This window comes from Streptomyces sp. NPDC006997 (assembly GCF_040635175.1).
In the GTDB taxonomy this organism is placed as follows: Bacteria; Actinomycetota; Actinomycetes; order Streptomycetales; family Streptomycetaceae; genus Streptomyces.
Window position 1 is genome coordinate 1 of record NZ_JBEYHH010000018.1, and the last position, 55,360, is coordinate 55,360.

Here is a 55,360-nt window from a genome sequence, read left to right on the forward strand (position 1 = left end):
CGCGCCCCCGGGCGGGACCTGCTCGCCGGGCTGACCGTGGCGATCGTGGCCCTGCCGCTCGCGCTCGGCTTCGGGCGCCCGACGCCGGGGGGCCGTGGGCCTGGCTGGCGGCGCGGCTGCGGGAGCGGGCGACCTGGCGGGAGCTGGGGTACGCCGTCCTGTGCGCGGGGCTGCTGTGGCCTGTCGACGCGCTGCTGGTCACCGTGGGGCTGCTCGTCCCGGCCGCCGTGGCCGCGACGCCGCTGCTGATGGCGACGGTCGGGGACGGCCGGGAGGCCAAGGTGCTCAAGCAGTGGACGGTCACCGACTGGCCGACCGCCTTCGCGGTGGCCGCGCTCGGGCTGGTGCTGCTCTGCGCGGGCGCGTATCTGCTGGGGGTGGGCGCGGGGGCGCGGGGCGCGCTGACACGGCTGCTGATCGCTTCACGCGAGGGCGAGCTGGACGAGCGGGTCGTCGAACTGACCCGCTCGCGCGTGCGGTTGGTGGACGCCTTCGAGGCGGAGCGCCGCCGTATCGAGCGCGATCTGCACGACGGGGCCCAGCAGCGCCTCGTCGGGCTGACGATGACGCTCGGTCTGGCCCGGCTGGACGCCCCGCCCGGTGGCCCGCTCGCCGAGCAGCTCACCAAGGCCCACCGGGAGGCGTCGGAGGCGCTGGCGGAGCTGCGGGAGCTGATCCAGGGGATCCATCCCAAGGTGCTCGCGGACTACGGTCTGGCCGCCGCGGTCGCCGACGCCGCCGACCGTTCCGCCGTGCCCGTCGACGTGGCGCTGGAACTGCCGGGACGGTTGCCGGACGCCGTCGAGGCCGCCGCGTACTTCGTGGTCGGCGAGGCGCTCGCCAACGTCGGCAGGCACAGTGGGGCGAGCCGGGCGCGGGTGGCCGGTGAGCATCGGGACGGGCGGCTGGTGCTGAGCGTCAGTGACGACGGGCGCGGTGGGGCGCGGGCCGGGGCGGGCAGTGGGCTGACGGGACTCGCGGACCGGGTGTCGGTGCTGGATGGCAGACTCTCCCTGGCCAGTCCGGTGGGCGGACCGACCGTGTTGCGAGTGGAGATCCCTTGTCAGCCGCGGCGTTCGGAGACGGCAGCGACCTAGTACCTGTCCGGCGGACCAGGTCGGAGGAAAGACGCCTCCGCCTTGTCAGCGCAGGTGAGCGGGGTCGTGGGGGTGCCCCCTGCTCGACGAGCGGAGCCGAGAGCTCGGGGGAGCGTGCGACTGCACGGCGGAGGAGGGAGCCGACGCGATGGGGGTTCCCCCGCGTGAGCGCAGCCGAGCGTGGGGGAGTCGGCGGGTGACGACAACGCGGCCGGGGGTCTCCCCTGCTCGAAGAGCTTGGGGGAGTGCGTGCCGGACCCCGTGGTTCCGACCTGATCCGCCGGACAGGCCCGAGGGTCCGCAGGGAGTGCGGGGGCGGGGGTAGACGGGTGCGTGTCGTGCTGGCCGAGGACAGCGTGCTGCTGCGGGAGGGGCTGGTCGGCCTGCTCGCCCGCTGTGGGCACGACGTGGTCGCCGCTGTCGGGGACGCGGAGGCGCTGGTCGCCGCGGTGGAGGCGGAGGCGCCGGACGTCGTCGTGACCGACGTGCGGATGCCGCCCGGTTTCCAGGACGAGGGGCTGCACGCGGCCGTACGGCTGCGGGAGGGGCGGCCCGGACTGCCGGTGCTGGTGCTCAGCCAGTACGTGCAGCGGGCGTACGCCGCCGAACTGCTCGACTCCGGGGACGGGTCGGGCGTCGGCTACCTGTTGAAGGACCGGGTCGGGCAGGTCGAGGAGTTCGTGGCCGCGCTCTCCGACGTCGCGGCCGGGGGCACGGTCGTGGACCCCGAGGTCGTACGGCAGTTGCTGCGCCGTCGCCGGGATCCGCTGGAGCGGCTCACGCCCCGGGAGCGGGAGGTGCTCGCGCTGATCGCGGAGGGGCGGTCCAACGGGGCGATCGCCCGGGAGCTGGTGGTGTCCGACGCGGCCGTCGGCAAGCACATCAGCGGGATCTTCACCAAGCTGGACCTGCCGCCGGCGGAGGAGACGCACCGGCGGGTGCTGGCCGTGTTGGCGTATCTGCGGGCGTAGGCGCGTCGGCCTGGCCGCTGGGGCGGGCGCTGAAGGCCGTCGGCCGGTCGCTGGGAGCCTCGGAAGGGCCGGGTTTTCCACAGGCGCGGAGTTATCCACAGGGGCTGACGGCATTCGGGCCCGTGGCTGTACGGTCGGCACGAGTTGATGTTCGGGCGTGCGGACGCGTTCGGGCACGTGGGCGCGGGGAAACGTGGGGAGGCGGTCGCTGTGACGGACGCTGGTGGGCGGGTCGTGGGCGCGGGTGGGCCGGGACGGTTGCCCCGGGTGCGGGGGTTCGCCGAGTGGCGGCCCCGTGGAGCGGCCGAGCGGGCGGGCACACCCTCGCCGAAGGAGGCGGGGAAGGCGTTGCGGGAGCGCCTCCCGAGGAGCGCGCACGCCACGTTCGACCTGGACGCGGCGCGGCCCGACGCGGTGACCGCGGTCGAGGAGTCCAACCAGGGCCGGATCCCCGGGCTCACCCCGATACGGGTGGGGCGGATGGCCGCCACGCCGTTCGCCTTCCTGCGCGGTACGGCGGGGCTGATGGCGTACGACCTGGCGCGCACGCCGATGACCCGGATCAGCGCGCAGATCTGCGGTGACGCGCACGCGGCGAACTTCGGTCTGTACGGCGACGCGCGTGGGCGGCTGGTCATCGACCTGAACGACTTCGACGAGACGGTGACCGGCCCCTGGGAGTGGGACCTCAAACGGCTCGCGACCTCGCTGGTGCTCGCGGGCCGGGAGGCCGGGGCGGACGAGGACGTCTGCCGGGCCGCGGCGCACGACGCGGTGGGCGCGTACCGGCGCACCATGCGGCTGCTGGCCAAGCTGCCGGTACTGGACGCGTGGAACGCCATCGCGGACGAGGAACTGGTCTCCCACACGGACGCGCACGACCTGCTCGGCACGCTGGAGCGGGTCTCGGAGAAGGCGCGGGCCAACACCAGCGGGCGGTTCGCGGCGAAGTCGACGGAGCCGACCGAGGACGGCGGGCGCCGGTTCGTGGACGCGCCGCCGGTGCTGCGGCGGATACCGGACGCTGAGGCGGCGGCGGTCGCGGCGTCCCTGGAGGAGTACCTGACGACGCTGTCGGAGGACCGGCTGCCGCTGCTGGCCCGGCACTCGGTGCACGACGTGGCGTTCCGCGTCGTCGGCACCGGCAGCGTCGGCACCCGTTCCTACGTGGTGCTGCTCCTCGACCACCGTGGCGAGCCGCTGGTCCTCCAGGTGAAGGAGGCCCGCCTCTCCGCGCTGGTCCCGCATCTGGTGACGGCCGGGTTCGAGCCGCCGGAGGCGGACCACGAGGGGCGCCGGGTGGTGCTGGGACAGAAGCGGATGCAGGTCGTCAGCGACATCCTGTTGGGCTGGACGACGGTCGAGGGGCGGCCCTTCCAGGTCCGGCAGTTCCGCAACCGCAAGGGCAGCGTCGACCCCACCGCGCTCTCCGCCGACCAGATGGACGACTACGCGCGGATGACCGGCGCGCTGCTGGCCCGCGCCCACTCGCACAGCGTCGACCCCCGGCTGGTCTCGGGGTACTGCGGCAAGAACGAGGAACTGGACGAGGCGGTATCCGCCTTCGCGCTGGCCTACGCCGACCGCACGGAGGCCGACCACGCCGCCCTGCTGGCCGGGGTGCGCGCGGGGCGGGTGCCGGTGGAACTGGGGGTGTGAGGGAGGGTGGACCGCGGGGGTGTGGCCTAGGCTGGTCGGGTGATGACCCCGGAAGCTGAGCAGTCGCGGCCCGAGGAGCGGCTTGAGCGGGCCGTGCGGGCGGCCGAACAGGCACTGATCGAGTACGAGATCGCCGTGGAGACCTTCCGGATCGAGGTCGAGAACTTCTCCCGTCTGCACCACCAGCGGCTCGGCCCGATGTACGCGCGCCTGGAGGAACTGGACGCGCGGATCGCCGAGGTCCGTGCGGAGCGCAGCGGTGACCCGGAGGACCGGCGCAAGGCGGAGGAGCTGCGGGCGCGGGTGATGCCGATGCCGGACGTGGAGGAGCTGTTCCACGGCTGGATGGACGGCGACGGCCTGTTCCCGGAGGCCGCGGCGATGCTCACGGACCAGCCGGTGCGGCCGCCGCAGCGGGTCCGGCCCAGCGACGAGGCCCGCAGGCTCTACCGCGAGCTGGCCCGCAAGGCCCATCCCGACCTGGCGCAGGAGGAGGGCGAGCGCAAGCGGCGTGAGGAGTTCATCACGCGCGTGAACGCCGCCTACGCCCGGGGCGAGGAGGCGCTGCTGCGGGAGCTGGCCGAGGAGTGGGCGGCCGGTCCGGTGCCCAAGGAGAAGGGTCCCAGCGCCAGCGAGGAGCTGTACGCCCGGCTGGAGTGGCTGGCCGAGCGCAAGGAGTTGCTCACGGAGGTGGCGCGGACGTTGGAGGAGGGCGCGATCGGCTCGATGCTGCGGCTCGCCCCCGACGATCCCGACCGCCTCCTGGAGGAGATCGCCGAGCAGCTGCTGGTGGAGGTCCAGGGCCGGGAGGCCGAGCTTTCGGAACTGCTCGGGCAGGGCTGAGTTCCCGGGCGTTCCCGGGCCGGTGTGCCGGACGCGGTGTCGGGTAGCGTCGGCGGCATGAACTTCGGAGCTGGTGTGCCCACGGTCCAGGTGACGGATCTCAAGGACGGCGACTTCCTGCTGGACGTCCGGGAGGACGACGAGTGGCGGGCGGGTCATGCCGCGGGGGCGCTGCACATCCCGATCAGTGAGTTCGTGGGCCGGTACGGGGAGCTGACCGAGGCGGCGCCGCAGGACGGGCGGATCCATGTGATCTGCCGCTCCGGCGGGCGGTCGGCGCAGGTCACGATGTATCTGGCGCAGCAGGGCATCGACGCGGTGAACGTCGACGGCGGGATGCAGGTGTGGCAGGCCGCGGGCCGCCCGGTCGTGGACGACAAGGGCGAGCCCGGGTTCGTCCTCTAGTCGCCCAGGTGTCTGAGTAGGGCTTGCGTGCCCGGCTCAGCCCCGTGGGCGGGCCGCCAGCAGGTCGCCCAGGGCCTCCTCGTGGGCGGGGGCCGGGCGTTCCAGGTGCCTGGCCCAGGCGTGGTAGCGGTGCGGCGGGTACTCGACGTCGGCACGTCGTGCCGCGCGGCCACCCGGCGGTCGGCGTCGTAGGCCCAGGGCACCGCGGTCTGGGTGCCGTCCAGTACCCAGTCGGCGCGGTCCCGCCGGGCGGTCACCGCGCGTTCGGCCGGGTCGTGGCCGGGTGCGGCCGTGGGCGGCGGCCGTCGGCACCGTCTCGCCCCGGGCCACCCCGGGCCACCCCGGCGGGCAGGGACGGCCGCGGCTCGGGGGAGCCGGGGGCCTGGAGGGCGGTCGCGGCCGCGGTCTCCAGCAGCGGCGCCCTGGCCAGCGCCTTCGCCGACTCACGTGGCACCAGGCACAGCGCCACGGCGTCCAGACCGGCCCCGCCGTACTGGGGGTCCAGCGGCAGCCCCAGCAGGTCGGTGTCGGTCAGTCGGGCCCACAGCGCGCGGTCGTACCCGTCGGCGACGGGCCCGCGGTCACCGCCGGGCTGGCACCGCGTCGGGGGCGACGTCGGCGAAGACGCCGCGCGCCGCCTCTGCCGCCGCCTGCTGTTCCTCGGTGAAGGTGAAGTCCACCGCCCCTGTCCTGGCGCCACGACGCGACCTGGCGGGGTGTCGGAACCTCGTCAGAAGAGAACAGGTTCCAGGAGAAGGGCACGGGGTGGCGGGGTCGTAAGGTGCCCACCGCCGTGGCTGGGCTTACCGCCGCGTATGTGGTGCGCGGCTCAGCCGTTGGGGCTGTGCCGGGCCGGTCGGCCTGAGTACCGTTCCCGTGCGCACGCCGAACGGTGGCGGGCGCGGGCGGGGTCACCTGAGGATGGACCTGGGATCGGGAAACGGGGCGGGATGGACGCGTACGGCGCAGGGGACGCGCGCGGCGGCGGCGAGAACGGCCCACCCAACGACGGCCCACCCGCCGACACCCTGCCTGCCTCCGCCAGCCCAGCCGTCGACGACCCTCCGACCCTCGATGGCCTGTCCGCCGTGGGTGGCCGTCACGCCGTGGACGAGCCCTCCAGCCCCCACCCCCCGGACCCGCCGCCCCGCGCGGGTGTGGCCGCGCTGCGGCTCCCCTACCAGGTGGGGGTCGCGCTGGTGCTCGCCGTCGTCGCGGTGGTCGTCAGTGTGCACCTGGGGATGGTGTTCCTGCACGTCGCCCCGTCGAACACGGTCACCAAGCAGCACGGCGAGGCGATCGAGAACTGGGTCTACCCGGAGTTCGAGCAGAACTGGAAGCTGTTCGCGCCGAACCCGTTGCAGCAGAACATCTCCGTGCTCGCGCGGGCGCAGGTGCGGACGCCGGACGGCGGTTCGCGGATCACCGGCTGGTACGACCTGGCCGCACAGGACGGCCGGGCCATCGACGGCAACCTGCTGCCCAGCCACACCGTGCAGAACGAGCTGCGCCGCGCGTGGGACTTCTACACGGGCTCGCACGACGCCGAGAACCGCCCCTCGGGGGAGCGCGGCGCGATGAGTGCGGCGTACCTGCGGCGGATCGTCGTGATGCGCCTCGACCGCGCGGGCGCGCTCGGGACGGGCGGCAGCCTGGAGCGGGTGCAACTGCGGATCAGCACCACCAACGTCGCGCCGCCCGACTGGAGCGCCGAGCGGGTCTCCCTGCGGCCGGTCCACCGGGAACTGCCCTGGTGGCCGGTGCCGCCCGCCGAGGCCGAGGGAGGCGTCGGGTGAACCGCGTCGCCCTGGCGGTCTCCGGGGGCATCGCCCGGGTCACCGAGTCGGCGCTCGGTCCGTACCAGACCGCCGTGATACGCGTCGGCTTCGCCGCGACCTGGCTGTTGTTCCTGCTGTGCGAGTACCCGCACCGGCAGGAGCTGTACGGGCCGGACGGTCCGTGGAGCTGGGACCTCGGGCAGCGGCTGATCGGGCTGAACGGCTCGTTCACGGTACTGGTGTGGTCGGACGCCCAGCTCTGGTTCGAGGCGGGCTACGCGCTCGCGGTGCTGGCCAGTCTGTTGTTGCTGCTCGGCTGGCGCACCCGCGCCACGTCGGTGCTCTTCATGGTCGGCGTGCTCTCCCTGCAGAACCGCAGCGTCTTCATGGGGGACGGCGGCGACAACGTCCTGCACCTGATGTCGATCTACCTGGTGTTCACCCGGTGCGGCCGGGTGTGGTCCCTCGACGCCCGGCGGGAGCGGCTCGGGCGGGCGGCACGCGCGCGTGGCGAGCGGGTCGTGGACCGTACGGGGCCGGTGCTGTGGGGCGTGCTCGGGCTGGCGCTGCTCCTGGCGACCGGGTTCGGACGGCTGTTCGACTCGGACTGGCTGATCCCGGTGCTGCTGTGGGGCGTCTGGCTGGCGCAGGCGCTGTGGTGGGCCGTGGCGCGGTGGGCGCGGAACGCCGAGCCGCGCATCGCGCTGGACGTGCTCGCGAACGTGCTGCACAACGGCGCGCTGTTCGTGATCATGGCGGAGGCGTGTCTGATCTACGCCACCGCGGGCTGGTACAAGATCCAGGGCTCGCGCTGGCAGGACGGCACCGCCGTGCACTACCCGCTGCACCTGGACTACTTCTCGCCCTGGCCCGCGCTGGCCGACCTGCTCTCCAGCAACGGCACGATGGTCATGCTGGTGACGTACGGGACCGTCGTCGTGCAGGTCGCCTTCCCCTTCACGCTGCTGCACCGGCGGGCCAAGAACGTGCTGCTCGCCTTCATGATCACCGAGCACTCGGTGATCGCCGTGGTGCTCGGGCTGCCGTTCTTCTCGCTGGCGATGATCGCGGCGGACGCGGTCTTCCTGCCGACGTCGTTCCTGCGGCGGATCGGCGGCCTGGCGGCACGCGCGCGTGCGGGGCTGCTCTCGCGCGGCGCCTGGAACACGCCTCCGCCCCCTCCGCCCGTCCCCGAGGACACCGAGCGCGGCCACGTAGGCTTTCCGGCATGAACGACCCCCGGAGCCCTGCGGAGACGACGGTGCTCTGGCAGCGGCTCGCCAGCGCCTCCGTGCTCCTCGACGGCTTCCACGCCCTCAAGCACGCCCTCCGCTTCGGCGCCGAGGTCCCGGTGGCGGTCACCGTCGACCGGCGGGCGGCGCTGGCCCTCGCCGACGAGCTGGCGCCCGACGTACGGCGGACGCTGGACGCGCTGCTGACCGAGGTGACGCCGTCGGCGTACGCCGCCCTGGTGCCGCGTCCGCACCCCACCGCGGTGGCCGCCCTCGCCGTACGGCCCGCCCGGGAGGCACAGCTGCGGGTCCTCGGGCGGGCCGCGCGGGAGGCGCCCGTCGTCGTCCTCGACAACCCGCGCAACCTGGGCAACGCGGGGGCGGTGATCCGGCTGGCCGCCGGGTTCGGGGTGACCGGCGTGGTCACCACCGGCACCCTCGACCCCTGGCACCCCACGGTGGTGCGCGGTGGGGCCGGGCTGCACTTCGCGACCGCGGTGGAGAGGCTGGACGTCGCCGAGCTGCCGCCCGGGCCGGTCTACGCACTCGATCCGGAGGGCGCGGACATCCGTGGCCTGAAGCTGCCCGACGACGCGCTGCTCGCGTTCGGCTCGGAGCGCAGCGGGCTCTCCCGCGAGCTACGCGCGCGTGCCGACCAGTTGGTGGCGCTGCCGATGCGCCCCCAGGTCTCCAGCTACAACCTCGCGACCAGCGTGGCGATGGCGCTGTACCACTGGAGTCTCACCGGGGGCGCGTAAGGACGCCTCACGCCTCCCGGCGCACCTCCACCATCCTGAAGCGGTTGGCCACGAACGCTCCGTCGCACAGGGCGGAGTTGGCGGCCGGGTTGCCGCCGGAGCCGTGGAAGTCGGAGAAGGCGGCCGTCTGGTTGACGTACACCCCGCCGGTGAGGTTGAGCGACAGCTGGGCCGCCTCGTCCAGGCAGACCTCCTGCACGGACCGCTCGAACTCCGGGTCGGTGGTGTACGCGCCGACCGTCATCGCGCCCTTCTCGCGGACCGTGCGCCGCAGCAGCTCCAGCGCGTCGGCGGGCGAGTCGACGGCGACGGCGAAGGAGACCGGACCGAAGCACTCGCTCATGTACGCGGCTTCGGCGTCGGGCTTGGCGCCGTCCAGCTTCACGATCACCGGGGTGCGGACGACCGCGTCCGGGAACTCCGGGTTGGTGATCTCGCGGGAGGCGAGGGCGACCTCCCCGAGGCCCGCCGCGGCCTCCAGACGGGCCTTGACGTCCGGGTTGACGATCGCGCCGAGCAGCGCGTTCGCGCGGGCGTCGTCGCCGAGCAGGCCGTCCACCGCGCGGGCGAGGTCGGCCACCACGTCGTCGTACGACTTGTGGCCCTGGTCGGTGGAGATGCCCCCGCGCGGGACGAGCAGGTTCTGCGGGGTGGTGCACATCTGGCCGCTGTAGAGCGACAGGGAGAACGCCAGGTTGGACAGCATCCCCTTGTAGTCGCCGGTGGACTCCACGAGGACCGTGTTGACGCCCGCCTTCTCGGTGTACACCTGCGCCTGGCGGGCGTGGGTCTCCAGCCAGTCGCCGAACGCCGTGGAGCCGGTGTAGTCGATGACCCGGATCTCGGGGCGCACGGCGAGCGTCCTGGCGACGCCCTCACCGGGCCGTTCGGCGGCCAGCGCGACCAGGTTCGGGTCGAAGCCCGCCTCGGTCAGCACCTGCCGCGCGACCTGAACCGTCAGCGCGAGCGGCAGCACCGCGCGCGGGTGCGGCTTGACCAGCACGGCGTTGCCGGTGGCGAGGGAGGCGAACAGGCCCGGGTAGCCGTTCCACGTCGGGAAGGTGTTGCAGCCGATGACCAGCGCGATCCCGCGCGGGACCGCCGTGAACTCCTTGGTGAGGGCGAGCGGCTCGCGCTTGCCCTGCGGCTTGGTCCACTCGGCGGCGGCGGGGGTGCGGACCTGCTCGGCGTAGGCGTACGCCACGGCCTCCAGGCCGCGGTCCTGCGCGTGCGGGCCGCCCGCCTGGAACGCCATCATGAACGCCTGGCCGGAGGTGTGCATGACCGCGTGCGCGAACTCGTGCGTCCGGTCGCTGATCCGCTTGAGGATCTCCACGCAGACCAGTGCGCGCAGTTCGGGCCCCGCGTCCCGCCAGGCGCGCTGTCCGGCCCGCATCGCGGGCAGCAGCACGTCGACGTCCGCGTGCGGGTAGCTCACGCCCAGCTCGACGCCGTACGGCGAGACCTCGCCGCCCACCCAGTCGTCGGTGCCGGGCTGGCCGAGGTCGAGGCGGGTGCCCAGGAGGGCGTCGAAGGCGGCCTTCCCCGCGCCCGCGTCCAGGCTGCCGTGCTCGCCGTACGCCTTCGGGTGCTCGGGGTGCGGGGACCAGTACGCGCGCGTGCGGATCGCTTCCAGCGCCTGGTCGAGGGTCGGCCGGTGCTGGGCGGTCAGCTGGTCAGCGGTGAGATCGGCGGCCATGCGGGTCCAACTCCTCGTCTGGAAGGACTCCTCGTCGAGTCCTGATGAGTCCTTGACCTGGTGGAAACGGCAAGAGGTGCAGCTCAAGCGGGGGCGGGACAGGGCGGTCAGAGTTAGAGTAACCGAACGATCGGTCGGTACAAGGGGGTCCGGCGCATCTGTGGATAACTCCGTGCGGGAGGATCGCGCCATGACAGCACTCGACCTCAGCAGCACCGTGGCCGTCGTCGGAACCGGCACCATGGGCCAGGGCATCGCCCAGGTCGCGCTGGTCGCGGGCCACCCCGTACGGCTCTACGACGCCCTCCCCGGCCGGGCCCGCGAGGCGGCCGACGCCATCGGCGCCCGCCTCGACCGGCTGGTGGCCAAGGACCGGCTCACCGGCGCGGAACGGGACGCCGCGTGCGCCCGGCTGCTGCCCGCCGAGAGCCTCGGCGAACTGGCCGACTCCGCACTCGTCGTCGAGGCGGCCCTGGAGCGTCTCGACGTCAAGCAGGAGCTGTTCCGGGAGCTGGAGGACATCGTCGACGACGACTGTCTGCTGGCGACCAACACCTCCTCCCTGTCGGTGACCGCGATCGGCGGCGCGCTGCGCCACCCCGGCCGCTTCGTGGGCCTGCACTTCTTCAACCCGGCGCCGCTGCTGCCGCTGGTCGAGGTCGTCTCCGGGTTCGCCACCGACGTCACCTACGCCACGCGCGCGTACGAGACCGCCCGCGCCTGGGGCAAGACGCCGGTCGCCTGTGCCGACACCCCCGGCTTCATCGTCAACCGCATCGCCCGGCCGTTCTACGCGGAGGCGTTCGCCGTCCTGGAGGCGCAGGGCGCCGACCCCGCCACCATCGACGCGGTGCTGCGCGAGTGCGGCGGCTTCAGGATGGGCGCCTTCGAACTGACCGACCTGATCGGGCAGGACGTCAACGAGTCCGTCACGCACTCCGTCTGGCAGTCGTTCTTCCAGGACGTGCGCTTCACGCCCTCGCTCGCCCAGCGGCGGCTGGTCGAGTCCGGCCGCCTCGGCCGCAAGAGCGGACACGGCTGGTACGACTACGCGGAGGGCGCCGAGCGTCCCGAACCGCACACCGCCGAACCGGCCGGGCCGCCCGCCTACGTCGTCGTGGAGGGCGACCTGGGCCCCGCCGCCGAACTCCTCGCGCTGATCCGTGAGGCGGGCATCCCGGTCCGCGAGGAGGACGAGGACCACGGCACCCGGCTGGTGCTGCCCGGCGGCGGCCAGCTGGCGCTCGCGGACGGACAGACGTCCGTGGAGTTCCGCGACGTCGTCTACTTCGACCTCGCGCTGGACTACCGGCGCGCCACCCGCGTCGCCCTGTCCGCCTCCCAGGACACCTCCTCGACGACGCTCACCGAGGCCACCGGCCTGTTCCAGGCGCTCGGCAAGAAGGTCAGCGTCATCGGCGACGTGCCCGGCATGATCGTCGCCCGCACGGTCGCGCGGATCGTCGACCTCGCGCACGACGCCGTGGCCAAGGGCGTCGCCACCGAGGAGGACGTCGACACCGCGATGCGCCTCGGCGTCAACTACCCCCTGGGCCCCTTCGAATGGAGCCGCCGCCTCGGCCGCAACTGGGCGTACGCCCTCCTCGACGACCTGCACCTGCGCGACCCCTCGGGCCGGTACGCGCCCTCCCTGGCGCTCTACCGGCACGCCTACGCCTCCGACAAGCGGGAGGGCAGCACCTCATGACCACCGCCAAGCGCGACACGTACACCCCGGAGACGCTGCTGACGGTCGCCGTGCGGGTCTTCAACGAGCGCGGCTACGACGGCACCTCCATGGAGCACCTGTCCAAGGCGGCCGGGATCTCCAAGTCCTCGATCTACCACCATGTCGCGGGCAAGGAGGAGCTGCTGCGCCGGGCGGTGAGCCGGGCGCTGGACGGGCTCTTCGGCATCCTCGACGAGGAGCACGCGCGCGTGGGGAGCGCCGCCGACCGGCTGGAGTACGTCGTACGGCGCATGGTCGAGGTGCTGATAGCCGAGCTGCCCTATGTGACGCTGCTGCTGCGGGTGCGCGGCAACACCGGCACCGAGCGGTGGGCGCTGGAGCGGCGCCGCGAGTTCGACCACCGGGTGGCGGGGCTGCTGAAGGCGGCGGCGGCCGACGGGGAGATACGCGACGACGTGGAGGTGCGGCTCGCCACCCGGCTGGTCTTCGGAATGATCAACTCCATCGCCGAGTGGTACCGGCCCGACGGCCGCGGCACGGGGCAGCGCGAGGTGGCGGACGCGGTGGTGCGGGTGGCGTTCGCGGGGCTGCGGCAGGGCTGAGGGCGGCGGGGCCGCGGCAGGGCTGGGGACGTGGGTCTGAGGGCGGCGGGGCTGGGGACGCGGGTCTGAGGGCGGCGGGGCTTGGGACGGCGGGGCCTGACCTCACCCCTGGGGTTCCAGGTCCTCCTCCTCGAAGACGAGCAGCGTGCGGGTGCTGAGCACCTCGGGGATCGCCTGGAGACGGGTGAGGACCAGCTCGCGCAGGGCGCGGTTGTCCGGGGTGTGGACCAGCAGCAGGACGTCGAAATCCCCGCCCACCAGGGCGATGTGCGACGCACCGGGCAGCTGGCGGAGCTGCTCGCGGACCGTGCGCCAGGAGTTCTGGACGATCTTCAGGGTGATGTACGCCGACGTCCCCTGCCCGGCGCGTTCATGGTCGACGCGCGCCCCGAAGCCGCGGATCACGCCGTCCTCCACCAGCCGGTTGATCCGCGCGTAGGCGTTGGCGCGCGAGACGTGCACCCGCTCGGCGACCGACCGTATCGAGGCCCGGCCGTCCGCCTGGAGCATCCGCAGGATGTCCTCGTCGACGGCGTCCAGTGGGCGGGGCGGCGGCGGACCGCCAGCCTCCGAGCCGTCGGCCATTTGTTCAGATGCCATGTCCCCCCGCCTCCCTGCCATGGACGTACTGCGTCCATCACAGGTTGTGGAGAACCGTTTGTCCACAGCCCCGGGCCGCCTGTAGCCAAAATGTGCCGGCGACCGAACAATCGGTAGGTGAGGCGCATCACACCCGACGCGTCTCTTCCAGCCGCTCCCACGAGGAGGTGCCGTCATGACGGTCATGGAGCAGCGTGGCGCGTATCGGCCGTCGCCGCCGCCCGCCTGGCAGCCCCGCACCGACCCCGCGCCGTTGCTGCCCGACGCGGAGCCCCACCGCGTCCTCGGCACCGACGCCGCGGCCACGGCCGACCCCGGCCTGCTGCGCCGCCTGTACGCCGAGCTGGTGCGCGGGCGCCGCTACAACGCGCAGGCCACCGCGCTCACCAAGCAGGGCCGCCTTGCCGTCTACCCCTCCAGCACCGGGCAGGAGGCCTGCGAGGTCGCCGCCGCGCTCGCCCTGGAGGACCGCGACTGGCTCTTCCCCAGCTACCGTGACACCCTCGCCGTCGTCGCCCGCGGCGTCGACCCCGTCGAGGCGCTCACCCTGCTGCGCGGCGACTGGCACACCGGCTACGACCCGTACGAGCACCGGGTCGCCCCGCTGTCCACGCCCCTCGCCACCCAGCTCCCGCACGCCGTCGGGCTCGCGCACGCCGCCCGGCTCAAGGGCGACGACGTGGTCGCGCTCGCCATGGTCGGCGACGGCGGCACCAGCGAGGGCGACTTCCACGAGGCGCTGAACTTCGCCGCCGTGTGGCAGGCGCCGGTCGTCTTCCTGGTCCAGAACAACGGCTTCGCGATCTCCGTGCCGCTCGACAAGCAGACCGCCGCCCCGTCCCTGGCCCACAAGGCCGTCGGGTACGGCATCCCGGGCCGCCTGGTCGACGGCAACGACGCCGCCGCCGTCCACGAGGTCCTCAGCGACGCCGTACGGCACGCGCGCGCGGGCGGCGGCCCCACCCTCGTCGAGGCGGTGACGTACCGCGTGGAGGCGCACACCAACGCCGACGACGACAAGCGCTACCGCGCCGACGACGAGGTGGCGGCCTGGCGCGACCACGACCCGATCCTGCTGCTGGAGCGCGAGCTGACCGAGCGCGGCCTCCTCGACGAGGACGGCGTCCGGGCCGCCCGCGAGGACGCCGAGACCCTCGCCGCCGACCTGCGCGCCCGGATGAACCAGGACCCGGCCCTCGACCCCGCGGACCTCTTCGCCCACGTCTACGCCGAACCCACCCCGCAACTGCGCGAACAGCGGGCACAGCTGCGCGCCGAACTGGACGCGGAGTCGGACGCCGAGCAGGAAGGGACCCGTTGATGACCACCGTCGCCGTGAAGCCCGCCACCATGGCGCAGGCCCTCACGCGCGCGATGCGCGACGCCATGGCCGCCGACCCGGCCGTGCACGTCCTCGGTGAGGACGTCGGCACCCTCGGCGGCGTCTTCCGCGTCACCGACGGGCTCGCCAAGGAGTTCGGCGAGGACCGCTGCACCGACACCCCGCTCGCCGAGGCGGGCATCCTCGGCACCGCCGTCGGCATGGCCATGTACGGGCTGCGGCCGGTCGTGGAGATGCAGTTCGACGCCTTCGCCTACCCGGCGTTCGAACAGCTGGTCAGCCATGTCTCCCGGATGCGCAACCGCACCCGCGGCGCGATGCCGCTGCCGATCACCGTCCGCGTCCCCTACGGCGGGGGCATCGGCGGCGTGGAACACCACAGCGACTCCTCCGAGGCGTACTACATGGCGACTCCGGGGCTCCACGTCGTCACGCCCGCGACCGTCGCCGACGCCTACGGCCTGCTGCGCGCCGCGATCGCCTCCGACGACCCGGTGGTCTTCCTGGAGCCCAAGCGGCTGTACTGGTCGAAGGACTCCTGGAACCCCGAGGACCCGGCGACCGTTGAACCGATAGGCCGCGCGGTGGTGCGGCGCTCCGGCCGGAGCGCCACGCTCATCACGTACGGGCCGTCCGTACCCGTCTGCCTCGAAGCCGCCGAGGCGGCACGGGCCGAGGGGTGGGACCTGGAGGTCGTCGACCTGCGCTCGCTGGTGCCGTTCGACGACGAGACGGTCTGTGCCTCGGTACGGCGGACCGGGCGAGCGGTCGTCGTACACGAGTCGGGCGGGTTCGGCGGCCCGGGAGGGGAGATCGCGGCCCGGGTCACGGAGCGCTGCTTCCACCACCTGGAGGCGCCGGTGCTGCGCGTGGCCGGGTTCGACATCCCGTACCCGCCGCCGATGCTGGAGCGGCACCACCTGCCCGGCGTCGACCGCATCCTGGACGCGGTGGCGCGTCTGCAATGGGAGGCCGAGAGCTGATGGCACGCGCTTCTGACATGCACAGCCTGGAGTTCAAGCTGCCCGACCTCGGCGAGGGGCTCACCGAAGCGGAAATCGTGCGTTGGCTCGTCGAGGTCGGGGACCTCGTCGTCGTCGACCAGCCGGTCGTCGAGGTCGAGACGGCCAAGGCGATGGTCGAGGTGCCCTGCCCCTACGGCGGCGTGGTCACCGCCCGATTCGGCGAGGAGGGTACCGAGCTGCCCGTCGGCGCCCCGCTGCTGACGGTCGCGGTGGGGGCCACGCCCGCCACCGACGGTACGGAGGCGGGCGGCGCCCGGGAAGCCGCGGCGCCCACCGCCACCGACGCCGGTGCATCGCCCCGCCCGGACACGGGTCCCGCGCGGGGCGAGGCCTCGGGCAACGTCCTCGTCGGGTACGGCACCGGGGCGGCTCCGGCGCGCCGCAGGCGGCTGCGTCCGGCGGGGCCCACACCGGCTGCCGCCCTCGCCTCCGTCGGCCCCGACGCCGCGGCGACGGCTCCCGGACCGGACCGCACCGCGCCCGCCTCCGGGCTGACCAACGGCCACCGGGGTGACGGCCCCGTCCCGGTGATCTCGCCCCTGGTGCGGCGGCTCGCCCGGGAGAACGGCCTGGACCTGCGGGAGCTGACCGGCTCCGGGCCCGACGGGCTGATCCTGCGCGCGGACGTCGAGTACGCGCTGCGCGCGGCGGCGGCACAGGGCCGACCGGCCACGTCCACCCTCACCGAGCCGCGCCCCGAAGCGGTTACGGCACCGGCCTCGGCGCCCACCGCCCCCGGCGAGACCCGTCTCCCCCTCAAGGGCGTCCGCGGCGCCGTCGCCGACAAGCTGTCCCGCAGCCGCCGTGAGATCCCGGACGCGACCTGCTGGGTGGACGCCGACGCCACGGAGCTGATGCGGGCCCGCGCCGCGATGAACGCGTCCGGCGGTCCGAAGATCTCCCTCCTCGCGCTGCTGGCCAGGATCTGCACCGCCGCCCTCGCCCGGTTCCCCGAGCTGAACTCCACGGTGGACACCGCGGCCAGGGAGGTCGTCCAGCTGGACCGGGTGCACCTGGGCTTCGCGGCGCAGACCGGACGCGGCCTGGTCGTGCCGGTCGTCCGGGACGCGCACACGCGGGACGCCGAGTCGCTGACCGCGGAGTTCGCCCGGCTGACCGAGGCGGCCCACGCGGGGGCGCTGACGCCGGCCGAGCTGACCGGCGGCACGTTCACGCTGAACAACTACGGCGTGTTCGGCGTCGACGGCTCCACCCCGATCATCAACCACCCCGAGGCGGCCATGCTCGGCGTCGGCCGGATCGTCCCCAAGCCCTGGGTACACGAGGGCGAGCTGGCGGTGCGGCAGGTGGTGCAGCTCTCGCTCACCTTCGACCACCGGGTGTGCGACGGCGGCACGGCGGGCGGCTTCCTGCGCTACGTCGCCGACTGCGTCGAACAACCGGCGGTGCTGCTGCGCACCCTGTGATCCTTTGGACCCCCGCGTCCCCTTGGGCCCTATGGCCCTGCTGATGAGGCCCTCCGCCCACGTTCCCCGTGATCCCCCGGGACCGCATACTCGGGGGATGACCAGAACCGAGCCCTCCGCGCGCCCGGCCGACGAGGGCGCCGCTGCCTACGACGCCGTCGCTGCCTACGACGCCGTCGTGCTCGCCGGTGGTGGCGCACGGCGGCTCGGCGGCGCCGACAAACCGGGCGTGCGGGTCGGCGGACGGACCCTGCTCGACCGGGTGCTGGCGGCCTGCGCCGACGCCCGGCGCACGGTCGTCGTCGCCGAGGCCCGCCCGACCGCGCGGCCGGTGCTGTGGGCGCGGGAGGACCCGCCCGGCGGCGGACCGCTCGCCGCCCTCGACGCCGGGCTGCGGCACAGCACCGCGGAGCAGGTCCTGCTGGTCTCGGCCGACCTGCCGTTCCTCGGCGCCGGGACCGTACGACGGCTGCTGGACGCCCTGCGGACCGGCGGCGTGGAGGGCGCGCAGCTCACCGACGCCGACGGCCGGGAGCAACCCCTGGTGGCGGCGTACCGGACCGCGGCGCTGCGCCGGGGGCTGGCGGCGCTCACCGCGGAGCGGGGCGGCCTCACGGGGCTGCCGCTGCGGCTGCTGACCGCCGGTCTCGACCTCACCCGGGTCCCGGACCCCGTCGCGGCCTTCGACTGCGACACCTGGGACGACATCGCCTCCGCGAGGGCACGCATCAGGGAGCATGGGCACGTGTTGGATGAATGGATTTCCGCAGTCAAGGACGAGCTGGGCATCGAACTCGACGTCGACACCGGCGTCCTGCTCGACCTGGCCCGGGACGCCGCCCACAACGTGGCCCGGCCCGCGGCACCGCTGACCACCTTCCTGGTCGGCTACGCCGCCGCGTCGGCCACCGGCAGCCCCGACGCCGTCGCCGAGATCGCCCGCAAGGCCTCCGCCCTCGCCCTGCGCTGGTCCGACGAGACCACCGGCGCCCCGTCCCCGGGCGAGCCCGACGTGGCCCCCGACGCCACCCCGGACACCCGGCCGGACGCCGGATGACCGCGCACGGCGTGCGGTCCGAGCAGGACGCCGACGACCTCGACGTCGAGGAGGCGCTCGCCCTGGTGAAACGGCCGGAGCACGAGCACCGCCCGACTCCGCAGCCTCACCCGCGCGAGGAGCCGTCACCGAGACCGGCTCCCGACACCCCCCGCCACAAGGCCACCCCCTGGCCCGACGCCCGGGCCGTCGCCGAGCGGGCCGGGCGGCGCGCCGGAGCGCGCCGGGAACTGGTCTCGGTGACCCTCGACTCCGCGCTCGGCCTCACCCTGGCCGCCCCGCTCACCGCCCTCACCGACCTGCCGTCCTTCGACTCCTCCGCGATGGACGGCTGGGCGGTCGCGGGCCCGGGCCCCTGGGACCTCCGCGAGGACGGTCTGCTGGCCGGGCACGCGGAGCCCGAGCCGCTCGCCGACGGTGCGGCGGTCCGGATCGCCACCGGCGCCCGGGTCCCCGCCGACACCACCGCCGTCCTGCGCAGCGAGCACGGCCGTATGGACGACAAGGGGCGGCTGTACCCCACCCATGGCGAGGTCGGCCACGGCCAGGACATCCGCCCGCGCGGCCAGGAGTGCCGCAGCGGCGACCAGTTGCTGCCGGTCGGCGCCCTCGTCACCCCGGCCGTGCTCGGCCTCGCCGCAGCCGCCGGGTACGACACCCTCACCGCGGTCCCCCGCCCCCGCGCCGAAGTCCTCGTCCTCGGCGATGAACTGCTCACCGAGGGCCTGCCGCACGACGGCCTCATCCGGGACGCCCTCGGCCCGCTGCTGCCGCCCTGGCTGCGCGCGCTCGGCGCCGAGGTGACCTCCGTACGACGTCTCGGCGATGACGCGGAGGCGCTGTACCAGGCGGTCGCGGGCAGCACCGCCGATCTGATCGTCACCACCGGCGGCACCGCCGCGGGCCCCGTGGACCATGTCCACCCCACCCTGCGCCGCGTCACCGCGGAGCTGCTGGTGAACGGCGTCCAGGTGCGCCCCGGCCACCCCATGCTGCTGGCCCGCACCAAGGAGAACCAGCACCTCGTCGGCCTGCCCGGCAACCCGCTCGCCGCCGTCTCCGGACTGCTGACCCTCGCCGAGCCGCTGCTGCGCACCCTCGCCGCCCGCCCCGCCGTGGAGCCGTACGCGCTGCCGCTGACGGAGGCGGTGCACGGGCACCCGTACGACACCCGGCTGGTCCCGGTCGTGTTGCGCGGGGACCGTGCCGCTCCGCTGCACTACAACGGTCCGGCGATGCTGCGCGGTGTCGCGGCGGCCGATGCGCTGGCCGTCGTACCGCCCGGTGGGGCACGAGCGGGTCAGGCGGTGGAGATCCTCGATCTGCCGTGGGCGACCTCCGGCATCAGCGTGTGTTTCACGTGAAACGCTGAAACGGGTCGAAGTGTCGCGGCAGTGGGTGTTTCACGTGAAACAGCCTCCTCCCACCGCCAGTTCACTCCTCGCCATGGCCTCGCGGAGTCGCCCGGGCGACGGTGACCACCCGGTCCCCCACCCGTAGTTCCTCCAGCCGGGGATCGGCGAAGTCCAGCACGTCACGGTCGCGTACCACGGCCAGGACCAGTTCCGCGGACTCTCGGGGCGGACGGCCCACCTCCTGCGCGGTCACCGGCCGCTCGATCAGGTCGAGCCCGCTGCCGATGGTCATCAGGTCATCCAGGGTCCGGGCCACCGGCGGGCTGACCAGGGACATCCCGAGGAGCCGTCCGGCGGAACTGGAGCTGGTCACCACGGTGTCCGCGCCGCTCTGCCGCAGCAGTGGCACGTTCTCGTCCTCCCGGACCGCGGCGACGATCGTCGCGCGCCGGTTGAGCTGGCGTGCGGTGAGGGTGATGAGGGTGGCCGCCTCGTCGCGCTGCGGGGCGACGATCACCTGGGCGGCGCGCTGGACCTCCGCCTTCAGCAGGGTCTCGGACCGGGTGGCATCCCCCAGCACCGCGACCAGACCGTCGTCCCCGGCCGCCTCGGCGTTCTTGGCCTGGGCGTCCACGATGACGATCCGGTCCCGGGTGACGCCCTGGGCCCGGAGGGTCTGCACGGCGTGCCGTCCCTTGGTGCCGTAGCCGATGACCACCACATGGTCGCGGGTGCGGTGCCGCCAGCGGTGGATGCGGACCTGCTGGCGGGTGCGCTCGGTGAGCACTTCCAGGGTGGTGCCGACCAAGATGATCAGGAACAGCACACGCAGCGGTGTGATGACGAGGATGTTGGTGAGCCGGGCGGCGTCACCGGCCGGGGTGATGTCGCCGTACCCGGTGGTGGAGAGGGTGACGGTGGCGTAGTAGGCGGCGTCCAGGAAGTCGACGGCGCCGTCCACGTTGTCGTTGTAGTCGGCGCGGTCGAAGTAGACGATCAGGGTGGTGAAGACCAGTACCAGCAGGGCCATGGCCAGTCGCCGCAGCACCTGCTGGAGGGGCGGCAGGACGGTCTGGGTGGGCATGTTGATGGAGCGGCCCGCCTCGGCGTCGTCGCGGGCCTCACGGTGCGAACGGAACCAGAGGGAGCGGAGGATGGACAGCCTCCCCGGGCGGGAAGGTGATTGCTCGTCGCCGTGCACACGGGCCCCCTGCGATGCGGTGCTGGTCCGGACTGTGGGCACTATGGTCCCTGACTGATCGCCGTGATTCCCGCCGCGATACTCGATGTGACTGATCGGTGTCCTTCGCTTCGCGTTGCCCAGGGCCCGACCCTCCGACCAGGCTGGAGAACTCCCGTGCGTGACCACACCGTTGTCGTGGGCTTCGGAACCAAGGGACGGGCCACGATCCGGGCCGTCTGCGCGGCCGGGCTGCGGAAGGACCAGGTCGCCGTCATCGACACCGCCGCCAAGGTGGTCGACGCCGCGCAGGCCGAGGGCTTCTCGGGCGTGGTCGGGGACGGGACGCGCAGCGACGTGCTGCGGCAGGCCGAGGTACAGCGGGCCGGGCGGATCGTGATCGCCACGGGGCGGGACGACACCGCCGTCCTGGTGGCGCTGACGGCCCGGCAGGTCAACAGCGGCGCGAAGATCGTGGCCGCGGTGCGGGAGGAGGAGAACGCACCGCTGCTGAGGCAGTCCGGCGCCGACGAGGTCGTCACCAGCTCCGGAGCGGCCGGGCGGCTGCTCGGGCTGTCCGTGCTCAGCCCCGCGGCCGGGCTGGTGATGGAGGACCTGATCCGGCGCGGCAGCGGGCTCGACATGGTCGAACGGCCGGTCACCCGGGCCGAGACGGGGCTGAGTCCGAGGGAGACCGGCGACATGGTGGTGAGCGTCGTCCGCGGACACCGGGTGCTCGGCTACGACGATCCGGCGATCGGGCGGCTTGAGCTGACGGACCGGTTGATCATCGTCGTACGGACCCCGCCGGAGGCTGCCGGGCGCGGTCCGTACGACTGAGGGCGGCGGGCGCTCGCGACGCTACTTGCGGTTGTAGAGCCGCATCGTGACCGGGCCGAAGACCAGCACGAACAGGGCTGCCCAGCCCAGGGACCAGGCGACCTCGTCGGCGGGCCAGTCGCCCGCCATCAACCCGCGCACGGCGCTGGCCACATGGGTGACCGGGCTGTTGTTGACGAACGCCTGGAGCCAGCCGGGCATGGTCCGCGGGTCGACGAAGACGTTGGACAGGAAGGTGAGCGGGAAGATCACCATCATGCTGACGCCCATCACCGACTTCTCGGTGCGCAGCAGCAGCCCGAACATCGTCCAGATCCAGGAGAACGCGAAGGAGAAGACGACCAGCAGCGCTATCCCGGTGACCACGCCGCCGACGCCGCCGTCCGGGCGGTAGCCGAGGATCATGCCGACCGTCAGCATCACCACGGAGGCGATGGAGTAGCGCAGGGCGTCGCCCAGCAGATAGCCGACCATCACCGACGGCCGCCAGATCGGCAGGGTGCGGAACCGGTCGAAGACGCCCTTCTCGATGTCCGTGTTGACCGAGACCCCGGTGTACATCGTGATCATCACCACCGACATCACCAGGATGCCCGGCAGCAGGAACTGGATGTACTCCTTCGGCGAACCGGCCAGCGCCCCGCCGAACAGGTACGTGTACATCAGCACCATCATGATCGGGAAGGCGGTGACGTCGAAGAGCTGTTCCGGCACGTGCTTGATCTTCAGGATGGCCCGCCAGCCGAAGGTCAGCGACGCCGACCAGGCGCTGGGCCGCGGCGGCCGTTCCCGGCCGACGAGCAGTTCGGCGAGCGACTCGGCGCTGACCGGCGCGAGGTCCTTGGTCTCCGTGGTGGTCGCGGTGCTCATGCCGCCGCCTCGCTTTCCGTGCCGTCGGTGGCGTCGACGTTCGTGTCATGACCGGTGAGGGCGAGGAACACCTCGTCCAGGCTGGGCTGTCCCAGCGAGAAGTTGTCGACGGTGATCCCGCCGCGGGCCAGCTCCGCCAGCGCCCGCGCCGCCTGCTCGGCGGCGCCCTGGCCGTCCGCGGCCCCGGCGCCCACCCGGGCGGTCAGCGCCACCGGATCGGGCTCCAGCTGCACGTCGGCGTCGAGCGTCAGCCGCAGCACCTGCTCGGCCTGCGGGCGCTGGGCCGCGTCCCGCAGCCGCAGATGCACGGACCCGGCGCCCACGGACGCCTTCAGCTCGCCCTTCGTGCCCTCGGCGATCACCTTGCCGCGGTCGATGACCGCGATCCGCGACGCGAGCTGGTCCGCCTCGTCCAGGTACTGCGTGGTCAGCAGCACGGTGGTGCCCTGGGCGACGACCGCGCGCACGATGTCCCACACCTGGTTGCGGCTGCGCGGGTCGAGGCCCGTGGTCGGCTCGTCCAGGAACAGCAGGTCGGGCGTGTTCAGGATGGACGCGGCGATGTCGATGCGGCGCCGCATACCGCCCGAGTAGTGCTTGACCTGCTTCCCGGCCGCCGAGGTCAGCCCGAACGCCGACAGCAGCTGCGCGCTGCGGTCCCGGGAGGCCGTCTTGCCGTGCCCGAGGAGACGGCCCAGCAGGACCAGGTTCTCGGTGCCGGTCAGGTCCTCGTCGACGGAGGCGTACTGCCCGGTGAGGCTGACCCGGCCGCGGACCTCGTCGGCGTCGCGCACGACGTCCCGGCCGAAGACGCGGGCCTCTCCGCCGTCGGGCCGCAGAAGGGTGGCGAGCATCTTGACGGTGGTCGTCTTCCCGGCGCCGTTGGGGCCGAGGACGCCGTAGACCGTGCCGGTCGGCACCGCCAGGTCGACGCCGTCCACGGCCCGGGTCTCACCGAAGGTCTTGACCAGGCCCGTCGTCTCGATGGCCAGGCCAGAGCTTGGCTCGCTCATGGTGGGGTGTCCTTCCACATACTTGGGTTACGCATGGGGAGACCTTTACGGTCCCGCGAACTCATCGGTGCCGCACCGGGTTTTTCGACGGATCCGCCCACGCGGCCGGGAACGCCGGAAGCGGACCGGTCGCGGGACCGCGGGGTAGCGTCCCTCGCATGGATGCGATCACGATTCCCGAACCTGGAGGACCCGAGGCGCTGGTGTGGGACGCGGTCCCCGACCCGGTGCCCGGCGAGGGCGAGGTCCTGGTCGAGGTGGCGGCGAGCGCCGTCAACCGGGCCGACGTCCTGCAGCGGCAGGGCTTCTACGAGCCCCCGCCGGGCGCCTCCCGCTACCCCGGCCTGGAGTGTTCCGGCCGGATCGCCGAGATCGGGCCGGGCGTCGGCGGCTGGTCGGTCGGTGACGAGGTGTGCGCGCTGTTGTCCGGCGGCGGGTACGCCGAGAAGGTCGCCGTACCGGCGGGTCAGCTGCTGCCGCTCCCCGAGGGCGTCGGCCTCACCGAGGCCGCGGCGCTGCCCGAGGTGACCTGCACGGTCTGGTCGAACGTCTTCATGGTGGCCCACCTGCGCCCCGGCGAGACCCTGCTCGTGCACGGCGGCTCCAGCGGCATCGGCACCATGGCCATCCAGCTCGCCAAGGCTGTCGGCGCCAAGGTCGCCGTCACCGCGGGCAGCAAGGAGAAGCTGGAGCGCTGCGCCGAGCTGGGCGCCGACATCCTGGTCAACTACCGGGAGCAGGACTTCGTCGCCGAGGTCAGGGAGGCCACCGGCGGCGCGGGCGCCGACGTGATCCTCGACAACATGGGCGCCAAGTACCTCGACCGCAACGTCAAGGCGCTCGCCGTGAACGGGCGGCTGGCGATCATCGGGATGCAGGGCGGCGTCAAGGGCGAGCTGAACATCGGCGCGCTGCTGGCCAAGCGCGCCGCGATCAGCGCGACCTCGCTGCGGGCCCGCCCGCTCAGCGAGAAGGCGGCGATCGTCGCGGCCGTACGCGAGCACGTGTGGCCGCTGCTGTCGGGCGGCCACGTCCGTCCGGTCGTCGACCGTGAGCTGCCGATGCGGGAGGCGGCCGAGGCGCACCGCCTGCTGGAGGAGAGCGGCCACGTGGGCAAGATCCTGCTGGTCACGGGCTGAACGACGCGCGGGACCCACCCCCGCCCCCCGGGTCATCCGGCGTTGCACGGACCCCGCGGGACCCGCCCTCCGGGTCATCCGGCGTTGCACGGACCCCGCGGGACCCGCCCTCCGGGTCATCCGGCGCCGCGCCGCACCCGCAGCCCCACGAAGGCGAGCCCGAGACCGAGCCCGATGAGGACCAGCCCGCCGCCCAGCGGCAGGATCCGCAGCACGGGCTCGGCGCCCCCGCCCGCCTGCCGTACGGGCTCCCCGGCCGGTACGGAGGGCGCGGACCCGGCGGTCTGAGCGTCCGCTGGCCTGGTCGCGGCGGTGGCGGCGGGTGCCGTGGACGGCACCTCGGCCCCCGGCTCCACCGGCCGACCGGGCCGCACCCGCCCCTCCCCGGCCGGACTCCCGGCCCGCCGACGCTCACCTCCGGACACGGACGGCGAGGCACCGGCGGACGGCGCTCCGGACGGGGAGACCGCGGCGGGACCGATGGACGGCGCCCTGGACGGGAAGACCGCGGCGGGACCGGCGTACGACGACCCGGCCCCGTACCGCACCCCGCCCCCGCAGCCCACCACCGTCACAGCGGCCAGCACCCACCCCCACCGCAGCAGACGCAGCCATGGAGTCACACCCGTGACCCCCTCCCGGAACCGTATTTCTGCAGTAGTCGGACCCCATAACCTTCACATCCACCAGCAACCACGGCATTCCGGACTCCGCCGATGGGCCGACCCCGCTGCACAATCCGCCTATGTCGATTCGACACGGCCTGCTGGCCCTCCTGGAGCCCGGCCCCCGCTACGGCTCACAGCTGCGCACGGAGTTCGAGACGCGTACGGCGGAGAGCTGGCCGCTGAACATCGGGCAGGTCTACACGACCCTCGGCCGTCTGGAACGGGACGGCATGGTCGTCCAGAAGGGCGTGGACGAGGCCCGGCGGGTGCGGTACGCGCTGACCGACGCGGGCCGCGCCGAACTGCGGGCCTGGTACACGCGCCCCGTGCAGCGGGCCACCCCGCCCCGCGACGAACTGGCGATCAAGCTGGTGATGGCGGCCGGGACGCCCGGCGTCGACGTACGCCAGATCGTGCGGACGCAGCGGCGGCACGTGGCCGGGGCGCTCCAGGCGTGTCTGGGGGAACGCGCGCGGGCGCTTGCGGTGGCGGAGTCCGGGAACCCGGAGGCCGTGGCCCGGCTGCTGGTGCTGGAGCAGCGCGTCTGCCACGCGGAGGCGGAACTGCGCTGGCTGGACCACTGTGAGACGCGGCTGCTGCGGCGGGCGTGACACGGGACGCGCGGCCGGGCGGTCGGTGACCTGACACGAAGTCCCCCCACGTAAACGGTGGAACAGCCGTCACGGGGGGGCACCACGGTGATGAGGTGGGGGCGTGCGAGAGAATGACGGCATGGAGATGCCGAGGAACGAGAGGTCGCCGGAGAACGCCCAGCGGATCCTGGTCGTGGGCCAGGACGGCATGGCACTCGGCGGTGGCGGGGACGACGATTCCCAGGAGACTCCGGTGACGGACCAGGTGGAGCAGCCCGCCAAGGTCATGCGGATCGGCAGCATGATCAAGCAGCTGCTTGAGGAGGTGCGCGCGGCTCCCCTCGACGAGGCCAGCCGCGTCCGGCTCAAGGAGATCCACGCCAGCTCGGTGAGGGAGCTGGAGGACGGTCTGGCGCCGCAGTTGGTGGAGGAGCTGGAGCGGCTGTCCCTGCCGTTCACCGACGAGGGCACCCCGAGCGACGCGGAGCTGCGGATCGCCCAGGCCCAGTTGGTCGGCTGGCTGGAGGGCCTGTTCCACGGCATCCAGACCACCCTGTTCGCCCAGCAGATGGCGGCCAGGGCCCAGCTGGAGCAGATGCGCCGGGCGCTGCCGCCGGGCGCCGCACCGGAGATGGACGACCACCAGGGCCCGGGGGGCCGCACGGGCGGACCGTACCTGTAACCCGAGGACGACAACGGGCCCGGCATCCCGGATGCCGGGCCCCTTTCTCATGCCGGGTCAGGACGCCGGGTTGCCCGTGGAGACCCTCAGCTCGATCTCGGGCATGTCCTCGGGGTCGACGTCCGTACCCGCGGACGGGAACTGGTTCATCACCGTCCCCTCCCCGTAGGTGTTCTCGTCGACGTCCTTGAGGTCGAGCTGCCAGCCCGCCGCCTGCGCGCACTCCTTGACCGAGCCGATGTACTTGTACCGGAAGTCCGGGAGCTGGATCTGCTCCGGGTCGTTGTACGACTCCTGCGGCTCCGTGCACTCCGTCTTGTCGATCTTCTTCGAGGTGTCCGGCCCGCGGTACCCCGCCGCCTGCGTCTCGGAGGCCGACGCCGAGGCGCTGGCGTCCGTGCCCTGGGCCTTGCCGCCGTCGTCGTCGCCCCCGCCGTTCATCAGCAGCGCGGTGATCAGGCCGCCGACCGCCAGCAGGGAGACCACGATGGAGCCGACGACCACCGGCTTGTTGCGGCCGCCGCGCCCCGAGGGGGCCGCGGGCTGCTGCGGGGCGAGGTTGTACGGCGGCGGCGTCGACGGACCCTGCGGGGCGTACGCCGACGGTGCCGGGGTCTGGTAGCCGCCCTGCTGCGGATAGCCGTAGGCCGGGGAGGGCGCCGACGGGTGCGGGGTGTTGTACGGGTTCGGCTGCGGCGTCGGCTGGTACGGCGTCTGGACGCCGCCCTGGGGCGCCGGGGTGGACTGGTCGACCGGCGGGAACACCGCGGAGCCGACGCCCGAGCCGCTGGACGTCGGGGCGCCGGCCACGATGTTCGGCGCGGCGGCGTGGAAGGAGGACGCCACGCGCAGGCACTCCTCGCGCATCGCGTCGGCGGTCGGGAACCGTTCGTTCGGGTTCTTCTTCAGCGCGCGGGCCACCAGCGCGTCCACGGCCGGCGGCAGCGAGCGGTTGACGGAGGACGGCGCGACCGGCTCCTCCTGCACATGCGCGTACGCGATGGCCAGCGGCGAGTCCGCGTCGAACGGCAGCCGCCCGGTGACCAGTTGGAACAGCATGATGCCGACCGAGTACAGGTCGGAGCGGGCGTCCACGCCGCGGCCGAGCGCCTGCTCGGGGGAGAGGTACTGCGGGGTGCCGACGACCATGCCGGTCTGCGTCATCGACGTCACGCCGGACTGCATGGCGCGGGCGATGCCGAAGTCCATGACCTTGACCACCCCGCGCTTGGTCATCATCACGTTGCCCGGCTTGATGTCGCGGTGGACCAGGCCCGCCTCGTGGCTGATCTCCAGCGCGGCGAGGACGTCCGCGGTGATCTTCAGGGCCTTGTCGGCGGGCATCGCGCCGTACTGCTGGACGTCCTGGTCGAGGACCGAGCCGAGGGGGCGGCCCTCGACGTACTCCATGACGATGTACGGCGTGGTCATGCCGTCGACGTCGTCCTCGCCGGTGTCGAAGACGGAGACGATGTTGGTGTGGGTGAGCTTGGCAACGGCCTGGGCCTCGCGGCGGAACCGCTCGCGGAACGCCTGCTCGCGGCCCAGCTCGGTGTGGAGTGTCTTGATCGCGACCTGGCGGTCGAGGACGGAGTCGTAGGCGAGGTGCACGGAGGCCATGCCGCCCTGGCCGAGCAGGTCACGCAGCTGATAGCGGCCCCCCGCGATCGCCCGCCCCGCGTACTGGTTGTGCGCGCCGTCCTGGCTCATCTCTCCGCGTCCCCCATACAGCCCGTGGCGCCGCCGACTGTCCTCCGGCCCACCGCCCGGCCACTGTCTCGATCTGCCTGGACCTGTCGTGATCCAAAGTGTCTATTACCGGCCAAGTCTGCCCCAGGCCACTGACACGTCAAGCTCGGTGCCCGTTCCGTGACCGTACGCGAAAGAAGCGTCGCGGAAGCGTTACAGCGGGCCTACGCCCGGTACACAGGATTTGCACCGGGTCGCGTCAGCGCGCTTTGATGGCCGGTCCGTCTGGTGCCGTCCCCGGCGCCCGTTGCGGACAGGCGGTTGGCGCGGAGGCTGTAGCGTGGCCGACGGAGACCGTAACAACACCGCGCGCACCGCGGGCAGAAACGACGGCGAGGACTGATGGCACAGCAGCAGCGCGCTCAGGGCCCGTCCGACCCCGAGGCGACTGGCGGCGGCATCTCGGACGCGCCGGAGACCTGGGGCAACGGAGGGCTTGTCGGGGACGGCCGGTACCGGTTGACCCGCAGGCTCGGCCGGGGCGGCATGGCCGAGGTGTTCGCGGCCGAGGACGTACGCCTCGGCCGTACCGTGGCGGTGAAGCTGCTGCGCGCCGACCTCGCCGAGGACCCGGTCTCCAAGGCCCGCTTCACGCGCGAGGCACAGTCGGTCGCCGGGCTCAACCACCACTCCATCGTCGCCGTGTACGACTCCGGCGAGGACGCGGTCGGCGGCCAGTCGGTGCCGTACATCGTGATGGAGATCGTCGAGGGCCGCACCATCCGCGACCTGCTGCTCAACGCCGAGGCACCCGGTCCGGAGCAGGCCCTGATCATCGTCTCGGGGGTGCTGGAGGCGCTCGCCTACTCGCACCAGCACGGCATCGTGCACCGCGACATCAAGCCCGCCAACGTGATCATCACGCACAACGGCGCCGTGAAGGTGATGGACTTCGGCATCGCGCGCGCCCTGCACGGCGCGTCCACGACGATGACGCAGACCGGCATGGTCATGGGCACCCCGCAGTACCTCTCCCCCGAGCAGGCGCTCGGCAAGGCCGTCGACCACCGCTCCGACCTGTACGCGACGGGCTGCCTGCTCTACGAACTCCTCGCGCTGCGCCCGCCGTTCGTCGGCGAGACCCCGCTGTCGGTGGTCTACCAGCACGTCCAGGACATCCCCACGCCGCCGTCCGAGGTCTCCGACGCCGTGCCGCCGGAGCTGGACGGACTGGTGATGCGCTCGCTCGCCAAGGAGCCCGACGACCGCTTCCAGACCGCCGAGGAGATGCGCGGCCTGGTCCAGTACGGCCTCCAGATGCTGTACGACCAGGGCGGCCACACCGGCACCTGGAACACCGGCCCGGTGGCCGGGCACGACAGCCGCGGCACCGCCGTGATGGGGATGGCGGGCACCTCCGTCATGCCGCACCCCGACGCCTCCGGCACCACCCAGATCCCGCAGCCGATCCTGCCCGCCGGGTACGGCGGCGGTGACGACGGCGGCTTCGAGGGCCAGGGCAACCGGGGCAGCGGGCGCGGCAAGCTGTGGATCCTCGCCGTCCTCGCGGTGATCGCCATCGCCGCCGGGGTGGCGCTGGCCCTGAACAACGGCAACGGCGAGAAGGGCGGCCCCGGCACCACCGAGTCGCCCACCACCTCGGAGTCCGCCACCAAGGACGAGGCCAGTCCGACGCCGACCGAGGACGCCACCGAGGAGGAGACGGAGACCGGTACGGAGGACGGCACGGGCACCGGCGGCGACTGGGACTACACGCCGACGCCGACGCCGTCGTGGACGCCGACGCCGACGCCGTCCGACGAGCCGACGGACGTCCAGCCGTCGAACACGCAGCCCACCGAGACCGAGACCACCGGTGGCGAGCCGACCGACACCGAGCCGACGGACGGCGAGCCGACCGGCGAGGCGACGGGCGGCGAGGAGGGCGGCACCGGCGCCCTGGACGGCGCCCTCGGCACCACCGGCCGCTGAGCACCGGTACCGGCGAGGGCGGCCAGCTCCGCTCACTCCACCCACTCCGCTCAGTCCACGAACGCGTCGCACACCGCGTCGTACGCGCGGGTCCACCACACCGCCAGCGCGGAGGCGGCCGGGAACTGCGGGTCCGCGCGGGTGTCGCCGCGCTCGTAGTGCCAGCGCAGCATCCAGAAGTCATTGAGCCGCTCCCACCACACCCGGTGCACGGCCGCCGCGAGCTGTGACGGCGTCGCCTGCGCGGCACGCCGGTACGCGCGCGCGTAGGCGCTCGCCTTCGGCAGGTCGAGCCTGCCGTCGGGCCGTACGAAGAAGATCGCGGCGGCGCGTACGGCTTCCTCCGCGCGGGGCTGTACGCCGAGCCGGTCCCAGTCGACGATCGCGGCCGGGGCGTCGCCCCGGTACAGCAGGTTGAACGGGTGGAAGTCGCCGTGCACCCAGCCCACCGAGCCCCCGCGCGGGGGACGCCGGTCCGCGTGCCGCTCCAGCAGGGCGCGGCGTTCCAGGAGCCGGTGCCGGGCGAGTGCGTCGAAGGAGTCGGCGGGGCGGTGGCGGCGCACCCGCGCGAGCAGGTCGTCGATCAGCGCGAAGGTGTCGGCCGGGTCGGCGCTGCGCACGGGGTGCGGGCTCGTGGCGGGGCGGGTGCGCCGCTTGGGCGGCATGACCTCTTCCAGGCCCGCGTGTACGGCGCCCAGGAGCGCCCCCAGCCGGGCGCACTGCCCGGCGGTGAGCTGGCCGCCGTGCCGGTGGCGGCCGTCGATCCACGGGTGCAGGGCGTAGGCGTGGCCGCCGACGACGGCGACGGTGCGGCCGTCCCGCGCGGCCAGCGGCGGGGCCACCGGGACGCCCAGGCCGGCGAGGCGCGCGGTGGCGCGGTGGCGGCGTTCCAGGGCGGCGGGGTCGGCCGTCTCGGGGTCGAAGTGGTGTTTGAGGAAGTAGCGGCCGCGGGTCGTGCGGAGCCGGTAGCCGCGGTTCAGCAGCCCCTGGTCGACGGGTTCGCAGGCGAGTGCGGAACCGGCGGCGTACTGGCGGAGCAGGGCGCCCAGTGGGGGCGCGTGGGGCATGAGGGGTGGTACACACGGGCGCGACACGCGGCAGATGCTAGGGCACGAAGAAGCGCCGCTGAGCTGGGGCTAATCACAGAAAGCCACAGTCGGTCACTTTCGGTCACAGGTGGTGCCGCTCCATTCAGTACAGCCGATCGGCTTGATTTTTCGGTGGCGGCTAACTCTTCACGAGACCTCGGTCACCGGGTTAACGTGCCGTTGTTCCGGCCCTCTGCAAGGCTGTGACCAGCGGCTGTGCCCCGTCCTCCGGATTTACTTGGAAATCCAAGCAAAAACGCAGGTCAGATGGGGTTTCACAGAAATGTGCGGCACTGGGTAACGTGCTTTCTGCAGGGCGCTCGCCGGGGCACCTGTCACGCCTGTTCCCGACCGAGCCGCACCCACCCCGTGCGCGTCTAGTCGGAAGCACGGTGAGCCGCTCCCTCACGCTCCCATCGGAGCAGGGGGGACCCCCAGGCACCCGGCGAACCCGGGGCCGGACCGACGGAGGAGCACACGTGACCGTGGAGAGCACTGCAGCGCGCAAGCCGCGAAGCAGCGCCGGTGGCAAGAGCACGGCCGGTAAGCGCACGACGACAAGGAAGGCGCCCGGCGGCGAGACCCAACTGGTGCAGCTGCTGACGCCCGAGGGCAAACGCGTCAAGAACGCCGAGTACGACAAGTACGTCGCCGGCATCACCGCCGAGGAGCTGCGCGGTCTGTACCGCGACATGGTCCTCACCCGCCGTTTCGACGCCGAGGCGACCGCGCTCCAGCGCCAGGGCGAGCTGGGCCTGTGGGCCTCGCTGCTCGGCCAGGAGGCCGCCCAGATCGGCTCCGGCCGGGCCCTGCGCGGCGACGACTACGTCTTCCCGACCTACCGCGAGCACGGCGTCGCCTGGTGCCGCGGGGTCGACCCGACCAACCTGCTCGGCATGTTCCGCGGCGTGAACCACGGCGGCTGGGACCCGAACAGCAACAACTTCCACCTGTACACGATCGTCATCGGCTCCCAGACGCTGCACGCCACCGGCTACGCCATGGGCATCGCCAAGGACGGCGCGGACAGCGCGGTGATCGCCTACTTCGGCGACGGCGCCTCCAGCCAGGGCGACGTGGCGGAGTCCTTCACCTTCTCCGCGGTCTACAACGCCCCCGTGGTGTTCTTCTGCCAGAACAACCAGTGGGCGATCTCCGAGCCCACCGAGAAGCAGACCCGCGTCCCGCTCTACCAGCGCGCGCAGGGCTTCGGCTTCCCCGGCGTCCGGGTGGACGGCAACGACGTGCTGGCCTGCCTCGCCGTGACGAAGTGGGCGCTGGAGCGCGCCCGCGGCGGCGAGGGCCCGACGCTGGTCGAGGCGTTCACGTACCGCATGGGCGCCCACACCACCTCCGACGACCCCACCCGCTACCGCGGGGACGAGGAGCGCCTCGCCTGGGAGGCGAAGGACCCGATCCTGCGACTCCGCCGCTACCTGGAGACCTCAAACCACGCGGACGAGGGATTCTTCGCGGAACTGGAGGCCGAGAGCGAGGCGTTGGGCAAACGAGTGCGCGAAGCGGTCCGCGCCATGCCGGACCCGGGCCACTTCGCCATCTTCGAGAACGTCTACGCGGACGGGCACGCGCTCGTCGACGAGGAGCGCGCCCAGTTCGCCGCCTACCAGGCGTCGTTCGCGGACGCCGAGGGACAGGGGGTCTGACATGGCGGCAGAGAAGATGGCCATGGCCAAGGCGATCAACGAGTCGCTGCGCCGCGCCCTGGACTCCGACCCCAAGGTCCTGGTCATGGGTGAGGACGTCGGCAAGCTCGGCGGCGTCTTCCGCGTCACCGACGGCCTCCAGAAGGACTTCGGCGAGAGCCGTGTCATCGACACCCCGCTCGCCGAGTCCGGCATCGTCGGCACGGCCATCGGCCTCGCGCTGCGCGGCTACCGGCCGGTCGTCGAGATCCAGTTCGACGGCTTCGTCTTCCCAGCGTACGACCAGATCGTCACCCAGCTCGCGAAGATGCACGCCCGCTCGCTGGGCAAGGTCAAGATGCCCGTCGTCGTGCGCATCCCCTACGGCGGCGGCATCGGCGCGGTCGAGCACCACTCGGAGTCCCCGGAGTCGCTGTTCGCGCACGTCGCGGGCCTGAAGGTGGTCAGCCCGGCCAACGCCTCCGACGCGTACTGGATGATGCAGCAGGCCATCCAGAGCGACGACCCGGTGATCTTCTTCGAGCCCAAGCGGCGGTACTGGGACAAGGCCGAGGTCAACACCGAGGCGATCCCCGGCCCGCTGCACAAGGCGCGCGTGGTCCGCGAGGGCACCGACCTCACCCTGGCCGCGTACGGCCCCATGGTGAAGACGTGCCTGGAGGCCGCCGACGCGGCGGCCGAGGAGGGCAGGTCCCTGGAGGTCCTCGACCTGCGCTCGGTCTCCCCGCTCGACTTCGACTCCGTCCAGGCGTCCGTGGAGAAGACCCGCCGCCTGGTCGTGGTCCACGAGGCCCCGGTGTTCTTCGGTTCGGGCGCGGAGATCGCCGCCCGGATCACCGAGCGCTGCTTCTACCACCTGGAGGCCCCGGTGCTCCGGGTCGGCGGCTACCACGCCCCGTACCCGCCCGCGCGCCTGGAGGAGGAGTACCTGCCGGGCCTGGACCGGGTACTCGACGCCGTCGACCGCGCCCTGGCGTACTGAGGAGAGGGGCATGACGACGATGACAGAGGCGTCCGTGCGCGAGTTCAAGATGCCCGACGTGGGCGAGGGGCTCACCGAGGCCGAGATCCTCAAGTGGTACGTCCAGCCCGGTGACAAGGTCACCGACGGACAGGTGGTCTGCGAGGTCGAGACGGCGAAGGCGGCCGTGGAGCTGCCCATCCCGTACGACGGCGTGGTCCGCGCGCTGCACTTCCCCGAGGGCACCACGGTCGACGTGGGCACGTCCATCATCGCGGTGGACGTGAGCGGCGGCGCCGCCCCGGCGCCAGAGGCCGCGCCCGCCCGGCCGGAGGCGCAGCCAGCGGCCGAGGAGCCCAAGCCGGAGGGCCGTCAGCCGGTCCTCGTGGGCTACGGAGTGGCGACGACGTCCACCAAGCGCCGTCCCCGCAAGGGCCCCGAGGTCCAGGTGGAGCAGGCGTCGGCGGCGATCCAGTCCGAGCTGAACGGCCACGGCGCGGCACCGGCGGCGCCCGCTGCCCCCGCCGCCCGCACGGCGGAGCGCCCGCTGGCGAAGCCGCCGGTGCGCAAGCTGGCCAAGGACCTGGGCGTCGACCTGACGACGGTCACCCCGACCGGCCCCGACGGCGTCATCACCCGCGAGGACGTCCACGCGGCGGCGGCCCCGCAGCAGGCCCCGGAGCCGGTGGCGGCCCCGGTGGCGGCGCCCGTGCCCGTACCGACGTACGACACGGCGCGGGAGACCCGTACCCCGGTCAAGGGCGTCCGTAAGGCGACCGCGGCGGCGATGGTCGGCTCGGCCTTCACGGCACCGCACGTCACCGAGTTCGTGACGGTCGACGTGACGCGCACGATGAAGCTGGTCGAGGAGCTGAAGCAGGACAAGGAGTTCACCGGCCTGCGGGTGAACCCCCTCCTCCTGATCGCCAAGGCCCTCCTGGTCGCCATCAGACGCAACCCCGACATCAACGCCGCCTGGGACGAGGCCAACCAGGAGATCGTGGTCAAGCACTACGTCAACCTGGGCATCGCCGCGGCCACCCCGCGCGGGCTGCTCGTGCCCAACATCAAGGACGCGCAGGCCAAGACGCTGCCGCAGCTGGCGGAGTCGCTGGGCGAGCTGGTGTCGACCGCCCGCGAGGGCAAGACCTCCCCCGCCGCGATGCAGGGCGGCACGGTCACGATCACCAACGTCGGCGTCTTCGGCGTCGACACCGGCACGCCGATCCTGAACCCCGGCGAGTCGGCGATCCTCGCGGTCGGCGCGATCAAGCTCCAGCCGTGGGTCCACAAGGGCAAGGTCAAGCCCCGCCAGGTCACCACCCTGGCCCTGAGCTTCGACCACCGCCTGGTCGACGGCGAACTGGGCTCCAGGGTCCTGGCGGACATCGCCGCGATCCTGGAACAGCCGAAGCGGCTGCTCACCTGGGCGTGACACCCGGGACGGCCCCTGATCCCGGGAACGCCGGGGTCAGGGGCCGTCCCGTCCTGCCAGGCTCAGAGGTCGGAGCCGCTTGAGGCCTTCGGACGCGGCTCGCTCCCTGATCGAAGCCGTTGTAGGCCAGATGACCGGGTTCCAGTTCACCAAGTCCAGCTACAGCGGCGGTGACGCCGGGCAACAGTGCGTCGAAGTCGCCCGCAACATACCCGGCGTCGTCGCCGTGCGGGACTCCAAGCGGGCCGGTGGGGTGGTGCTGCGGGTCGGGCGGGACGCCTGGGTGGCGTTCGCGCGGGGTGTATGACGTCGTCCGTCACCGGCGTGGTGCGGGCAGCCCCAGGACCCGGTCCTTGAGTGCCGGGAACTGCTCCCGGGTGGCCGCGACCTTCCCCACGTCGATCGAGACCGTGAGCGTCTCCCCGCCGGGGCCCGCCTCCGCGAGGACGGCTCCCCAGGGATCTACCACGATCGAGTGACCCGCCTGCGGAACCCCGGCGTGGGTGCCAGCCGTTCCACAAGCGAGTACGAACGACTGGTTCTCCACCGCCCGCGCCCGAGCCAGGAGTGTCCAGTGCTCACGTCGGCGCTCCGGCCACCCGGCCGGGATGACGAGGACGTCCGCGCCCGCGTCGACGAGTCCGCGGAAGAGTTCGGGGAAACGGAGGTCGTAGCAGGTGGCCAGACCCACGGTCGCGTCCAGTAGACGCGCCGTCACCAGCTCCCGCCCCGCCCCCATCAGCACGGCCTCGCCCTGGTCGAAGCCGAAGCGGTGGATCTTGCGGTAGGTGGCGGCCAGTTCACCGGCAGGGGAGAAGAGGAGGGAGGTGTTGTAGAGCGGCCCGTCAGGGTCCCGTTCCGGGATGGAGCCCGCGTGCAGCCAGACGCCCGCGTCGCTCGCCGCCTTGGCCATCGCCTCGTACGTCGGGCCTTCCAGCGGCTCGGCCTCGGTCGCGAAGTCCCGGTAGGCGAACGCCCCGGTGGTCCACAGCTCCGGCAGCACGACCAGGTCGGCACCGGCCTGCTCCCGTACCAGGGAGGCGACGCGTTGCCGACGTGAATCGACCGATTCAGTGTCGTCTACGACGATTTGGAGAAGAGAGGCGCGCACACTACCACCGTCCTGGCATTCGAGCCGTTCATACGGGCCTACGATCGTCACACGAAAGCACTGCCGGGGTGCCGCTCAGCAGCGTAACTTAGCGTTCCACGACACCCGCTGACAGCCGCCGACAGCCACCGTCTCCCGCTGGCAACGCCGCCACCAACCGCCCGTGTACCGACCGCCGAGGGGTCCCGTTCCCGTGAGTCTGCATCCCACTCTCCAGCCCTACGCCGACGCCTGGACCCACTCCATCGAAGCGATATCCGAGCTGGTGACACCCCTCGTGGAGGCCGACTGGAACCGGCGGACGCCGTGCCCCGGCTGGTCCGTGCGCGACGTGGTCTCCCATGTCATCGGCCTCGACTGCGAGATGCTCGGCGACCCGCGTCCCATCCACACCCTCCCGCGCGACCTGTTCCATGTGACGAACGACCACCAGCGTTACATGGAGATGCAGGTGGACGTCCGGCGCCACCACACCGCGCCCGAGATGACCTCCGAGCTGGAGTACACGGTCATCCGCCGCAACCGCCAGCTGCGCAACGAGTCCCGCGACCCCGGCGGCAAGGTGCGCGGCCCGCTCGGTGCCGAGCTGACCCTCGAAGAGGCCATGCGGGGCCACGCCTTCAACGTGTGGGTGCACGAACAGGACCTGCGCGCCGCCCTCGGCCGCCCCGGCAACCTCGACTCGCCCGGCGCCTACATAGCCCGGGACGTCCTGCTCGACCTGCTCCCCGAGGTCGTCGCCGGACGCGCGGACGCGCCCCGCAGCTCGGCCATCGTCTTCGACGTGCACGGGCCGGTGGAGTTCCTGCGGACGGTCCGGGTGGACATCCAGGGGCGGGGCACGGTGGAGGCCACCCCGGCGCTCGGACCGGCCGCCACCCTCAGCCTCGACTGGGAGACGTACGTCCGGCTGGCCTGCGGGCGGGTCACCCTGGAGGCCGTGAAGGACCGGGTCAAGGCGGAGGGCGACCCGGAGCTGACCTCGGCCATCCTGCGGAACTTCGCGGTCACGCCGTAGCCGGACGCGGGGCAGGCCCGGGGCCGCCCGGCCCCTGGGCCCCGGGTCTCACGCGGGTACGTGCACCGTCTCCACCCGGCTCGCCACCAGCCGTTCCCGCTCGCGGCGGGCGGCTCGGCCGCGGAGCCGGAGGATCTGGACGACGCCGAGGGCCTGGAGGACGAAGACGGAGGAGAAGGCGACGGTGTAGTCGTCGCCGGTCGCGTCCAGCAGCACGCCCACCGCGAACAGGGTCGTCATCGACGCCGTGAAACCGCCCATGTTGGTGATGCCGGACGCCGTGCCCTGGCGCTCCGGCGGGTTCGCGGGGCGGGCGAAGTCGAAGCCGAGCATGGAGGCCGGCCCGCACGCCCCCAGCACCGCGCAGAGCACGACCAGCAGCCACATCGGCGCCCGGTCCGCCCCGGTGAGCGCCGGGCCGAAGAGGGCCGACGCCCACACCACCGCCGTGGTGGCGACGGTGCCCAGCGCGAGCGGCAGCCGCGCGCCCTGGTGGCGGGCGACGAGTTGGCCGTAGACCAGGCCGACGACCATGTTGGACAGCACCACCAGGGTGAGCAGTTCACCGGCGGTGGCGCGGGACAGGCCCTGTGCCTCGACCAGGAACGGCAGCCCCCACAGCAGCAGGAACACCATCGCCGGGAACTGGGTGGTGAAGTGCACCCACAGGCCGAGACGGGTGCCCGGTTCCCGCCAGGAGGCGGCGATCTGGCGCCGTACGTAGGCCGCGCCCCGGTGCGGGAACGGCTCCGGTTCATGGCCCTCGGGGTGGTCCCGCAGGAAGAGCAGCAACAGCACCAGGACCACGACACCGGCGAGCGCGCTGCCGCCGAACGCCGCGGTCCAGCCGACGCCGTGCAGCAGCCGGGCCAGCAGCAGCGTGGAGACCAGGTTCCCCGCCATCCCGGCGAGCCCCGCGAGCTGCGCGATCTGCGGCCCGCGCCGGGCCGGGAACCAGCGGGTGCCGAGCCGCAGCACGCTGATGAACGTCATCGCGTCGCCGCAGCCCAGCAGCGCCCGCGAGGCCAGCGCCATGCCGTACGAGGGGGACAGCGCGAAGCCCAGCTGGCCGGCCGTGAACAGCACCACCCCGATGGTCAGCACCCGCTTGGTGCCGAGCCGGTCGACCAGCAGGCCGACGGGTATCTGCATCCCCGCGTAGACCAGCAGCTGGAGGATGGAGAAGGTGGACAGCGCGGAGGCGTTGACGCCGAAGCGGTCGGCGGCGTCGAGACCCGCGACCCCCAGGGACGTACGGAAGATGACGGCGACGAAGTAGACCGAGACGCCGATGGACCAGACGGCGACGGCGCGTCGGCCGCCGGGCGGGTCACCGGGCAGCACGGAGGTCCGGCTCATCGGACCTCACCCCGCGCCAGGTGCGAGAACCAGCCGATGTGCCGGTGGACGAGTGCGACGGCCGCCTCGGCGTCCCCGGAGCGCAGCGCGTCGAGGATCTCCCCGTGCTCGGAGAGCGTCTTGGCGATCCGGTCGGGGTGCGAGTGCATGACGGCGACGCCCATCCGCAGCTGGCGGTCGCGCAACTGGTCGTAGAGGCGGGAGAGGATCTCGTTGCCACCGCTGCGGACGATCTCGGCGTGGAAGCAGCGGTCGGTGACGGCGGCGGCGGCGAGGTCACCGGCGGCGGCCTGCCGCTTCTGCCTCTCCAGCAGCTCCGCGAGTCGCTCCAGCAGACCCGGCGGGGCCGGTACGGCCTTGCGCGCGGCGTGCTCCTCGACCAGCAGCCGGGTCTCCACGACGTCCTTGATCTCCTGCGCGGAGACCGGCAGGACCAGGGCGCCCTTCTTGGGGTAGAGCCTGATCAGACCCTCGACCTCCAGCCGCAGCAGCGCCTCGCGCACCGGGGTGCGGGAGACGCCGACGGCCTCGGCCAGCTCGCCCTCGGTGAGCAGCGTGCCGCCCTCGTAGCGACGCTCCAGTACGCCTTCCTTGACGTGCGTGTAGACGCGGTCTGCGGCGGGCGGTTGCTTCACGGCGGCCAAGGTCATGCCGACAGGATAGATACATCACGTACGCATGAGGGCGCGGGTCCAGTATGCGGACCCCCGCCGAGGACGACGACGGGAATTCCGGCAGCCGCCGCACAACCTTCCCCGGTGCCTGCGTGTCATATACGTGCGGCCCAACCCTGTCGCCCCACCTCGGCCGCACCGCAGGGGCATTCCAGCAATCGGGGTATTCGACTTGATAACCGGCATTCAGGGCGTCCGTCTTCGTCGGGCCGCCGCGGTCGCCATGACCACCGGCGCCGTGCTCGCGGCCGGGGCCGTCACCGCGACGCCCGCCCAGGCGCTCACCAAGCCCACCATCTCGGCCCTCGGCGGCTACGCGATGAACGGCTCCACCGGCACCACGCTCTACACCAAGTCCGCGGACACCAAGCGCGCCACCGGTTCCACCACGAAGATCATGACCGCCAAGGTCGTCCTGACCCAGGCGAACCTCAACCTCGACGCCAAGGTCACCATCAAGAAGGCGTACAGCGACTACATCGTCTCGAAGAACGCCTCCTCCGCGCGGCTGATCGTCGGCGACAAGGTCACCGTCCGCCAGTTGCTGTACGGCCTCATGCTGCCGTCCGGCTGCGACGCGGCGTACGCCCTCGCGGACAAGTTCGGCTCGGGGACGACCCGGGCGGCGCGCGTGAAGTCGTTCATCGGCAAGATGAACCGCAAGGCCGGCCAGCTCGGCATGACGAACACGCACTTCGACTCGTTCGACGGCATCAGCAACGGCTCGAACTACTCCACGCCGCGCGACCTGACCAAGCTGGCCCGCAGCGCGATGACGAGCCCGAACTTCCGTACGATCGTCAAGACCAAGTCGACCAAGCAGAAGGTCACCACCGCCAGCGGCGGCTACCGGTACTACACCTGGTCCAACACCAACACGCTGCTCGGCAACTACTCGGGCGCCACCGGTGTGAAGACCGGCTCCGGCAGCCAGGCCAAGTACTGCCTGGTCTTCGCCGCCACCCGCAACGGCAAGACGGTCATCGGCACGGTCCTCACCGCGCCGTCCGCCAGCCAGCGCGAGACGGACGCGAAGAGGATCCTCAACTACGGGTTCGCCCGGCTGGGCTGAGCCGTCAGGCGTTCTCGTGCTCCTTCTCCGCCAGATGGATCGCGCAGACCGCCACCGCGATGAGCAGGGCGGGGTCGGCGTCGTCCCGGACGATGTCGACCCCGTAGGTGTCGCGGAGGTGGAACCAGCGGCGGGAGACGACCGCGAGGAGCTCGTCGTCGTACTCGATGGCGAACTCGCGGTCCAGGAGCTTGCCGCTGACGTCCAGCTCGGTGCCCTCGACGAGGGTCACCCGGTAGTGGTTGCGCAGGAGTGAGAGGCGTTTGCGGCGGATGGTGGCCAGCGGCTCGCCGTCGCGTTCGATGAGCATGGTGTCCCGCAGGGACAGCAGCTTCTGGCGGATGTCGATCAGCACCCGGCCCTCGGTGTCCTTCAGCTCGAAGGTGTCCCGCAGCCGCATCGCCTTGCCGTCGACGAGGAACGCCTTGTCGCCCTGCTGGTCCTCGATCCAGTAGTCGTCGCCGAAGCCGATCAGCCGGTCGCGTACGAGGTATCTCATGGGACCACCGGTTCCCCGGCGGCCGGTCCGAAACGCCGCCGGTAGGCCGACGGGCTGAGTCCGGTCTCCCGCCGCAGCCGGGCGCGCAGGTTGGCCGCGGTGCCCAGACCGCTGCGGGCGGCCACCACGTCGAGGCGCTCCTCCCCCCGTTCGATCAGGCGGCAGGCCAGCGCCACCCGCTCGCCGGTCAGCCACGCCAGCGGGGTCGTGCCGAGCTGGGCGCGGAACCGCCGGTGCAGGGTGGCCGGGGAGAGCGCCGCGCGGTCCGCGAGGTCCGTCACCGTCAGGGGGTCTCCCAGCCGCTCGCGCGCCCACGCCAGCAGCGGGGCCAGCGACTCGTCGGGTACGTCGGGAAGCGGGCGCTCCACGAACTGCCGCTGCCCGCCGTCCCGGTGTGCGGCGAAGACCAGCCGCCGGGAGACGGCGTTGGCGACCTCGGCGCCGTGGTCGCGCCGGATGACGTACAGCCCGAGGTCGAGCGCGGCGGCGCTCCCGGCGGCGGTGAGGATGTCACCCTCGTCCACGAAGAGGACGTCGGGTTCGAGGCGCACGCGCGGGTGCAGCTCACGGAAGGAGTCGACCCACATCCAGTGGGTGGTGGCCCGGCGCCCGTCGAGCAGCCCGGCCTCCGCGAGCGCGAAGGTGCCCGTGCAGAAGCTCAGGACGCGTGCCCCGCGCGCGTGGGCGCGCCGGATGGCGCCCAGGACGTCCGCCCCGCGCGGGACGACGTTGTCGGGGCGGCCCGGCACCACCAGGGTGTCGGCGTCGTCCACCGCGTCCAGGCCGGGCACCCCGGCCATCGAGAAGAAGCCGTGGTTCATCCGCACCTCCCGCGTGGGCGTGCACAGCGTCACCTCGTACAGCGGACCCGGCAGCCCCAGCTCCGGCCGGGGCAGCCCGAACAGCTCCGTGGCGACACCGACCTCGAACGGGTTGGTGCCGTCGTCCACGATCACGGCGACCCGGTGCGGTGCCCTGGACACGGTGTGAGAGGAATCTTGCGGCATACGCGATTTCTAGCACTCGTGCGGCGGTCCGTCCCACCCCACGATGGACGCATGGCACAGGAACCCATCCACCTCCCCACCGCGCTGGCCTCCTTCTCCGAGCAGTGGAGCCCTCGCATCGTCACCGCCGTCAACGACTACGACGTCCGCGTCGCCAAGGTCGAGGGCGAGCACGTCTGGCACGTGCACGACCACACCGACGAGTTCTTCCTCGTCCTTGAGGGGGAGCTGCACATCGCCCTGCGCGAGGCGGACGGGGAGCGCACGGTCGTCCTGCGGAAGGACGCCGTGTTCACCGTCCCGCGCGGGACCGAGCACAAGCCGTACGCGCCCGTCCCCACCCAGATCCTGCTCCTGGAGCCGACCGGCACGCTCACCGTGGGCGACCGCCACGACGACGTACCGGACCACGTGGACGCGACGACCGGCCACCGGCTGGCCTGACGAGCGGCGGAACCGGGGCGTCCCCGCCCGGCTGACGGACTCCGGCCGGGCCCAGCGTGCGCTGGCCCCGGCCGGTCCGGACGGCTGACGGTGCCTCACACCGACTCGCCGCTCACACCCCGTACCCGTCGTTGTAGCCGTCCCGCCGTGAGGGGTGCCGTTCCTCGTCGATGACCGTCGTCGCGGGGGGTACCACCACGCGCCTGCGCCTCGCGATGCTGCTGAACGTCGTGACGCCGATCAGCCCGACGATCATGAGGATGATCCCGACCAGGTCGAGATTGACTCCCTCCATGTCCCAGTCGGTCGCGAACGTGAGGATGGCTCCCGCGGCGATGAGGATGATGCACCCGCCGAGGCCCATGAGTTGTCGCCTCCCTGCCCGGTCCGGTACTTCCGTGCTTCCGGTCGGAGCCGGGTACCCGGACCCCCGGGGGGCAGTCCTCAGCCTTGCAGGAACGCCACCAGCGCGTTCGCCAGCAGGTGCGGGTCGTCCGCGCCGCACAACTCCCGTGCGCTGTGCATGGACAGGATCGCCACCCCGATGTCGACGGTCCTGATGCCGTGCCGGGCGGCGGTGATGGGGCCGATCGTGGTGCCGCAGGGCATGGAGTTGTTGGAGACGAACGACTGGAACGGCACGCCCGCCTTCTCGCAGGCCGCCACCCACACCGCGCGCCCCGAACCGTCGGTGGCGTAGCGGTTGTTGACGTTCACCTTCAGGATCGGGCCGCCGTTGACGCGCGGGTGGTGCGTCGGGTCGTGCCGCTCGGCGTAGTTGGGGTGCACGGCGTGACCGGTGTCGGAGGACAGGCAGACGGTGCCGGCGAAGGCCCGGGCCCGGTCCTCGTACGTACCGCCGCGGGCGAACACCGAACGCTCCAGGACCCCGCCGAGCAGCGGCCCGTCGGCGCCGGTGTCGGACTGCGAGCCGTTCTCCTCGTGGTCGAAGGCGGCGAGGACGGGGATGTACGGCAGGGGCGCGTCGGCCGTCGCGACCGCCGTCAGGGCCGCCGTGCCGGCGTGCACCGAGAGCAGGTTGTCCATCCGGGGCCCGGCCACCAGCTCCCGGTCGCGGCCCAGGTGGGCGGGCGGCTCCACGGAGTGCACCATCAGGTCCCAGCCGGTCACCTCGCCCGCCGTGAGCCCCGACTCCGCCTCCAGGAAGGCGATCAGGTCGCCGTCGCGGACGTCGTCGCCGAGCCCCCAGACCGGCTGGAGGTGGCGCTGCTTGTCGAGCTTGAGGCCCTCGGAGGAGACCGCGCGGTCCAGGTGGATGGCGAGCTGCGGCACCCGCAGCAGCGGCCGGTCCACGTTGACCAGCCGGGTGGAGCCGTCGCGCAGGCTGAGCCGCCCGGCGAGACCGAGGTCGCGGTCGAGCCAGGAGTTCAGCAGCGGGCCGCCGTAGATCTCCACGGCGACCTGCCGCCAGCCGTGCGCCCCGGCGTCCGGCAGCGGCTTGACCCGGAGGTTGGGGGAGTCGGTGTGCGCGCCGACGATCCGGAACGGCGTGTGCGGCGCGGCCCCCTCGGGGACGTACCAGGCCACGATGGCGCCCCCGCGCAGCACGTACTTGCCGCCGCTGGTCCCGTCCCAGGCGTCCGTCTCGGCGACCTGCCTGAAGCCCGCCTTCTCCAGGCGTTCGGCGGTGTTCGCCACAGCGTGGTACGGCGACGGGCTGGCCGCCAGGAAGGACATGAGGTCGTCGGTGTGGCCGCGGTCGAAGCGGGAGGGTTCGCTCATGGAGTTCACCTTAACGACGTGGGAACGGTCCCCTCACGGGCTGCGGGGGCACCCGGGTGCACGAAGCGGGCCGTAACCGGACGGGGTGTCCGGACACGGCCCGCTCGGCACGCGCGGCGGGTGGGCTAGAACGCGTCCTCGGCCAGCTCCATCACGTCGAGGTCGACGCCCTCGGCCACCTTGCGGGCCAGGGTGACGCCCGGCAGCACGGTGGCCGCGAAGAACTTCGCCGCGGCGATCTTGCCGGTGTAGAACGCCTTGTCCTTGGCGGAGGCCGACTGGAGCTTCTCGGCGGCGATCGCGGCGCCCTTGAGCAGCAGGTAGCCGACGACGACGTCACCGGAGGCCATCAGCAGGCGGGTGGTGTTCAGGCCCACCTTGTAGATGTTCTTGACGTCCTGCTCGGTGGCGGCGAGGTCGGTCAGCATCAGGCCGACGATCGCCTCCAGCTCCACAGCGGCCTTGGCCAGGTGCTCGCGGGCGCCCGACAGCTCCTCGCCGCCGGTGCCGAGGGCGAGGAACTTCTTGATGTCCTCGGCGAGGGTGTTCAGCGCGGCGCCCTGGTTGCGGACGATCTTCCGGAAGAAGTAGTCCTGGCCCTGGATGGCCGTGGTGCCCTCGTAGAGGGTGTCGATCTTGGAGTCCCGGATGTACTGCTCGATCGGGTACTCCTGGAGGAACCCGGAGCCGCCGAAGGTCTGGAGCGACTGCGCGAGCTGCTCGTAGCCCTTCTCGGAGCCGTAGCCCTTGACGATCGGCAGGAGCAGGTCGTTCAGCGCGTGCTCGGCCTTGGCGTCCTCGCCCGCCGCCTCCTTCACCGCGATCGCGTCCTGGACCGAGGCGGTGTAGAGGACGAGGGCGCGCATCCCCTCCGCGTACGCCTTCTGCGTCAGCAGCGAGCGGCGCACGTCGGGGTGGTGGGTGATGGTGACCTTGGGCGCGGCCTTGTCCATGAAGTTGGCCAGGTCGGGGCCCTGGACGCGCTCCCTGGCGTACTCCAGCGCGTTCAGGTAGCCGGTGGAGAGCGTGGAGATCGCCTTCGTGCCGACCATCATCCGCGCGAACTCGATGATGCGGAACATCTGGCGGATGCCGTCGTGCTTGTCGCCGATCAGCCAGCCCTTGGCCGGGTGGCGGTCACCGAACGTCATCTCGCAGGTGTTGGACGCCTTCAGGCCCATCTTGTGCTCGACGTTGGTCGCGTAGACGCCGTTGCGCTCGCCCAGCTCGCCGGTCTCGAAGTCGAACAGGTGCTTGGGGACCATGAAGAGGGACAGGCCCTTGGTGCCGGGACCGGCGCCCTCGGGACGGGCCAGCACGTAGTGGAGGATGTTCTCCGACATGTCGTGCTCACCCGAGGTGATGAACCGCTTCACGCCCTCGATGTGCCAGGAGCCGTCCTCCTGCTGGACCGCCTTGGTGCGCCCCGCGCCCACGTCGGAGCCGGCGTCCGGCTCGGTGAGCACCATCGTCGAGCCCCACTGCTTCTCGACGGCGATCTCGGCGATCTTCTTCTGGACGTCGTTGCCCTCGTCGTAGAGGATCCCGGCGAAGGCCGGACCGGAGGAGTACATCCACACGGCCGGGTTGGCGCCGAGGATCAGCTCCGCGTACGACCAGATCAGCGACGGGGGAGCCGTCGTACCGCCGATGGCCTCGGGCAGGCCGAGCCGCCAGTACTCGGAGTCCATGAAGGCCTGGTAGCTCTTCTTGAAGGACTCCGGGACCGGAGCGGTGTTGGTCTCCGGGTCGAAGACGGGCGGGTTGCGGTCGGCGTCCGTGAAGGACTCGGCCAGCTCGTTCTCCGCGAGCCTGGTCAGCTCTTCAAGGACGCTCCTGGCGGTGTCGACGTCCATCTCCTCGAACGGGCCGGTGCCGTACAGCTTGTCGCGCCCGAGTACTTCGAAGAGGTTGAACTCGATGTCGCGGAGATTCGACTTGTAGTGCCCCATGGTGTCTGGCTCCGTTTAGAGAGTCGGCGAGGCACTGACTCCTCGCTCCTAGTTCACGTACCAACAAGTAGCTACGCATGATGCTACCCGTCGGTAATAAGAAGCAACCCCGTTCCCGTCATCTGTGACAGGTCACACCGGAACCACCGTGTCACAGGTGCCGTGCGCGCCAGAGGGGTTTCTCCGGGTGACCCCGCCGGTCGGGCCGCCGCGCTCGGTACTCTTGCGCCCATGTACGGCTACGACCAGAACGTGGGCCCCCAGCAGCAGTACGCCCCTCCGCAGCAGCCGATGAACGGTGGCTACGGGCAGCAGCCGCCGCTGTACCCCGAGCCGTCGCCGCCCTCGCTCGCGGACGCGGTGCGGGCGTTCACCACCGGCCAGATGATCGCCGAGGACTTCCAGCAGGTCTTCGCCACCTCCAAGGTGTACTGCCCGCGCGGTGACAACCCCGGCTTCCTCGCCCTGCACAACACTCAGCAGCCGGTGATCCCCATGTTCACCTCGCTGAAGGAGCTGCGCCGGTACGCGGGCAAGGAGTCCAAGTACTTCGTGATCACCGGCGCCGAGGTGATCGACCTGCTGCCGACCGGCTACGGCTTCGTCCTCGACATGGAGGGCGAGCACCGGATGGTGTTCGACGCCAAGGCGGTGGAGGAGATGGTCGACTTCGCCATGCGCCGGATGTACGGCTGACCGCCGTGACCCACGAGCCCGGAGGGAATGCCCTCCGGGCTTTCTCTGTTGGGGGTGGCAGAAAGTTCAATGCTCAACTAAACTGGTCGCACAAGGAGGTACCGACATGCCCGCAGTGACCGTCGAGAACCCGCTGACGCTGCCCCGCGTGAACGCCACCGCAGACGCCGTGGCACGTCCCGTGCTCGCCGTCACCACCGCGCCGAGCGGCTTCGAGGGCGAGGGCTTCCCGGTGCGCCGGGCGTTCGCCGGGATCAACTACCGCTATCTCGACCCGTTCATCATGATGGATCAGATGGGCGAGGTGGAGTACGCCCCGGGCGAGCCCAAGGGCTCTATCAGTTGGGGGAGTATCCCGACGGATGCTCGCTGACCTGCGGAAACTTCCACCCAGAGGAGAGTCGGACCCATGCCTGCTGTAACCGTCGAGAACCCCCTGACCCTTCCGCGCGTGGCCGCGTCGGCGGATGCCGTGGCTCGCCCCGTGCTAACCGTGACAACCGCGCCCAGCGGCTTCGAAGGTGAGGGTTTCCCCGTTCGTCGGGCGTTCGCGGGGATTAACTATCGGCACCTCGACCCGTTCATCATGATGGATCAGATGGGTGAGGTGGACTATCAGCCTGGGGAGCCGAAAGGGACCCCGTGGCATCCGCACCGCGGCTTCGAGACCGTCACGTACATCATCGACGGGATCTTCGACCACCAGGACAGTCAGGGCGGCGGCGGCACCATCACCAACGGCGACACCCAGTGGATGACGGCCGGCTCGGGCCTGCTCCACATCGAGGCGCCGCCGGAGTCCCTCGTCATGTCCGGCGGTCTCTTCCACGGCCTGCAGCTGTGGGTGAACCTGCCGGCCAAGGACAAGATGATGGCGCCGCGCTACCAGGACATCCGGGGCGGGCACGTACAGCTCCTCACCACCCCCGACGGCGGCGCGCTGCTGCGCGTCATCGCCGGCGAGTTGGACGGGCACGCGGGGCCCGGCATCACCCACACCCCGATCACCATGGTCCACGCGACCCTCGCGCCCGGCGCGGAGCTCACTCTTCCGTGGCGGGAGGACTTCAACGGCCTGGCGTACGTCCTCGCGGGCAAGGGCGCGGTCGGCGCGGAGCGCCGCCCGATCCATCTGGGGCAGACCGCGGTCTTCGGCGCGGGCTCCTCGCTGACGGTCCGCGCGGACGAGAAGCAGGACGCGAACACGCCGGACCTGGAGGTCGTGCTGCTGGGCGGACAGCCGATCCGTGAGCCGATGGCGCACTACGGCCCGTTCGTCATGAACACCAAGGACGAGCTGCAGCAGGCGTTCGAGGACTTCCAGAAGGGGCGGCTGGGAACGATCCCGGCAGTGCACGGCATGTCTGAGGGCGGACTGTAGGGATCACTACGGCCGCATGTGGACGAGTCCACCCGGAAAGGGGTGAGGCTCGTCCGCGCTCGAAGCCGCCTTCTTGGTCTCCTAGTAATGGGCCGGGTCGGTGACCTGCGGGAATCTTTCCTGTGGGGCGCTGGCCTGGCCTTTTGGCGATTGCTGGCGATGGCGTGCGACGGTCTTGATCGGGTGTTCTGCGGACTGTGTGCGGACTGCGGGCTGATCCCTGGGGAGCCGTCGTCAGGCTCGGGCGGCGGGCGCGTTCCGTTCCAGGCGGGCGCGCAGGGTGCCTTCGAAGTCCTCGGCTCGGGAGAGCTGGACACGGAGCTTCTCGACCTGCTCGGCGGCTTCCTGCTGGTAGGTGCGGACGCGTTCCAGGAGGGCCTCGCGCTCGTCGGCACCGAGAGTGGCGTCAGCGTCGAGGCGATCAGTGGCGTCGAGCAGGTCGCGCATCTGGTCCAGGGTGAAGCCGAGCGGCTTCATGCGGCGGATGACCATGAGGCGGGCGACGTCGTTCTCGGTGTAGAGGCGGAAGCCGCCCCGAGAGCGGGCGGAGGGGACGACGAGGCCGGTCTCCTCGTAGTGGCGGATGGTGCGCATGGACAGTTCGGTCCGTGCGGCGACCTCGCCGATCTGCATGTGCTTGCCGTCCACGCCGTGATCCTCTGGCCCTTCTCCTTGGTCAGCGGCCTCGGCCCAGGTGGGCGCCGTCGGCCCAGGTGGGCGCCGCCGATATCTACTCTAACGTTAGGGTAGAGTTGCTGGTGGTGAGGGCGGCGTTTCGCTGCCTCGCTGTTGCCGTGTCGGGGCCGATGGTGCCTCCGGCGAAGATCTGATTCTTGCAGGAGAGAAGCGTGCGCGAGCCCATGACGCCCGGCGCCGCCGCCTGCCCGCCGTGACGCTTCGCCCCCGGACGTGAGCCTCGCCGCGCTGACGGTCATTCCCAGCCGCGTCTTCCTTCAACTTCCGGCTCCGCATCGCGCGGCGCCGCCCGCGGGGTGCTGGCCCGGCCCCTCCGCGTCCTCCCGCCCGCCCCGGCCTGCCGAACGGGGTGTGCCCGAGCACGACAGGTTCCGTCTCCCTTGTTTTCCGTTGCCACTGCTGTGTCCCCCGCCGCGCGCCTGCGTGGCCTGAAGCCCGACTGGATCTCCGACCCGAAGGTCTGGCGCACCGAGGTCCTGGCCGGCCTGGTCGTCGCCCTCGCGCTGATCCCCGAGGCCATCTCGTTCTCGATCATCGCGGGTGTGGACCCGGCGATCGGTCTGTTTGCTTCCTTCACCATGGCCGTCGTCATCTCGGTCGTCGGCGGCCGACGGGCGATGATCTCCGCCGCGACCGGCGCCATCGCCCTCGTGATCGCCCCGCTGAACCGTGAGCACGGTCTCGGCTACCTCGTGGCTGCGGTCATCCTCGCGGGCGTCTTCCAAGTCATCCTCGGCGCGCTCGGGGTGGCGAAACTGATGCGGTTCATCCCGCGTTCGGTGATGGTCGGCTTCGTCAACGCGCTCGCCATCCTGATCTTCATGGCCCAGGTCCCGGAGATGCGGAATGTCCCGTGGGCCGTCTACCCGCTGATCGTCGGCGGTCTGGCGCTCATGGTGTTCTTCCCGAGGATCACCACCGTGATCCCGGCGCCGCTGGTCTCCATCGTCATCCTCACTGTGATCACCGTCGGCGCGGCCATCGCCGTGCCGACCGTGGGCGACAAGGGCGAACTGCCGACCTCCCTGCCCGTGCCTGGCCTGCCGGACGTTCCGTTCACGCTGGACACGCTGAAGACGATCGCCCCGTACGCGTTTGCCATGGCGCTGGTCGGCCTGATGGAGTCGCTGATGACGGCCAAGCTGGTCGACGACATCACCGACACCCACTCCAACAAGACCCGCGAGTCCATCGGTCAGGGCATCGCCAACATCGTCACCGGCTTCTTCGGCGGCATGGGCGGCTGTGCCATGATCGGCCAGACGATGATCAACGTGAAGGTCTCCGGCGCCCGCACCCGCGTCTCGACCTTCCTTGCCGGGGCGTTCCTGATGGTGCTGTGCATCGTCTTCGGCCCGGTTGTTTCCGACATCCCCATGGCGGCCCTGGTCGCCGTCATGATCATGGTGTCGTTCGCGACCTTCGACTGGCACTCCATCGCCCCGAAGACCCTCCGGCGGATGCCCGCCGGCGAGATCACCGTCATGGTGATCACCGTCGCCTGTGTGGTCGCCACCCACAACCTCGCCATCGGCGTGGTGGTCGGCTCCCTCACCGCCATGGTCATCTTCGCCAAGCGTGTCGCCCACCTCGCCGAGGTCACCGCAGTGGTCGACCCCGACGGCAAGACAGTGGTCTACCGGGTCACCGGCGAGCTGTTCTTCGCCTCGTCCAACGACCTGGTGGGCCAGTTCGACTACGCCGCCGACCCTAGCAAGGTGATCATCGACCTGAGCTCGGCGCACATCTGGGATGCCTCCTCCGTCGCCGCCCTCGACGCGATCGAGACCAAGTACGCCCAACGCGGCAAGACCGTCGAGATCACCGGCCTCAACACCCCGAGCGCTCACCTGCACGGCAAGCTCAGCGGCGAACTCGCAGCCGGTCACTGACCTGCCCCACGACCCACTCGACAGGACCCCGGCCCACCCACCGGGGTCCCCCGCTATTCAAGATCAACTGCGTCAGTCATGGCTCCATCGATCCTGGGGTTGTACTTCCATCCGTCCAGCGACACCTGGAGCCCGCCGCTTAAGTAGCGGTGGAGGGCACTGGCGGTGGTCTCCACGAATTCCTCGGGGATGGCGTCTGCGTCGACCCAGCGGACCTGGGAGTGCTTGCGCGGTTCGCGGTTCTCGGGCTCGCCATCCCACTCGTGCGTGACGAAGACGACCGTGAGGAAGCCGTTGGGAGCTTCGACGCCCCAGGCGCCGTGGATGATGTGGGCGACCTTGAGGGACTCGGGCTTCACCGTGAGCCCCGTCTCCTCGCGGAGCTCGCGGACCGCGGTTTCGGTGATGGGCTCGCCGGGTTCGCTCTTGCCGACGGGGAGGTCCCACATGCCTTGGGCAAACTTGGCGTTCTGGCTGCGCTGGAGGAGGACGACGCGGCTGGTCGCCATGTCGTGGACGATGACGGCGGCGACTAGGAGGGTCATGGATTCGGGGGCGGGCGGGAGGGCTTTGAGCTGGGCGTCGGGCTGCGGCTGAGCCACGGTTACGTCCCTTCGTCGGCCGCCTTGGACAGACGGGGCCAGTGCTTCGTGAGCACAACGGGCCACGGGCCCCAGGCCCCCTGCCCTCAAGCTCAGGTCGCATCATGCAGCAGCGCGTTGGATCTCGATGGCGAGGGCGCCGAGGGCTTCCTTCTCTGGCGGGTAGATGGTGCGGATGTTGGCGATCTGTTGTTCGCGGGTGGCGGTCGGGTTGACGTTGGCCGGTCCCTCGCCGTCGAGCAGTGCCTCGAAGTCGGGGTACTCGGTGACCCGCTTGACCTCGACCTCACAGGTCTCGTCGGTGCCCTTGATGCTGAAGCGAATGACGTCGCCGGCAGAGAGGTCGGCGAGGTGCGGGTATTTGACCCGCACCTCGATGGTCTTGGTGCCCGCGGCGACGAGGTCGAAGTATTGGCGGTAGAGGTTGAGCTCGCGGACGCGGGCGGTGCTGTCGGTCATGGGACGGGAACGCTCCTGGTGGCTGGTTCGGACATCATCCGGCCGATCTCGGTGGCCGAGTACGAGCGGAAGAAATGGCGGGGATCGGACAGCAAGGTATCGGCCATGGCCAGCAGTTGCTCGGCGTACTCCGCGATGGTGCCGGGCCACTGACGGGCATCGAGCATCCAGTCGGCTGCGCCTTCGGGCAAGGGCACACGGCCTTCGCGGATCAGCGACTTGGACAGCTTGGCGCCGGTGTCGGTGACGACCTGCGGGCAGAACAGTCGGGCGGGGAGCTGGGCGCGGGTGAGACCGACGGCCTGGAGGGCCTCGTCGACCAGGTGGGAGCCGAAGACCCAGTCGCCGCCCTTGACCATAACGTGCAGGGTGCCGTGTGGGTTGGACAGGAAGAGTTCCTTGACCGCGTTGCGGTACAGGGTGGCCAGGTCGAGGTAGGCGCCTCCGGTTGGGGTGATGGTTGCCTGGTAGGGGCCGTGGTGGAGGCATGCGGCAGCGACTTGCGCGGTCTCGCGGTCGGTGAGGTGGACTCGGGTGCGTTCGGCGTGTTTCTCGGCCCAGCCGCAGTCGGGGTGCGGGCAGGGGACGCGCAGGTGTGGTGTGCCGGTGGAGGGGGCGAGCCACCAGCGTGCGGCGTCGAGGCGGGGCAGGAGGCGGAGCCATGTGCGGCGGAAGTGCTCGTCGGCCTGCTGCTGGCTGTAGGTCTCGATCCGGTGAGGGATGCCCAGGCACCGAGAGAGCGCGGTGAACAGGGGTTGGTAGAGGGCGTTGACGAGGTCGGTCAGGGCCTCGTGGCCGAGGGCCTGGGCGTAGGCGCGCTGGTAGCGGTGACCGCTGACCGGGTCGGTGGTCAGTTCGTAGGGGGCGTTGTCGAGAGCGCTGAACAGGACCTCGGTGGGGATGCCGAAGCGGTCGCGCAGGCGGGCGGCCATGGCGAAGGCCAGGGACTGTACGAGGGAGGTGCCGATGTGCGGGGCGCCGTTGATCTGGGTGCCGACGACCAGCACGATCCGCTCGGGTGGGGTTGCCAGGACGCGTGGGGTCAGGACGTCCTCGGCATGGTGGAGGGCGTTGGCCAGGACGGTGTTCGGTGAGACGGGGCGGGTCGTCACGGGATGTCCCCCTGGGGTGGGTTGGGGTTCATTCGGTTCGGGTGTGACCGAAGAGGAGGCGCTGGAGGAGCGTGGCGCGGTCCAGGTAGGAGTCGATCTCCGCAGGTGCGGCGCTGCGGGAGAGTGGGTCGAGGCCGAGGACGAGGGCCACCGGGGTTCCTTGGCCGAGCAGCAGAGTCCAGGGGCGGCCGGTGGGGATGCGTTTGCGGTACGGGGTGCCGTCGAAGCGCAGGGCCACTTCAGCCGGGGCGATCAGACGTAGGCGTGGCCCGATGTCCGGCGGGGGTGTGGTGGCGGGGCCGAGGTGCAGAGCTTCGGCAACGGCGCGCATGCGTTGCTCGATGACGGCCGGCGTCTCGTAGCAGCTGCGGGGCGGTTGGGGCACCAGAAGGAGGCAGCACAGAGTGGCGCCGGTCGGAGTGGTGTCCAACCACGTGGTGGTGGCCAGGGAGGCGATCAGACCGGCGGAAGGCGCGAAGGACCCGGTGCGGGCAGGCGTCAGCATGTGGGCACCGCGCTGTGGTGGAAGGCGGCCCAGACGCACTTGCCGGGGCCCTGACGCTTCTCCACGCCCCAGTGGTCGGCGACGGCAGAGACCAGCAGGAGGCCGCGGCCGTCGTCGGGGGTGCTCCGTGGCTCCTGCTTGGTGGGTGTGCCGTTGCCGCCGTCGTGCACCTCGATGCGCAGCACGGTGGCATGCAGTTCGACTCGTACGAGGACCTGTCCGCCCGCAGGAGCTCCGTGCAGGACGGCGTTGGTGGCGAGCTCGGAGGTACACAGCCGGATGTCGTCGAGGCGTTCGGTCCGGCCCCATTGGGTAAGGACCTCGGCGACAAAGGAGCGGGCGGCGCCTGGAGTGGTCCGGCGCCGGTCGAAGAGCATCGATGCGTGCTCGACGGCGCCGTCGAGGGCTTGTTCCGGTGCGAGGGTGTCCGGCTCGCCGGGCAGTCTGCTGGGCATGGCCAACAGCCAACCGCCGTCGCTCGTTTGGGTCGGGAGCCAGCGTGAGGGCCATGCGGGGGGCCACTATGGGGGCCAGAGTTCGCATGCTCCTGGGAGATGGGATGGGCTACACGGGGATCGGTGCGTTGCTCATCCGGCTGCGCACTGGGCGTGGTTGGACCCAGCAGCGGGTGGCCGACGAATACAACGCCCTGGAGGGGCGGGCCGCCAAGACCGGTAAGGAGATTGGGCGTTACGAGCGCGAGGCGCGCATCCCGGTCCCGTACACCCGCAGGTACCTGGCTCAGGTGTTCGGCGTCGACATCGGAATGCTCGACCGTGCTGTGGCGGTCAGCAAGGGCCGCCAGGGTGGAGACAAGGCTGCGGAGACCGTTCCGGCGCGGCCTGTGGTGCCCTCGCGATCAGGTGCTATGTCGGCGGCGGACGCGGCGATGTCGGCGGACTTCGCCCGGTTCATCGCGCAGCGCAACGCAGATGAGTTCGTCGTCGAGCAGTTGGAGGCCGATGTCGCGCGGCTCGCACGCGCCTACGTCAGCCATCCGCTGATGGAGCTGTACATCGAGATCAAGCGGCTGAGGGACGGGGCGTTCGAGTTGCTGCGCGGGCGCCAGCATCCCCGGCAGACTGCTGACCTGTACGTCGCGGCCTCACGCTTGTGCGGGCTGTCCGCGCACGTCTGCTTGGACCTGGGCGACTACGACTCCGCTGCCACCCACGCCCGTACCGCTCGGGCGTGTGCGGAGGCGGTCGGGCACGAGGGGATGCTGGCCTGGGTGCGGGCCGTGGAGTCCCTGATCGCCTACTGGACTGGGCGGTACGAGCAGGCGGCGCGGCTGGCGCAGGCCGGCCGCCACCACCGGGCTCCCGGCAGCATCGGAGCCCGGCTGGCGAGCCTGGAGGCGCGTGCGCTGGCCGTAGCCGGAGACCGGGTGAGCGCGGTGGCCGCCCTTGCGGATGCCGAGCGCTCCCGTGAGGCAATGCCCGGCCATGACGAGGTGCCGGGCATCTTCGCCTTCCCGGCCGCCAAGCAGTTCGCGTACGCGGGCACGAGCCACTTGGCCGTGGGCGGGAGGGAACACGTCCAGCAGGCCATCGTCAGCGCGGACAGTGCGATCCGGCTCTACCGCAGTGCCGAGGACGACGACCAGTCGGTCGGCGACCTGTTCGCCGCCCATGTCGATCTCGCACGCGGCCACCTGCTCCTGGGCGACCTGGACGGGACTGAGGCGATGCTCGGATTCGTCCTCGACTCCCCGCCTGAACGCATGTCGGCCAGCATCGTGCGTCGGCTCACCGCTCTGGGCCGGGAGCTGGGAGGGCCGCAGT

General features: G+C 71.9%; 52 protein-coding genes and 3 pseudogenes (1 of these 55 cut by a window edge). 32 read left to right on the forward strand and 23 right to left on the reverse strand.

Annotated features, from left to right (window positions below; genetic code table 11):
• The 5 genes from ABZ659_RS19170 to ABZ659_RS19190 all read left to right on the forward strand — a co-directional run.
• Positions 1-1,097 (forward strand): sensor domain-containing protein (locus ABZ659_RS19170; protein ID WP_360221020.1); only part of this gene is annotated, 1,097 nt, incomplete at its 5' end.
• A 338-nt stretch (positions 1,098-1,435) separates the two neighbouring features.
• Positions 1,436-2,068 (forward strand): response regulator transcription factor, encoded by a 633-nt coding sequence (locus tag ABZ659_RS19175; RefSeq protein WP_360221426.1) that lies wholly within the window; start codon positions 1,436-1,438, stop codon positions 2,066-2,068.
• A 147-nt stretch (positions 2,069-2,215) separates the two neighbouring features.
• Complete coding sequence (locus ABZ659_RS19180; protein WP_360221429.1) at positions 2,216-3,727, forward strand: DUF2252 domain-containing protein; 1,512 nt, start codon at positions 2,216-2,218, stop codon at positions 3,725-3,727.
• 42 nt (positions 3,728-3,769) lie between these two features.
• Positions 3,770-4,570, forward strand: a complete 801-nt coding sequence (locus ABZ659_RS19185) for a hypothetical protein (protein WP_360221023.1) — start codon at positions 3,770-3,772, stop codon at positions 4,568-4,570.
• Between the two features lie 75 nt (positions 4,571-4,645).
• The gene (locus tag ABZ659_RS19190; protein WP_360221432.1) at positions 4,646-4,975 is read left to right on the forward strand and encodes a rhodanese-like domain-containing protein; all 330 of its coding nucleotides are present in this window, start codon (positions 4,646-4,648) and stop codon (positions 4,973-4,975) included.
• Between the two features lie 179 nt (positions 4,976-5,154).
• Here the strand turns inward: ABZ659_RS19190 and ABZ659_RS19195 are convergent.
• Positions 5,155-5,655: pseudogene (locus tag ABZ659_RS19195) on the reverse strand (acyl-CoA dehydrogenase family protein); the annotation flags it as partial.
• 270 nt (positions 5,656-5,925) lie between these two features.
• Here ABZ659_RS19195 and ABZ659_RS19200 point away from each other — a divergent pair.
• From ABZ659_RS19200 to ABZ659_RS19210, 3 genes are read left to right on the forward strand one after another with little or no spacing between them, the layout of a single operon-like run.
• Positions 5,926-6,771 (forward strand): DUF5819 family protein, encoded by an 846-nt coding sequence (locus ABZ659_RS19200; protein ID WP_360221026.1) that lies wholly within the window; start codon positions 5,926-5,928, stop codon positions 6,769-6,771.
• Entirely contained in the window at positions 6,768-7,985 is a 1,218-nt protein-coding gene (locus ABZ659_RS19205; RefSeq protein WP_360221029.1) for an HTTM domain-containing protein, read from the forward strand. Before ABZ659_RS19200 ends, ABZ659_RS19205 begins: the two co-directional genes overlap by 4 nt.
• A complete protein-coding gene (locus ABZ659_RS19210) occupies positions 7,982-8,743 on the forward strand; it encodes a TrmH family RNA methyltransferase (protein ID WP_360221032.1) in 762 nt (253 codons plus the stop codon). Before ABZ659_RS19205 ends, ABZ659_RS19210 begins: the two co-directional genes overlap by 4 nt.
• Before the next feature lie 7 nt (positions 8,744-8,750).
• Here the strand turns inward: ABZ659_RS19210 and paaN are convergent, their stop codons facing one another.
• Positions 8,751-10,442, reverse strand: coding sequence for a phenylacetic acid degradation protein PaaN (gene paaN, locus ABZ659_RS19215; RefSeq protein ID WP_360221035.1), 1,692 nt, complete (start codon positions 10,440-10,442; stop codon positions 8,751-8,753).
• A gap of 190 nt (positions 10,443-10,632) precedes the next feature.
• Here paaN and ABZ659_RS19220 point away from each other — a divergent pair, with 190 nt between their 5' ends.
• Together ABZ659_RS19220 and ABZ659_RS19225 are read left to right on the forward strand one after the other, a co-directional pair.
• Positions 10,633-12,150: a 3-hydroxyacyl-CoA dehydrogenase gene (locus ABZ659_RS19220; RefSeq protein ID WP_360221038.1), complete on the forward strand. Its 1,518-nt coding sequence runs from the start codon at positions 10,633-10,635 to the stop codon at positions 12,148-12,150.
• A complete protein-coding gene (locus tag ABZ659_RS19225) occupies positions 12,147-12,734 on the forward strand; it encodes a TetR/AcrR family transcriptional regulator (protein ID WP_360221041.1) in 588 nt (195 codons plus the stop codon). The genes ABZ659_RS19220 and ABZ659_RS19225 overlap by 4 nt, the downstream gene beginning before the upstream one ends.
• A gap of 102 nt (positions 12,735-12,836) precedes the next feature.
• On the opposite strand, the gene ABZ659_RS19230 is transcribed toward ABZ659_RS19225, so the two are convergent.
• Positions 12,837-13,334 carry an Lrp/AsnC family transcriptional regulator gene (locus ABZ659_RS19230; RefSeq protein WP_360221044.1) on the reverse strand — a complete coding sequence of 166 codons (498 nt, stop codon included), beginning with the start codon at positions 13,332-13,334 and terminating at the stop codon, positions 12,837-12,839.
• Between the two features lie 175 nt (positions 13,335-13,509).
• Here ABZ659_RS19230 and pdhA (ABZ659_RS19235) point away from each other — a divergent pair, with 175 nt between their 5' ends.
• The 5 genes from pdhA (ABZ659_RS19235) to ABZ659_RS19255 all read left to right on the forward strand — a co-directional run bounded on the left by pdhA (ABZ659_RS19235) (position 13,510) and on the right by ABZ659_RS19255 (position 19,549).
• Positions 13,510-14,655, forward strand: a complete 1,146-nt coding sequence (gene pdhA / locus ABZ659_RS19235; protein ID WP_360221047.1) for a pyruvate dehydrogenase (acetyl-transferring) E1 component subunit alpha — start codon at positions 13,510-13,512, stop codon at positions 14,653-14,655.
• Positions 14,655-15,659 (forward strand): alpha-ketoacid dehydrogenase subunit beta, encoded by a 1,005-nt coding sequence (locus tag ABZ659_RS19240; protein ID WP_360221050.1) that lies wholly within the window; start codon positions 14,655-14,657, stop codon positions 15,657-15,659. The genes pdhA (ABZ659_RS19235) and ABZ659_RS19240 overlap by 1 nt, the downstream gene beginning before the upstream one ends.
• On the forward strand, positions 15,659-17,128 hold the full coding sequence (locus ABZ659_RS19245; protein WP_360221053.1) for a dihydrolipoamide acetyltransferase family protein: 1,470 nt from the start codon (positions 15,659-15,661) through the stop codon (positions 17,126-17,128). Before ABZ659_RS19240 ends, ABZ659_RS19245 begins: the two co-directional genes overlap by 1 nt.
• 97 nt (positions 17,129-17,225) lie before the next feature.
• Positions 17,226-18,185: an NTP transferase domain-containing protein gene (locus ABZ659_RS19250; RefSeq protein ID WP_360221056.1), complete on the forward strand. Its 960-nt coding sequence runs from the start codon at positions 17,226-17,228 to the stop codon at positions 18,183-18,185.
• Positions 18,182-19,549: a molybdopterin molybdotransferase MoeA gene (locus ABZ659_RS19255; RefSeq protein WP_360221059.1), complete on the forward strand. Its 1,368-nt coding sequence runs from the start codon at positions 18,182-18,184 to the stop codon at positions 19,547-19,549. Before ABZ659_RS19250 ends, ABZ659_RS19255 begins: the two co-directional genes overlap by 4 nt.
• A gap of 70 nt (positions 19,550-19,619) precedes the next feature.
• Here the strand turns inward: ABZ659_RS19255 and ABZ659_RS19260 are convergent, their stop codons facing one another.
• Complete coding sequence (locus ABZ659_RS19260; protein WP_360221062.1) at positions 19,620-20,741, reverse strand: potassium channel family protein; 1,122 nt, start codon at positions 20,739-20,741, stop codon at positions 19,620-19,622.
• A gap of 144 nt (positions 20,742-20,885) precedes the next feature.
• On the opposite strand from ABZ659_RS19260, the pseudogene ABZ659_RS19265 reads away from it, so the two are divergent.
• Positions 20,886-21,560: pseudogene (locus tag ABZ659_RS19265) on the forward strand (NAD(P)-binding protein); the annotation flags it as partial.
• A 21-nt stretch (positions 21,561-21,581) separates the two neighbouring features.
• Here the strand turns inward: ABZ659_RS19265 and ABZ659_RS19270 are convergent.
• Together ABZ659_RS19270 and ABZ659_RS19275 are read right to left on the reverse strand one after the other, a co-directional pair.
• Positions 21,582-22,430, reverse strand: coding sequence for an ABC transporter permease (locus ABZ659_RS19270; protein WP_360221065.1), 849 nt, complete (start codon positions 22,428-22,430; stop codon positions 21,582-21,584).
• Positions 22,427-23,443: an ATP-binding cassette domain-containing protein gene (locus ABZ659_RS19275; protein WP_360221068.1), complete on the reverse strand. Its 1,017-nt coding sequence runs from the start codon at positions 23,441-23,443 to the stop codon at positions 22,427-22,429. Before ABZ659_RS19275 ends, ABZ659_RS19270 begins: the two co-directional genes overlap by 4 nt.
• Positions 23,444-23,601: 158 nt before the next feature.
• Between ABZ659_RS19275 and ABZ659_RS19280 the strand changes: the two genes are divergently transcribed.
• On the forward strand, positions 23,602-24,582 hold the full coding sequence (locus ABZ659_RS19280) for an NAD(P)H-quinone oxidoreductase (RefSeq protein WP_360221071.1): 981 nt from the start codon (positions 23,602-23,604) through the stop codon (positions 24,580-24,582).
• A 116-nt stretch (positions 24,583-24,698) separates the two neighbouring features.
• Here the strand turns inward: ABZ659_RS19280 and ABZ659_RS19285 are convergent, their stop codons facing one another.
• Positions 24,699-25,205: a hypothetical protein gene (locus tag ABZ659_RS19285; RefSeq protein ID WP_360221074.1), complete on the reverse strand. Its 507-nt coding sequence runs from the start codon at positions 25,203-25,205 to the stop codon at positions 24,699-24,701.
• A gap of 122 nt (positions 25,206-25,327) precedes the next feature.
• Here ABZ659_RS19285 and ABZ659_RS19290 point away from each other — a divergent pair, with 122 nt between their 5' ends.
• Complete coding sequence (locus ABZ659_RS19290; protein WP_360221077.1) at positions 25,328-25,861, forward strand: PadR family transcriptional regulator; 534 nt, start codon at positions 25,328-25,330, stop codon at positions 25,859-25,861.
• 121 nt (positions 25,862-25,982) lie between these two features.
• On the forward strand, positions 25,983-26,525 hold the full coding sequence (locus tag ABZ659_RS19295) for a bacterial proteasome activator family protein (RefSeq protein WP_360221435.1): 543 nt from the start codon (positions 25,983-25,985) through the stop codon (positions 26,523-26,525).
• A gap of 57 nt (positions 26,526-26,582) precedes the next feature.
• Here ABZ659_RS19295 and ABZ659_RS19300 read toward each other — a convergent pair whose 3' ends face one another.
• Positions 26,583-28,235: a protein kinase gene (locus ABZ659_RS19300; RefSeq protein ID WP_360221080.1), complete on the reverse strand. Its 1,653-nt coding sequence runs from the start codon at positions 28,233-28,235 to the stop codon at positions 26,583-26,585.
• A gap of 381 nt (positions 28,236-28,616) precedes the next feature.
• Here ABZ659_RS19300 and ABZ659_RS19305 point away from each other — a divergent pair, with 381 nt between their 5' ends.
• Positions 28,617-30,206: a protein kinase gene (locus ABZ659_RS19305; protein ID WP_360221083.1), complete on the forward strand. Its 1,590-nt coding sequence runs from the start codon at positions 28,617-28,619 to the stop codon at positions 30,204-30,206.
• Between the two features lie 50 nt (positions 30,207-30,256).
• Here the strand turns inward: ABZ659_RS19305 and ABZ659_RS19310 are convergent, their stop codons facing one another.
• On the reverse strand, positions 30,257-31,273 hold the full coding sequence (locus ABZ659_RS19310; RefSeq protein WP_360221086.1) for a phosphotransferase: 1,017 nt from the start codon (positions 31,271-31,273) through the stop codon (positions 30,257-30,259).
• Between the two features lie 500 nt (positions 31,274-31,773).
• Between ABZ659_RS19310 and pdhA (ABZ659_RS19315) the strand changes: the two genes are divergently transcribed.
• The 4 genes from pdhA (ABZ659_RS19315) (at position 31,774) to ABZ659_RS19330 (ending at position 35,661) form a co-directional block, all read left to right on the forward strand.
• Complete coding sequence (gene pdhA, locus ABZ659_RS19315; RefSeq protein WP_360221089.1) at positions 31,774-32,958, forward strand: pyruvate dehydrogenase (acetyl-transferring) E1 component subunit alpha; 1,185 nt, start codon at positions 31,774-31,776, stop codon at positions 32,956-32,958.
• Between the two features lies 1 nt (position 32,959).
• Positions 32,960-33,940 carry an alpha-ketoacid dehydrogenase subunit beta gene (locus tag ABZ659_RS19320; protein ID WP_360221092.1) on the forward strand — a complete coding sequence of 327 codons (981 nt, stop codon included), beginning with the start codon at positions 32,960-32,962 and terminating at the stop codon, positions 33,938-33,940.
• 10 nt (positions 33,941-33,950) lie between these two features.
• Positions 33,951-35,354: a dihydrolipoamide acetyltransferase family protein gene (locus tag ABZ659_RS19325; RefSeq protein ID WP_360221095.1), complete on the forward strand. Its 1,404-nt coding sequence runs from the start codon at positions 33,951-33,953 to the stop codon at positions 35,352-35,354.
• 130 nt (positions 35,355-35,484) lie between these two features.
• Complete coding sequence (locus tag ABZ659_RS19330; protein WP_360221098.1) at positions 35,485-35,661, forward strand: DUF397 domain-containing protein; 177 nt, start codon at positions 35,485-35,487, stop codon at positions 35,659-35,661.
• 9 nt (positions 35,662-35,670) lie between these two features.
• On the opposite strand, the gene ABZ659_RS19335 is transcribed toward ABZ659_RS19330, so the two are convergent.
• On the reverse strand, positions 35,671-36,465 hold the full coding sequence (locus ABZ659_RS19335) for a carbon-nitrogen family hydrolase (protein ID WP_360221101.1): 795 nt from the start codon (positions 36,463-36,465) through the stop codon (positions 35,671-35,673).
• 193 nt (positions 36,466-36,658) lie between these two features.
• On the opposite strand from ABZ659_RS19335, the gene ABZ659_RS19340 reads away from it, so the two are divergent.
• Positions 36,659-37,483, forward strand: coding sequence for a maleylpyruvate isomerase family mycothiol-dependent enzyme (locus ABZ659_RS19340; RefSeq protein ID WP_360221104.1), 825 nt, complete (start codon positions 36,659-36,661; stop codon positions 37,481-37,483).
• Between the two features lie 48 nt (positions 37,484-37,531).
• On the opposite strand, the gene ABZ659_RS19345 is transcribed toward ABZ659_RS19340, so the two are convergent.
• Positions 37,532-38,842, reverse strand: a complete 1,311-nt coding sequence (locus ABZ659_RS19345) for an MFS transporter (protein WP_360221107.1) — start codon at positions 38,840-38,842, stop codon at positions 37,532-37,534.
• Positions 38,839-39,492: a GntR family transcriptional regulator gene (locus tag ABZ659_RS19350; protein ID WP_360221110.1), complete on the reverse strand. Its 654-nt coding sequence runs from the start codon at positions 39,490-39,492 to the stop codon at positions 38,839-38,841. Before ABZ659_RS19350 ends, ABZ659_RS19345 begins: the two co-directional genes overlap by 4 nt.
• Before the next feature lie 196 nt (positions 39,493-39,688).
• Between ABZ659_RS19350 and ABZ659_RS19355 the strand changes: the two genes are divergently transcribed.
• Entirely contained in the window at positions 39,689-40,588 is a 900-nt protein-coding gene (locus ABZ659_RS19355; protein WP_360221113.1) for a D-alanyl-D-alanine carboxypeptidase, read from the forward strand.
• Positions 40,589-40,592: 4 nt separating this feature from the next.
• Here ABZ659_RS19355 and ABZ659_RS19360 read toward each other — a convergent pair whose 3' ends face one another.
• Together ABZ659_RS19360 and ABZ659_RS19365 are read right to left on the reverse strand one after the other, a co-directional pair.
• On the reverse strand, positions 40,593-41,087 hold the full coding sequence (locus ABZ659_RS19360; RefSeq protein ID WP_360221116.1) for an LURP-one-related family protein: 495 nt from the start codon (positions 41,085-41,087) through the stop codon (positions 40,593-40,595).
• A complete protein-coding gene (locus ABZ659_RS19365; RefSeq protein WP_360221119.1) occupies positions 41,084-42,094 on the reverse strand; it encodes a helix-turn-helix domain-containing protein in 1,011 nt (336 codons plus the stop codon). The genes ABZ659_RS19360 and ABZ659_RS19365 overlap by 4 nt, the downstream gene beginning before the upstream one ends.
• Positions 42,095-42,145: 51 nt before the next feature.
• Between ABZ659_RS19365 and ABZ659_RS19370 the strand changes: the two genes are divergently transcribed.
• Positions 42,146-42,538 (forward strand): cupin domain-containing protein, encoded by a 393-nt coding sequence (locus ABZ659_RS19370; protein ID WP_360221122.1) that lies wholly within the window; start codon positions 42,146-42,148, stop codon positions 42,536-42,538.
• A gap of 112 nt (positions 42,539-42,650) precedes the next feature.
• Here ABZ659_RS19370 and ABZ659_RS19375 read toward each other — a convergent pair whose 3' ends face one another.
• The 3 genes from ABZ659_RS19375 to ABZ659_RS19385 all read right to left on the reverse strand — a co-directional run bounded on the left by ABZ659_RS19375 (position 42,651) and on the right by ABZ659_RS19385 (position 46,233).
• Positions 42,651-42,902, reverse strand: coding sequence for a DUF6458 family protein (locus tag ABZ659_RS19375; protein WP_360221125.1), 252 nt, complete (start codon positions 42,900-42,902; stop codon positions 42,651-42,653).
• Between the two features lie 80 nt (positions 42,903-42,982).
• Positions 42,983-44,281, reverse strand: a complete 1,299-nt coding sequence (locus tag ABZ659_RS19380) for a M18 family aminopeptidase (RefSeq protein ID WP_360221129.1) — start codon at positions 44,279-44,281, stop codon at positions 42,983-42,985.
• A 125-nt stretch (positions 44,282-44,406) separates the two neighbouring features.
• A complete protein-coding gene (locus ABZ659_RS19385; RefSeq protein ID WP_360221132.1) occupies positions 44,407-46,233 on the reverse strand; it encodes an acyl-CoA dehydrogenase in 1,827 nt (608 codons plus the stop codon).
• A gap of 231 nt (positions 46,234-46,464) precedes the next feature.
• Between ABZ659_RS19385 and ABZ659_RS19390 the strand changes: the two genes are divergently transcribed.
• The 3 genes and pseudogenes from ABZ659_RS19390 (at position 46,465) to ABZ659_RS19400 (ending at position 48,310) form a co-directional block, all read left to right on the forward strand.
• Positions 46,465-46,929 carry an SseB family protein gene (locus ABZ659_RS19390; RefSeq protein WP_360221135.1) on the forward strand — a complete coding sequence of 155 codons (465 nt, stop codon included), beginning with the start codon at positions 46,465-46,467 and terminating at the stop codon, positions 46,927-46,929.
• Between the two features lie 106 nt (positions 46,930-47,035).
• Positions 47,036-47,266, forward strand: a pseudogene (locus ABZ659_RS19395) (pirin family protein); the annotation flags it as partial.
• 72 nt (positions 47,267-47,338) lie between these two features.
• Complete coding sequence (locus ABZ659_RS19400; RefSeq protein WP_360221138.1) at positions 47,339-48,310, forward strand: pirin family protein; 972 nt, start codon at positions 47,339-47,341, stop codon at positions 48,308-48,310.
• Between the two features lie 234 nt (positions 48,311-48,544).
• Here the strand turns inward: ABZ659_RS19400 and ABZ659_RS19405 are convergent, their stop codons facing one another.
• Positions 48,545-48,958, reverse strand: coding sequence for a MerR family transcriptional regulator (locus tag ABZ659_RS19405; protein WP_360221141.1), 414 nt, complete (start codon positions 48,956-48,958; stop codon positions 48,545-48,547).
• A 449-nt stretch (positions 48,959-49,407) separates the two neighbouring features.
• Here ABZ659_RS19405 and ABZ659_RS19410 point away from each other — a divergent pair, with 449 nt between their 5' ends.
• On the forward strand, positions 49,408-50,898 hold the full coding sequence (locus tag ABZ659_RS19410; protein WP_360221144.1) for a SulP family inorganic anion transporter: 1,491 nt from the start codon (positions 49,408-49,410) through the stop codon (positions 50,896-50,898).
• A 53-nt stretch (positions 50,899-50,951) separates the two neighbouring features.
• Here ABZ659_RS19410 and ABZ659_RS19415 read toward each other — a convergent pair whose 3' ends face one another.
• The 5 genes from ABZ659_RS19415 to ABZ659_RS19435 all read right to left on the reverse strand — a co-directional run bounded on the left by ABZ659_RS19415 (position 50,952) and on the right by ABZ659_RS19435 (position 54,031).
• Positions 50,952-51,500: an NUDIX domain-containing protein gene (locus tag ABZ659_RS19415; protein WP_360221147.1), complete on the reverse strand. Its 549-nt coding sequence runs from the start codon at positions 51,498-51,500 to the stop codon at positions 50,952-50,954.
• Positions 51,501-51,602: 102 nt separating this feature from the next.
• A complete protein-coding gene (locus ABZ659_RS19420; RefSeq protein ID WP_360221150.1) occupies positions 51,603-51,959 on the reverse strand; it encodes an ASCH domain-containing protein in 357 nt (118 codons plus the stop codon).
• A complete protein-coding gene (locus ABZ659_RS19425) occupies positions 51,956-53,071 on the reverse strand; it encodes a hypothetical protein (protein ID WP_360221153.1) in 1,116 nt (371 codons plus the stop codon). Before ABZ659_RS19425 ends, ABZ659_RS19420 begins: the two co-directional genes overlap by 4 nt.
• Positions 53,072-53,099: 28 nt before the next feature.
• Positions 53,100-53,576: a hypothetical protein gene (locus ABZ659_RS19430; RefSeq protein ID WP_360221156.1), complete on the reverse strand. Its 477-nt coding sequence runs from the start codon at positions 53,574-53,576 to the stop codon at positions 53,100-53,102.
• On the reverse strand, positions 53,570-54,031 hold the full coding sequence (locus tag ABZ659_RS19435; RefSeq protein ID WP_360221159.1) for an ATP-binding protein: 462 nt from the start codon (positions 54,029-54,031) through the stop codon (positions 53,570-53,572). Before ABZ659_RS19435 ends, ABZ659_RS19430 begins: the two co-directional genes overlap by 7 nt.
• A gap of 104 nt (positions 54,032-54,135) precedes the next feature.
• On the opposite strand from ABZ659_RS19435, the gene ABZ659_RS19440 reads away from it, so the two are divergent.
• A protein-coding gene (locus ABZ659_RS19440; RefSeq protein WP_360221162.1) for an XRE family transcriptional regulator crosses the window boundary here: on the forward strand, positions 54,136-55,360 show its 5' portion. 101 nt of this gene lie beyond the right edge of the window; only the first 1,225 of its 1,326 coding nucleotides appear in the window; it begins with the start codon at positions 54,136-54,138; its stop codon lies off the right edge, out of view.

Coding starts and splice junctions, on each gene's coding strand:
- ABZ659_RS19180 (WP_360221429.1), top strand. CDS start 2,216: ATGTTCGGGCGTGCGGACGCGTTCGGGCACGTGGGCGCGGGGAAACGT.
- ABZ659_RS19185 (WP_360221023.1), top strand. CDS start 3,770: ATGACCCCGGAAGCTGAGCAGTCGCGGCCCGAGGAGCGGCTTGAGCGG.
- ABZ659_RS19200 (WP_360221026.1), top strand. CDS start 5,926: ATGGACGCGTACGGCGCAGGGGACGCGCGCGGCGGCGGCGAGAACGGC.
- ABZ659_RS19210 (WP_360221032.1), top strand. CDS start 7,982: ATGAACGACCCCCGGAGCCCTGCGGAGACGACGGTGCTCTGGCAGCGG.
- paaN (WP_360221035.1), bottom strand. CDS start 10,442: ATGGCCGCCGATCTCACCGCTGACCAGCTGACCGCCCAGCACCGGCCG.
- ABZ659_RS19220 (WP_360221038.1), top strand. CDS start 10,633: ATGACAGCACTCGACCTCAGCAGCACCGTGGCCGTCGTCGGAACCGGC.
- ABZ659_RS19225 (WP_360221041.1), top strand. CDS start 12,147: ATGACCACCGCCAAGCGCGACACGTACACCCCGGAGACGCTGCTGACG.
- ABZ659_RS19230 (WP_360221044.1), bottom strand. CDS start 13,334: ATGGCATCTGAACAAATGGCCGACGGCTCGGAGGCTGGCGGTCCGCCG.
- pdhA (WP_360221047.1), top strand. CDS start 13,510: ATGACGGTCATGGAGCAGCGTGGCGCGTATCGGCCGTCGCCGCCGCCC.
- ABZ659_RS19240 (WP_360221050.1), top strand. CDS start 14,655: ATGACCACCGTCGCCGTGAAGCCCGCCACCATGGCGCAGGCCCTCACG.
- ABZ659_RS19245 (WP_360221053.1), top strand. CDS start 15,659: ATGGCACGCGCTTCTGACATGCACAGCCTGGAGTTCAAGCTGCCCGAC.
- ABZ659_RS19250 (WP_360221056.1), top strand. CDS start 17,226: ATGACCAGAACCGAGCCCTCCGCGCGCCCGGCCGACGAGGGCGCCGCT.
- ABZ659_RS19255 (WP_360221059.1), top strand. CDS start 18,182: ATGACCGCGCACGGCGTGCGGTCCGAGCAGGACGCCGACGACCTCGAC.
- ABZ659_RS19270 (WP_360221065.1), bottom strand. CDS start 22,430: ATGAGCACCGCGACCACCACGGAGACCAAGGACCTCGCGCCGGTCAGC.
- ABZ659_RS19275 (WP_360221068.1), bottom strand. CDS start 23,443: ATGAGCGAGCCAAGCTCTGGCCTGGCCATCGAGACGACGGGCCTGGTC.
- ABZ659_RS19280 (WP_360221071.1), top strand. CDS start 23,602: ATGGATGCGATCACGATTCCCGAACCTGGAGGACCCGAGGCGCTGGTG.
- ABZ659_RS19290 (WP_360221077.1), top strand. CDS start 25,328: ATGTCGATTCGACACGGCCTGCTGGCCCTCCTGGAGCCCGGCCCCCGC.
- ABZ659_RS19295 (WP_360221435.1), top strand. CDS start 25,983: ATGGAGATGCCGAGGAACGAGAGGTCGCCGGAGAACGCCCAGCGGATC.
- ABZ659_RS19300 (WP_360221080.1), bottom strand. CDS start 28,235: ATGAGCCAGGACGGCGCGCACAACCAGTACGCGGGGCGGGCGATCGCG.
- ABZ659_RS19305 (WP_360221083.1), top strand. CDS start 28,617: ATGGCACAGCAGCAGCGCGCTCAGGGCCCGTCCGACCCCGAGGCGACT.
- ABZ659_RS19310 (WP_360221086.1), bottom strand. CDS start 31,273: ATGCCCCACGCGCCCCCACTGGGCGCCCTGCTCCGCCAGTACGCCGCC.
- ABZ659_RS19320 (WP_360221092.1), top strand. CDS start 32,960: ATGGCGGCAGAGAAGATGGCCATGGCCAAGGCGATCAACGAGTCGCTG.
- ABZ659_RS19325 (WP_360221095.1), top strand. CDS start 33,951: ATGACGACGATGACAGAGGCGTCCGTGCGCGAGTTCAAGATGCCCGAC.
- ABZ659_RS19330 (WP_360221098.1), top strand. CDS start 35,485: ATGACCGGGTTCCAGTTCACCAAGTCCAGCTACAGCGGCGGTGACGCC.
- ABZ659_RS19345 (WP_360221107.1), bottom strand. CDS start 38,842: ATGAGCCGGACCTCCGTGCTGCCCGGTGACCCGCCCGGCGGCCGACGC.
- ABZ659_RS19350 (WP_360221110.1), bottom strand. CDS start 39,492: ATGACCTTGGCCGCCGTGAAGCAACCGCCCGCCGCAGACCGCGTCTAC.
- ABZ659_RS19360 (WP_360221116.1), bottom strand. CDS start 41,087: ATGAGATACCTCGTACGCGACCGGCTGATCGGCTTCGGCGACGACTAC.
- ABZ659_RS19365 (WP_360221119.1), bottom strand. CDS start 42,094: ATGCCGCAAGATTCCTCTCACACCGTGTCCAGGGCACCGCACCGGGTC.
- ABZ659_RS19370 (WP_360221122.1), top strand. CDS start 42,146: ATGGCACAGGAACCCATCCACCTCCCCACCGCGCTGGCCTCCTTCTCC.
- ABZ659_RS19375 (WP_360221125.1), bottom strand. CDS start 42,902: ATGGGCCTCGGCGGGTGCATCATCCTCATCGCCGCGGGAGCCATCCTC.
- ABZ659_RS19380 (WP_360221129.1), bottom strand. CDS start 44,281: ATGAGCGAACCCTCCCGCTTCGACCGCGGCCACACCGACGACCTCATG.
- ABZ659_RS19385 (WP_360221132.1), bottom strand. CDS start 46,233: ATGGGGCACTACAAGTCGAATCTCCGCGACATCGAGTTCAACCTCTTC.
- ABZ659_RS19390 (WP_360221135.1), top strand. CDS start 46,465: ATGTACGGCTACGACCAGAACGTGGGCCCCCAGCAGCAGTACGCCCCT.
- ABZ659_RS19400 (WP_360221138.1), top strand. CDS start 47,339: ATGCCTGCTGTAACCGTCGAGAACCCCCTGACCCTTCCGCGCGTGGCC.
- ABZ659_RS19420 (WP_360221150.1), bottom strand. CDS start 51,959: ATGACCGACAGCACCGCCCGCGTCCGCGAGCTCAACCTCTACCGCCAA.
- ABZ659_RS19430 (WP_360221156.1), bottom strand. CDS start 53,576: ATGCTGACGCCTGCCCGCACCGGGTCCTTCGCGCCTTCCGCCGGTCTG.
- ABZ659_RS19435 (WP_360221159.1), bottom strand. CDS start 54,031: ATGCCCAGCAGACTGCCCGGCGAGCCGGACACCCTCGCACCGGAACAA.